This window comes from Streptomyces hokutonensis (assembly GCF_042751305.1).
Taxonomy (GTDB): domain Bacteria; phylum Actinomycetota; class Actinomycetes; order Streptomycetales; family Streptomycetaceae; genus Streptomyces; species Streptomyces hokutonensis_A.
Map to the genome: position 1 here is coordinate 169,178 of NZ_JBHYWD010000001.1, position 40,666 is coordinate 209,843.

A 40,666-nucleotide genomic window follows, 5' to 3' on the forward strand; every position below is an offset into this window, starting at 1 on the left:
GGGGTGGGGGGCGGTCGAGCGGGTGTGCGGTTTGGTGCGGGGCGGCGGGGCCCGGCGGGGGGGGGGGCGGCCCGCCCCCCCGCCCCCCCCCGGCCCCCGCCGGGGGGGGGCCCCCCCCCCCGCGCCGCTCGTCGGAACAGGCGCCTACGGGGCCGCCCAGGCCGTCGGCAGCGCCCTCGTGGGCGCCGGAGTGGCTCTGGGATCAGGTGCGTCGTCGCGGTTCCCGCGCCGGTCAGCGGCTGCCGTCGAGGATGACGCGCGCGACCAGCGCCGGGTCGTCGTTCATCGGGCAGTGCCCGCAGCCGGGCAGCCGCACGAGCCGCGCACGCGGGATCAAGTGCTTGGCCCGGACGCCCTGGCGGCGCAGCAGCAGCCGGTCCTGGGTGCCCCAGGCCACGGTGACCGGCAGGCCGGGGAGGTCGTCGGTGAACTGGACGTCGGTGCCGGCCCGGAGCGTGTCGTCGAACCCGGGGGCGTTGACCAGCGCGAGCGTCTCGGCGACCACGGCCTCGGGTGAACGGCGGCCGGGGCGGGCGTAGATGGTGCTCGTCAGGGCGGTGCGGCCGGCCACCGTGCGCGACAGCCGCTCGACCATCGGGAGCGGCATCCGGCGGGCGATCTGCCGCATGGTGAGCAGCACCCCGAAGGCGTAGCGGCGCTCGGCCTCGGACCAGAACCCGGCCGGGGAGAGCGCGGTAACGGACCGCACGACCTTCTCGCGGCCCAACTCCAGGGCCAGCAGGCCGCCCAGCGAGTTGCCCGCGATGTGCGGACGGTCGAGCCCCAGCGCCTCGCAGAACGCGCTGAAGACGGCGGCCGTCGTGGACAGGTCGTACGCCAGCCCCTCCGGCAGCGCGGGGGAGACGCCGAACCCGGGCAGGTCCACGGCGATCACGTCCCGCTCGGTCGCCAGGATGTCCACCACCGGGTCCCAGGCCTGCCGGTGATGACCTATGCCGTGCAACAGGAGCAGCGGTTCGCCGCTGCCCACGCGCGCGTAGGACAGCGTCACGGTCCGCGGGCCGTGCGGAGAGGGGACCGGGAAGGAGACGGTGGCGGACATGGGGGTGCTCCTCGTCTGGACTCGCTGACAGACGCCGTACAGGCCGTGTAGACAGCTTGTCAGCAAAAGCTACCGACCGGTAGCCCCCGTCCTGGACGACCTCAACGCGCGCTGCGCACCTCAAGGTTGAACTCGGCGTGCCCGAGGCTCCGGAACAGGCTCACCCACAGGGGCAGCATCATCTCCACGGCGCGCGCCGACTCGATGCCGCCCAGGTCCAGCACCCGGTGCGCGGGCCAGCCGAACTCCCCGAGCAGGGCCGTCACCCGCGTCTTGGCCTCCGCGTCCTCGCCGCACACGAACACCTGGTGCTCGCCCGGTACGAGCGAAGGGTCCACCATCACCTGGCAGTTCACGGTGTTGAGGGACTTCACCACGCGCGCGTGCGGGAAGGCGCGCTGGATCTGCTCACCCACACTGTCCGACTCCACCGGCGACAGCCTGAGCCGGCCGTCCTCGAACGCCAGGGGATTGGAGACATCGAGGACGACCTTGCCGTCGAGCTGCTCCGCCCCGGCCGCCTCCAGCGCGGCGAGCGCCACCCGGCCGCCCACCGCGTTCACGATCACCTCGCCCGCCGCGGCGGCCTCCGCGAACGTACCGGCAGCCGCTCCGGCCCCGGCGCTCTCGGCCCACTTCGCGGCGGCCGGATTGTCCTTCGTGCGCGAGCCCAGGGTCACCTGGTGCCCCAACTCGACCAGCTTGCCGCCCAGCGCCTGGCCGACCTCGCCCGTACCCAGCACCGCGTACCGCATCGTCACCTCCGGAAAGGGGCCGGCGGACGCCCGTCGGCCCGTGGCCAATTCTGCTCCCGGAGGCACGGTTTTCTCCTGGACAGGGCCGCACGCGTCGCATGGGATAAGACCGTGACCACCGACATTCCGACCGACGTCTTCGAAGAACACCGCCGCGTCCTCATGGGAGTCGCCTACCGCATGCTCGGGCGTGTGGCCGACGCCGAGGACGTGGTCCAGGAAGCCTGGCTGCGCTGGTCCGGAGCCGACCACCGCGCGGTCCGCGAACCGCGCGCCTACCTGGTGCGCGTCACCACCCGCCTCGCGATCGACCGACTGCGCCAGATCAAGGCGCGCGGCGAGACCTACGTCGGCCCCTGGCTGCCCGAGCCGTACGTCACCGACTTCGGGGACACCGTCGAGGACACCGCGGAACGGGCCGTCCTCGCCGACTCCGTCTCTCTCGCCGTACTCGTCGTCCTGGAGTCGCTGTCGCCGCTGGAGCGCGCCGTGTTCGTCCTCAGGGAGGCCTTCGGCTACCCGTACGCCGACATCGCGGCGATGCTGGACCGCGGTGAGCCCGCCGTGCGCCAACTCGCCGGACGGGCCCGCAAGCACGTCGACGAAGGGCGCCCGCGCTACGAGGTCGACCCGGTCCAACGCCGCGATCTGACCGAGCGGTTCCTCGCCGCCGCGGCGGAGGGCGACCTGGCAGGTCTGATGCAGCTGCTCGCGCCGGACGTCCGACTGGTGGGCGACAGCGGCGGCAAGACCAAGGCGCCGCTGCGGATCCTGGAGACTGCGGACAATGTGGGCCGCTTCCTGGTCGCCGTCGCGGGCAAGGGCATCCCGGACCTCTCGTTCCGCTTCCTTGAGCTGAACGGCGGCCCCGCGGTGCTGATCCTTTCGGGTGACAAGCCCGACAGTGTCTTCCAGGTGGACGTATCCGCCGGACGTATCCGATCCGTGTATATCGTCCGCAACCCCGACAAGCTCCGGTCGCTGGCTTCCGCTTAGCCGGTCCTCCTGCAGGGCCCCCGTCTCGCGACGGGGGCTTTGCCGTCGTGTCACGAAACGCGCCCTTTACGAACGCCCTGTGAACGCTCCATGGCAACCGCTCTCTGTCTTGCCTGTTGGATCGAGGATTGGTCTTGACCAAGGGTGTGGGCCGTCCTATGGTCACTGATAAGTGAAACAACCTTTAATAAACAAGGGCGCTAAAACGCGGCCGGACCACGGCGATTGCGGAGGACAGGGTGGGGACCACGCAGTTGGAATCGGTGCCGGAGCCGAAGTACTGGCATCTCAAGACAGTGCTGAGTGAGGCACTGGACTCCGAGTTCTCCGTGGGCGAGATCCTGCCCAACGAGCGAGACCTGGCGGCCCGCTTCGGCGTCGCCCGGGCCACACTCCGGCAGGCTCTGGAACAACTCGAACTCGAAGGCCGGCTGCAGCGCCGCCGAGGCGTCGGTACGACCGTCGCGCCCCCGCGCGTGGGCGTCGCCGTCGGCACCGAGCAGCACGCCTGGCCGGGCGCCGCGGACGACGCCTGGCAGTCCGTCGACTGCGTCCTGGCGGCTCCGCCTGCGGCCGTGGCCGGCGTCCTGGAGACCGGTTCCGAGGAACTGGTGCACACCGTACGGCGCTCCCGGGTGAGCCACGGCCAGCCCGTCGCAGCCGAACTGCTCTACATCCCGGAGTCGTCGGTGCCCGACCTCTCCGCCATAGACACTCCGTCCGCGACCGCACGCGCGCGTGCGGTACTGCGCGAGCTGCAGCGCCTCGAACTGGAGGGCCAGGACCGCGCCGTCGAGCTCGGCTCGGCCCGCGCGGACGACGCCAAGGAGCTGGACCGCCTCCCCGGAGCACCGGTTCTCGTCGTCACGACCCGCTTCTTCGCCGAGGGCCGCACCGCCGCGGTCTCCGTCGCGACCTACCGCGCGGACACCTGCCGCCTGACCTTCGCCGACTCCGGCGGCGTGGAAATCCACCACGGCCCGGAACGCCAGGCTTCCTGACGGCAGTCACACCTCACCCGTAGCGCCCCGGAACTCCACCGGGGCGCTGGGCGTTTTCTTCTCAACGCCGGGGACGGCAGCGCCCCAAAGGGGCGCGGGGAACTGCGCGCCCAGCCACAACGGCGCCGCACCCGACAAACGACATCAGCGCACCCAGCCGCCAAGGCCCCGCACCCGACACACGACCACCCGCCGAGCTAGCGCCGCGTCACCGTACCCTCGACCGCGAACAGTTGCTCCTCGACATGATCGAGAGCCAGCCGCAGCGCCCCCGTAGCCGCAGCCGCCTCGCCGAGCAACGACAGCGCCACCTTGGGCGGTCGCAGGCAATACCGGGCCAACTCCCGCCGCAGCGGCTCCAGTACGCCGTCCAGACCGGCCGCCCAGCCGCCCACGACCACCAGTTCCGGATCGAGGGCCAGGACGAGCGCGGCGACATCGTGCACCAGGCGCTGTATGAAGCGGTCGACCGCCGCACGGGCCCGCTGGTCGCCGTCGCGGGCCAGCGCGAAGACCTGTGCGACCGCCTGCTCGTCCAAGGGGTGCAGCGGTTCGTCCGTCGTGGACAGCAGCGTCTCCGGGGTCACGTCCCGGCCCAGCAGATGCAGCGCGCCGATCTCGCCGGCCGCCCCGCGATACCCCCGGTGCAGCCGCCCCCCGATCAGTGAACCGGCGCCCGGGCTCAGCCCCGCCAGCACCATCACCATGTCGTCGGACTCGGTCGCCGCGCCCTTCCAGTGCTCGGCGACGGCCGCCGCGTTCGCGTCGTTCTCGACCAGGACAGGGCACTTGAAGGAGCGGCTCAGCCGCTCGCCCAGGTGCAGTCCGGTCCACTGGGGCAGCGCGGTGCCCAGCCGTACCGTGCCGTCCGCCTCGACGATGCCCGGTGTGGCGACCCCGACCGCCCGCAGCGAGCCGCGTGCCACTCCGGCCCGGCGCAGCAGCTCGGCGACCGCCGTACGCAGCCGCTCCAGGCGCTCGTCCGCCGACGCCGTCTCGTCGACGTCCTTGGCGATCGCGCCGAGCACCCGGCCGTCCAGGTCGGCGAGGAGCACGGCGACGCGATGTGCGCCGATCTCCAGGCCCAGCAGATGCCCGGCCTCGGCCCGGAACCTGAACCGCCGCGCGGGCCGCCCCTGGCGCCGTACAACGCTCTCGTCGGCCGCCTTCTCGACGACCAGCCCGGCCTCGATCAGTCCCTCGACGACGCCTTCGACGGTCGGCCGGGACAGACCGGTCACCCGGGTGATCTCCGTCAGCGTGGCGCAGTCCGTGGCACGCAACGCGTGCAGCACCACCGCGGAGTTGATCCTCCGCAGCAGCGAGGGGTCCCCGCCGGTCAGCCCCGCCAAGGTCTGTCCTCCCAGCTCGTGCGCGTGTTGGGCGGATCGTACTCGGACCGGCGGACCCCGGCGAGTGCCAGGCGCCCCGGACTCACGAGCCCCACCGGATCACCCGGGCGCCACGAACCCCGACTCGTAGGCCGCGATCACCGCCTGCGTACGGTCCCGGGCCCCCAACTTCGCCAGTACGGCGCTCACGTGCGACTTCACCGTCTCGGTGCCGACGACCAGCCGGGCGGCGATCTCGGCGTTCGACAACCCCCTGGCCATCAGCCGCAGCACCTCGGCCTCGCGCTCGGTCAGCCGGGCCCGCTCCAGCGCCGCGCGGGCCGCCCGGTTCCCGCCGCCGTCGCCGTACTCCGCCGCCAACTGCCTTACGGAGGCCGGGAACAACAGTGACTCGCCCTCGGCCACCAGCCGCACCGCGTGCACGATCTCGGCCGGCCGGGCCCGCTTCAGCAGGAAGCCGTCGGCACCGGCCCGCAGCGCCTCGTACACGTACTCGTCGTTCTCGAAGGTGGTGATGACCAGGATCTTCGGCGGATCCTCGATCGTCCGCAGCACCGCGCGCGTGGCCTCGATGCCGTCCAGGAGCGGCATCCGCACGTCCATGGCGACCACGTCCGGCCGCAGCTGCCGCACCAGCGGGATCACCGCGGCCCCGTCGGCGGCCTCCCCGACCACCTCGATGTCCGGCTGCGCCTCCAGCACGGCCCGCAGACCCGCGCGTACGAGGGGTTCGTCATCAACCAGGAGAACGGTGACCGGCATCCGGCCACCCTAGATCAACTCAGCGGCAGCTCCGCATGCACCTGCCAGTCACCCCCGTCGGGCCCCGTGTACGCCCGGCCCCCGAGCAGCGCGGCCCGCTCGCGTATGCCCCGCAGCCCACTGCCCCTGCCTGGCCCGGATATCGCCGCCGTCAGTGGATTGCGCACCTCCAGCTCGAGCGTGCCGTCCGCGACCTGGATACGGACCCGGACCGGTACCGACCCCGCGTGCCGCAGCACATTCGTCAGCGCCTCCTGAAGAATCCGGTAGCCCTCCCGGGAGACCGGCCCCGGCACCGTCTCCAACGGCCCGGTCACCTCCGCGTCGACCTTCGCCCCGGAGGCCCGCGCGGACTCCCACAGCCGATCGGCGTCCACCAGCGTCGGCCGGCTGCTCACCGGCCGCTCCGCCTCCCGCAGGACGCCCAACACCCGCTCCAGGTCCTCCAGCGCGGCCCGGCCGGTCTCTTCGATGGCACTCAGTGCCCGCTCGGTGAACTCCGGGTCGCCCGCCGCCCGGGCGGCACCCGCCTGCACCACCGCCACCGTCAGCGCGTGGCCGATCGAGTCGTGCAGTTCCCGTGCGATGCGGTTGCGTTCGAGCAACTGCTCGGTGCGCTCCTCCAGCGCGGCCAGCTGCTCCGCGCGCGAAGGGCCGAGCAACGTGCGGGCCGTCGACGTGGCCACCTTGCCGAGGACGACGACTACGCCGTACAACGCGATCAGGGGGAGAGGTGCCAGCCATGCGTACCACCCGCTCGGTGACGCCTCCTCGAGGACCCAGACGTCGTCGGGCACGCGCCCGCGCGCGATTTCGATCAGCTGGAAGGAGATGACCGGGAACCAGACGCAGGCGAACGTGGTCACCCAGCCCAGCGCCATCCGGGCCTCCAGCCACAGTACGGTCCGGCCCCGGTCCTGCCAGGTCGCCGACGGTGCCACAGAGATCCCCGAGTCCTCCTTGCCCGGCGTCAGCAGCAGTTGTGCCTGCACCCCCTCGCCGATCCGCACGGCCGGGATCAGACCGACGGGGATCAGGCGATGGCGGGCGCGTACGGAGTCTCAGGGCTGATGAAGATCCACACGTTGGTGATCAGCATCGGCACCCAGAGGTGCAGCAGACGTGTGTACGTCGTCCCCCGGAGCAGTGGGCGCAGGAAGCGGGCCATTCCGACATCGTGACAGCCGGCACTGACAATCGGCCTCCCCCGGGCGGGGGAGACGATCTCCACCGGCGGGGGAGGACCCAACTCCCTTGAACGGCCAGGCTGTTGGTCATGACCAGCATCGACGTACGAGACCTCACCAAGGAGTACGGCACCCGGCGGGCCGTGGACCATGTCACCTTCGGCGTCCGCCCCGGCAAGGTGACCGGCTTTCTCGGCCCGAACGGCGCCGGGAAGTCCACCACCATGCGCCTCGTCCTCGGCCTCGACCGGCCCACCTCCGGAACAGCCACCGTCGGAGGCCGCCCCTACGCCGAACTCACCGAACCGCTGCGCCACGTGGGCGCCCTGCTCGACGCCCAGGCCGCCCACGGCTCCCGCACCGGCCGCGACCATCTGCGTGCCCTGGCGGCGAGCAACCGCATCCCGGCCGCCCGGGTCGACGCGGTGCTGGAGGAGACGGGACTCGCGTCGGTGGCGCGACGTCGGGTGAAGACGTACTCCCTGGGCATGCGGCAGCGGCTTGGCATCGCCGGTGCTCTCCTGGGGGACCCCGAAGTCATCCTGCTGGATGAGCCGTCGAACGGCCTCGACCCCGAAGGCATCGTCTGGATCCGGGAGTTGCTGCGCCGGCTGGCGGCGGAGGGCCGCACGGTCCTGGTCTCCAGCCACCTGATGAACGAGACCGCCTCCTTCGCCGACCACCTAGTGGTCCTCGGACGCGGCCGACTCCTCGCCGACACCCCCATGCGGAACTTCATCGACGCGCGCGTGCAGCCCCACGTACGCATCCGTACGACGGACACCGGCGCCCTCAAGGCCGCGCTCGCAGCGCACGGTCACGACGCCGTGGAACACGAGGACGGGCACTGGACCGTGACGCACGCACGCGTGGACGAGATCGGCACCCTGTTGTCCGCGGCGGGCGTACCGATCCTCGAACTGACCTCCGCGGAGGGCACGTTGGAGCAGGCCTACCTCGATCTGACCGCCACCGAGACCGAGTTCACCGCACCGCACCAGGAGGCCTGACCATGGCATTCACGCCCGTACTCCACTCCGAGTGGATCAAGATCCGTACCCTGCGGTCCCAGGTCGTGACGCTGGGCACGATGCTCGTCGTGACCGGACTTTTCTCCGCGCTTGCCTCGTCCGACACCGGGGGAGACGACTTCGACCCGCTCTTCTCGGTCTTCTTCGGCGTGAGCTTCGGGCAGATCGCGGCGATCGCCTTCGGCACGGCCGCCGTGTCCTCCGAGTTCCAGGGCGGAGCGCTACGGCTGTCGCTGGCCGCGGTGCCGTGTCGCGGACGCTGGTTCGCGGCCAAGGCGACCGCGATCGCCGTACCCGTGCTGGCCGTCGGGCTGGTAACCGGCGTCGTGACCCTGCTGGTGGGCAAGGCGTTGCTCGGTGCCAAGGTCGCCGGGCTCGGCTGGGCGGAGCAGGTGCGCGGTGTCGTCGGCTGCGCCGTCTATCTCATGCTGATGGCGCTGTTCGCGGCCGGTCTCACGGCGCTGCTGCGCAGCGGTTCGGCGACGCTGGGCATCCTCATCCCGTTCCTGCTGATCGTGTCCTTCGTCATCGGCGACATGTCGAACAACATCGCGGACCTGCTGCCCGACCGGGCCGGTCAGGTGGCGCTGCACGCGACCTGGGACGGCGCGCTGGGCCCCTGGACCGGGCTCGCGGTGACGGCACTGTGGACGGCGGTGGCGTTGGCGGCGGGCGCGTGGAGCCTGCGGCGCCGGGACGCCTGACCCTCGGCAAGGCGTTACGCCTGGGCGATTGTCAGTGCCAGCCGGTTCACTGGATCACATGGCCCACTACGCCCGCGCAGCCTCCCGCAACCGCCCGAACTCCTCCGCCATCGTCGCCGCCGTCCAATGCGCGTTCAGCCCGCTCGGATTGGGCAGCACCCACACCCGCGTGTCCCCGAACATCCGCTCCTGCGGCCCCACTTGGGCCTTCCGGTCGTCAAAGGCCGCCCGGTACGCGGTGACGCCGAGCACGGCCAGCCACCGCGGCTGCCACCCCGCCAGCTTCGACGCGAGTGACTGCCCGCCCTCCCGGTACTCCTCCGCGCTCAGCTCGTCGGCCCGTGCCGTGGCTCGCGCCACCACATTCGTGATGCCGAGCCCGAACGACAGCAACTCGCCCTGCTCCGAAGGCTTCATGAGCCTCGGGGTGAAGCCGGACAGGTGCAGCACCGGCCAGAAGCGGTTGCCGGGACGGGCGAAGTGATGGCCCGTGGCCGCCGTCATCAGACCCGGGTTGATCCCGCAGAACAGGACACCGAGGCCGTCCGCGACGACGTCCGGTACGAGACGGTCGCGGGCGGCCTCCAGCTCGGCCTGGGTGAAGCGCTTCGGGGGCGTGGAAGGTGTCGGAGGCGTCAGAGGATCGCCCCCGGGGTGTAGCCCGCAGCCTCCGGGTGCTGCTTCGCGATCTCCTCGACACGGGCGACCACGGCGGCGACCTGGTCGGCGGCGGCGCCCGTGAAGGACAGCTTGTCGGCCATCAGGGCGTCCAACTGGGCGCGGTCCAGCGGGATGCGCTCGTCGGCGGCGAGCTTGTCCAGCAGCTCGTTGCGCTCGGCGCCCTGTTCACGCATCGCCAGCGCGGAGGCGACGGCGTTCTCCTTGATGGCCTCGTGCGCGACCTCGCGGCCGACACCCGCGCGGACGGCGGCCATCAGCACCTTGGTCGTCGCGAGGAACGGAAGGTAGCGGTCCAGCTCACGCGCCACGACCGCCGGGAAGGCCCCGAACTCGTCGAGCACGGTCAGGAACGTCTCCAGCAGCCCGTCGAGCGCGAAGAACGCGTCCGGGAGAGCCACCCGGCGCACCACCGAGCAGGAGACGTCGCCCTCGTTCCACTGGTCGCCCGCCAGCTCGCCGGTCATCGACGCGTAGCCGCGCAGGATGACCATGAGGCCGTTGACGCGCTCGCAGGAGCGGGTGTTCATCTTGTGCGGCATCGCGGAGGAACCGACCTGGCCCGGCTTGAAGCCCTCGGTGACCAGCTCGTGCCCGGCCATCAGCCGGATCGTCTTCGCGAGCGACGAGGGCGCCGCCGCGACCTGCACCAGCGCCGTCACGACCTCGTAGTCCAGCGAGCGCGGGTACACCTGGCCGACCGAGGTGAACGCCTGCGAGAAACCGAGGTGGGAGGCGATCCGCTGCTCCAGCTCCGCGAGCTTCGCCGCGTCGCCGCCGAGCAGGTCCAGCATGTCCTGCGCCGTGCCCACCGGGCCCTTGATGCCGCGCAGCGGGTAGCGGCCGAGCAGCTCCTCGACCCGGCCGTACGCCACGAGCAGCTCGTCGGCCGCGGTCGCGAAACGCTTGCCCAGGGTGGTGGCCTGCGCGGCCACGTTGTGCGAGCGGCCGGCCATGACCAGCTCGCCGTACTCACCGGCCAGCTTGCCGAGGCGCGCCAGGACGGCCACCGTACGGTCGCGCATCAGCTCCAGGGAGAGCCGGATCTGCAGCTGCTCGACGTTCTCGGTCAGATCCCGGGACGTCATCCCCTTGTGGACCTGCTCGTGCCCGGCGAGGTCGTTGAACTCCTCGATCCGCGCCTTCACATCGTGCCGCGTGACCTTCTCGCGCTCGGCGATCGAGGCCAGGTCGACCTGGTCGAGGACGCGCTCGTAGTCCGCGATCGCCGCGTCCGGCACCTCGATCCCGAGGTCCTTCTGGGCCCGCAGTACGGCGAGCCAGAGCTGCCGCTCCAGCTTCACCTTCTGCTCGGGGGACCAGAGCGTGGCGAGCTCGGTGGAGGCGTAACGTCCGGCGAGGACGTTCGGGATGCGGGGCTTGGCGGCAGCGGAAGTCACGTGTACGGATTCTACTGGCGATTCGTGCAGGCCAGCGCCACAGTCCCCTTCGTCGGAAGCTACGAGACCTCCGTCACCGTCCTGCGTCGGCCAGCTCGGCCAGCACCCCCGCATGGCACGGCAGCGGCGCGCACCAGCAGGCCAGCGTCCGTCCGCGCAGCTCCGGCACCAGGGCCAGCAGGTCGGGGCGGGTGAGTAGATATGCCCGGTACTTCGCCATGACCTCCGCGCGCGTGCCGTCCCGGCGGCGTGTAGGGGTGTCGTAGGCGAAGGGGTTGTAGAGCGGGTGCCGGGGGAGGTCCCAGCCGCCGAGGGTCCAGCGGCGGCCGACGTAGACGAGGTCCTCGGGGGCGAGTTCCAAGCGGGGGCCGAAGTCGCGGATGCGGCCCCTGACGTTGATCACCCGCGTGGTCATGGGGAGTTACGCCGCCGGGCCCTCGTAGGGGAGGAGGTCGGGGCGCTTGGGCGAGAGGCCGTCCCCGGAGGAGCGGCCGGTGAGGCGGCGGCCTATCCAGGGGAGGAGGTACTGGCGGGTGAAGCGGGCGTCCTCGATGCGGCGGGCGGTCCAGTTCGGGGGCGGAGTGGGCGGCATCGGCGTACGCCACTCCGGGTCCTCCGGGTCGTAGCCGAGGGTCTGCCACACCGCCTCGGCGACGCGGCGGTGGCCCTCGGCCGTGAGGTGGAGCCGGTCGACGTCCCACGCACGCTGGTCGGCGAGCGAGGGCGCGCTGTACAGGTCGACGACCAGGGCGCCGTGCCGGTCGGCGAGGTCGTCGACGTAGGAGAAGAGTTCCTCCATGCGCGGCCGGAAGCGCTGCTGGACCGGGCCTTCGCGGCCGGGGCTGCGCATCAGCACCAGGTGCTTGCAGGCGGGCGTGAGGCGTTCGACGGCCTCCTCCAGCAGGGCGCGTACCCGGCCCATGTCGCACTTGGGGCGCAGGGTGTCGTTCAGGCCGCCCACCAGCGTGATCACATCGGGCTGCATGGCGGCGGCCGGGCCGACCTGCTCGTCGACGATCTGCGCGATCAGCTTTCCGCGCACGGCGAGGTTGGCGTACCGGAAGCCGGGCGTCCGGGCGGCCATCCGGCCGGCGAGGAGGTCGGCCCAGCCCCGGTAGGCGCCGTCCGGGAGCAGGTCCGACATGCCCTCGGTGAAGGAGTCGCCGATCGCGACCAGGCTGGTGTGAGTGGGATTCGTCTGCATGGCGACGAAGATGATATCCCGGGTCCATACCCGCCGGTCGGTGGGCCCTCCACCACCCCCTGGCTTACGCCCGCTGCCCGAACAGCTCCCGCAGCACGTCCTCCATGGTCACCAGACCGGTCAGTCGGCCCTCCTCGTCGAGGACCGCCGCGAGGTGCGTACGGCCCCTGCGCATCGCGGTGAGGACGTCGTCCATGGGTGTGCTCTCCCGGATGTTCGCGATGGAGCGCATGTCCTCCACCTTGAACGGCTCGTCGCGCGGCGACGCGTCCAGTGCGTCCTTGACATGGAGGTAGCCGATGATGCGGCGCTCGGCGTCCACCACCGGGAAGCGGGAGAAGCCGGACTCGGCCGACAGCACCTCCAGTTCGGCTGGTGTGATGCCCGCGACCGCGTAGTCGACGCGTTCGAGGGGGAGTACGACGTCCCGTACCGGCCTGCTGCCGAGCTCCAGGGCGTCGTTCAGCCGCTCCCGGGCGCGCTCGTCGATGAGGCCCGCCTCGCCGGAGTCCCGGACGATCCGGGCGAGTTCGGCGTCCGAGAAGGATGCCGTGACCTCGTCCTTGACCTCGACGCGCAGCAGCTTGAGGAGCGTGTTGGCGAACGCGTTGATCGTGAAGATCACCGGGCGCAGCGCCCGGGACAGCGTCACCAGCGGCGGCCCAAGGAGCAGCGCGCTGCGCACCGGCTCGGCCAGCGCGATGTTCTTCGGCACCATCTCGCCGAGCAGCATGTGCAGATAGGTCGCGGCGGCCAGCGCGATCACGAAGGACACCGCGTGGCCCGCGCTCTCCGGGACGCCGACCGCGTGGAACACCGGTTCCAGCAGGTGCGCGATCGCCGGCTCGGCGACGATACCGAGCACCAGCGTGCACAGCGTGATGCCGAGCTGGGCCGCGGCCAGCAGCACGGACACGTGCTCAAGGCCCCACAGCACGCTCTTCGCGCGCCGGTCGCCCTGCTCGGCGTGTGGCTCGATCTGGCTGCGGCGCACCGAGATCAGCGCGAACTCGGCGCCCACGAAGAAGGCGTTGACGACCAGCGTCGCCAACCCGATCAGCAGTTGTACGGCGGTCACAGCTCCCCCTTCGCGGAGTCGGAGTCGGAATCGGGATGTGAGTCAGGGCCGGACGCGGCGGGCGGCGCGTGCAGCAGCAGCCGCGCGGCCCGCCGCCCCGACGCGTCCACGACGTCGATCCGCCACCCGGTGACCGCGAAGGTGTCCCCGACTTCCGGGATCCGCCCCAGCTCGGTGGCGACCAGACCGGCCAGCGTCTCGTACGGCCCCTCGGGCGCCCGGAGTCCGACGCGTGCGAGCTGGTCCATGCGGGCGGCGCCGTCCGCCGAGTACAGCGTCCGGCCCTCGTCGTCGGTCCCGGCCGGGGCCAGGTCGGGCGTCTCGTGCGGGTCGTGCTCGTCCCGCACCTCTCCCACGACCTCCTCGACGATGTCCTCCAGGGTCGCGACCCCCGCCGTACCGCCGTACTCGTCGATGACGACGGCCATCGTGCGCTTGCCGGACAGCCGGTCGAGGAGGCGGTCGACGGTGAGGGATTCCGGGACGAGGAGGGGTTCGCGCAGCACGTCGGTGAGGGGGAAGCGGGCCCGCTGGTCCGCCGGTACCGCCAGGACGTCCTTGATGTGCACGGTGCCGACGACGTCGTCGAGGCTGCCGCGGTAGACCGGGAAGCGGGACAGCCCGGTCGCGCGGGTCGCGTTGGCCACGTCCTCGCAGGTCGCCTGGGTATCGAGGGCGACGACCTGGACGCGGGGCGTCATCACGTTCTCCGCGGTGAGGTCGGCGAGGTTGAGGGTCCGGACGAACAGCTCGGCCGTGTCCGGCTCCAGGGCGCCCTGCCGGGCGGAGTGCCGGGCCAGCGCGGCCAGCTCCTGCGGCCCGCGCGCGGAGGCCAGCTCCTCGGCCGGCTCCAGGCCGAAGGCCCGCACCACATGGTTGGCCGTGTTGTTCAGATGGCTGATGAACGGGCGGAACGCGGCACTGAACCAGCGCTGCGCGTTGCCCACCCGTTTGGCCACGGCCAGCGGTGAGGAGATCGCCCAGTTCTTCGGCACCAGCTCGCCGACGACCATCAGGAACACCGTCGACAGCGCCGTACCCAGCACCAGCGCGACGGATCTCGACGCGGAGTGCGAGATGCCCAGCGACTCCAGCGGGCCCGCGATGAGCGCGGCGATCGACGGCTCGGAGAGCATGCCGACGACCAGGTTGGTGACCGTGATGCCGAGCTGGGCGCCGGAGAGCTGGAAGGTCAGATTCCGTACGGCCTTCAGGGCACCGGAGGCGCCGCGCTCGCCCCGCTCGACCGCGCGCTCCAGCTCGCCGCGCTCGACGGTGGTCAGAGAGAACTCGGCGGCGACGAAGGCGCCGCAGAGGAGCGAGAGCAGGATCGCCACCAGCAGCAGAAGCACTTCGGTCATCGGGTCACCTCCGTCCCATGATCGGACAGGGCAGGGAGGTTCGCGCGATGTCGCGTACTGGGAGGCTCGCCCATGGGCGGACGCTCACACCTTTCGAGGAGATGCAGAAGTTCCGGGTCGTCCACCAATGGTAAAGGATGGGCAAAGCGTTCAGGTGGTGAGGTGCTTCACCCAGCGCCGCCAGTGGTCCTCGCGTACGTACCCCGCCGCGCGCCACGCATGCTGACCGGTCTCGTTGCGTTCCAGCACCATCGCGTCCCCGCGCCGCCCACCCAGCGCCACGAACCGCTCCTCGGCCGCCGTGAGCAGCGCCGAGCCGATGCCCCGGCGGCGCTGCTCCGGGTGCACGGCCAGCCGGTAGAGGTGACAGCGCCAGCCGTCGAAACCGGCGATCACGGACCCGACGAGCCGCCCGTCGCGTTCCGCGAGGATCAGCGCGTCGGGGTCCCGCTCGATGAGCCGGGCCACGCCCTCGCGGTCGTCGCTGATGCTCGTTCCTTCGGCGGCCTCGCGCCAGAACGCCAGCACGGCGTCGATGTCGGTGAGGGCCGCGCTGCGGATATGAAGATCACTCATGGGGCGAGCCAAGCAGAGGGCGGGCGGGTTCGGCGAGCGGGTTTCGGCGCAGTTCCTCGACGACCGGCGCGAACGCCTCGATGTACGGCTCCAGCACGGTGAGATAGGAGAACCCGTACCGGTCGCGCAGCGCGCGCAGCTTCGCGGTGATGCCGTCCAGGGTGCCGACCAGCATCACGGGGAGGTCGAGCACCTGCTCCAGGGTGAGGTCCGGCCGGCGCTCCAGCAGCGGGCCGAGCGCACTCGCGGGGTCGTCCGTCACCGCCACCAGCTGGATCAGCAGGTTGAGTTCGGCCGGTTCCGCCCGCTCGGCCGCGAACTCCCGGTAGCGGGCGACCCGTTGACCGAACTCGGCGGAGTCGACCGGCGCCAGCTTGCCCGTCGTACTGCCCGGCTCCAGGCTCGCCCCGGTGAACGCCGCGATGTCCGCGTGCTCGGCGGTCAGGCGCAGTATGCGGTCGCCGTTGCCGCCGAGGAGCAGCGGAATCCGGGTCTTTGTGGTCTCCAGCAACCGCGCCAACTCCTCGACGGTGCGCCGGAGATGATCCACGCGTTCGCCCGGTGAACCGAACGGCAGCCCCGCCGTGTCGTGCTCCGCCTGGATGTAGCCGGTGCCGAGCCCGAGTTCGAGGCGCCCGCCGGTCAGGTCGTTGGTCGTCGCCACCTCGCGGGCCAGCAGAGTCGGGTTCCAGAAGCCCGCGTTGAGCACGAACGTGCCCACCCGTGGCCGCTCGGTCGCGTCCGCCGCCGCGACCAGTGCCGGGAACGGCGCGACCATGCCCAGATGGTCGGGGACCAGGATCACGTCGTAGCCGAGTTCCTCGGCGCGTCGGCATCTCGCGCGCCACTCGTCGGCGGGCGCGGACGTGAGCAGGCTGGCCCCGAAGCGGAACGGACGCGGCATGAACTCTCCTGAGCGGCGGGGGACTTCGGAACGACCGTCGCGATTCCATCACTCGTGCGCGATCGCCGCCAGCACGTTCATGCGGGAGGCGCGCAGTGCGGGCAGCAGGGCCGCGACGATGCCGACCACCGCCGAGCCGATCACCACCGCGATGATCGTGGTCCACGGGACCGCGAGCGCCTTCATGCCCTGGAGCGCGAGGACTTGCTGCGCGCACACGCCCCACACCAGGCCGAGACCCAGCCCCAGCACCGCGCCGAACACCGCGATCACCACCGACTCCAGCCGGATCATCCGCCGCAGTTGACGCCGGCCGAGCCCGATCGCGCGCAGCAGGCCGATCTCGCGGGTGCGCTCGACGACCGACAGGGCAAGGGTGTTGACCACGCCGAGCACGGCGATGACGATGGCCAGCCCGAGCAGCGCGTAGACGAGATAGAGCAGTACGGCGATCTGGTCGTGGATCAGCTTCTTGTAGTCGGCCTCGTCGCGGACCTGCACCTGCGGATAGGGCTTGAGCGTGGTGTCCAGTGCCTTGCGGAGCTGGTCGGCGCCGGTGCCGGGGGCGGCGTTCACATACAGCGTGGAGTCCTGGCCGTTCGGGACGTACTTCTCGACCGTGGCGATTCCGAAGAACAGCCCGCCCTGTGTCCCGAACCCGTTCGCCGAGTCCTGGTTGCTGAGCGCGCCCACCGTCAGCTGTGTGGTGCGTCCGCCCGGGAACTCGACGGGGAGGACGCTGCCGAGCCGTACGCCGTGGTCCTTCGCGAAGCCGACGTCCATGGCGAGGTGTCCGGCCGCGAGCGCCGAAGTCGTGTTCCCCTGGGCGTACTTGATGTGGGCGACCTTGTCGAGCGGGGTGTCGTAGCCTGCGGCCGTAGTCTCCACCCGTTTGCCGTCCGGCAGCCGGACCGCGAGCGGTGCGAAGCGGCCGCGTACGACGAGGCCGACGCCGTCGGTGGCGCGCACATGGTCCGTGACCTCCTTGGAGAACGGCACGAAGCTGCCGTTCTGGATCACGTAGTCGGCACCCAGGGTCCTGTCGATCTGCTGGTCGAAGGACTTGGACATGGAGGCACTCGCCACCGACATCCCGCCGACCAGGGCCAGGCCCACCATCAGGGCCGCCGCGGTGGCGCCCGTACGGCGCGGGTTGCGCAGGGCGTTGCGCTGGCTCAGCCGGCCGACCGAGCCGAACAGGGCGGGGAAGGCGCCGCCCAACACTCGGATCATCGGGCGGACCAGGAGCGGGCCCGCGATCACGGTCGCGATCAGGGTCAGCACGATGCCGAGGCCGAGGAAGGAGGCGGACGAGGCCGTCTTCGTCGCGGCCGCGCAGCCCGCGAGCGCGGCCACGCCGATCGCGCCGACGATCGAACCAACGACCGCCCGCACCCTCAACGGCCGTCCCACACCGGCGACTTCGGCGTCCGCGAGGGCCGCCATCGGCGAGACCGTCGCTGCCCGCCGGGCCGGGAGATACGCGGCGACGAAGGTGACGCCGACGCCAACGACGTACGCCGCCACGGGTGTTGGCCAACTCACCACCATCTCCGTGGTCTTGAGGTTCATGCCGAACGCGGTCATGAGCTTGATCAGCCCGGCCGCGAGTCCGATACCGGCCGCCAGGCCGAGCGTCGAACCGATCAGGCCGAGCAGCAGTGCCTCGGTGAGCACCGAGCGCCGCACCTGTTTGCGGTCGGCGCCGAGGGCACGCAACAGGCCCAGTTCGCGGGTGCGTTGGGCGATCAGCATCGAGAACGTGTTGACGATCAGGAACACGCCGACGAGGACGGCGATGCCCGCGAAGCCCAGCATCACGTACTTGATGATGTCGAGGAAACCGCCCAGGTCGGCGGCGGCCGACTTGGCCTGCTCGTCGGCGGTCTTGATGTCGTAGGAGCCGGACGGACCGATCGCGGCGGCCACCCGCTGCTTGAGCACGGCGTCGGACACACCCTTGGCCGCGTCCACCGAGATGCTGGTGGCGCGGTCGGACGCGCCGAGGAGCTGGGACTTCGCGGTGGCGGGGTCGAGGAAGACCAGCGCGGCGCCGGGGTTGGTGGTGGTGAAGGTGGCGATGCCGACGATCTCGACCTTGAAGCTGCCGGGCTGGGCCTGCACGGTCAGCGTGTCGCCGATCTTGACGTGCTTGTTGTCGGCGGTGTCCGCGTCGAGGAGGGCCTGGCCGGCGCCCTGCGGGGCGTGGCCCGAGGTCAGTTTCACCGGGCTGCGGTCGGTGAGGTACCAGTCGGTGGCGATGGTGGGCGCGCCCGTGGTCGGACCGACCGACTTGTCCTTGCTGTCGACGACCACGATGTTCTGCACGGACACGTCGGCGTGCGTCGCGGCGACCCCGGCCACCTTCGCCACCTGCCCGGCCAGCGCGGCGGGCACGGTCTCGGTCGCGCCGGTGGGCACCGAGGACTTGAGGTCCTGCTTCGGCTCCACGGTCACATCGGCGGACGTGGACGCGAAGAGGCGGTCGAAGGTGCGGGTCACGGTGTCGGAGAAGATCAGGCTGCCGGCGACGAACGCCACCGACAGCACGACGGCCAGTGCCGAGAGCAGCAGCCTTCCCTTGTGCGCGAGGAAGCTCCGGAGGGTCGCCTTCAGCACGGGTTCAGTCCTTGTCCTCGGTCTGCGGCAACCGCCCGTCGGTCTGGGGGCCTCCCCCGGAAAAGAGGCGCATGCGCTCCAGCACGCGCTCCGCCGTCGGCCGCTCCATCTCGTCCACGATCCGCCCGTCCGCCAGGAAGAGCACCAGGTCGGAGTGGGCGGCGGCGCCCGGGTCGTGGGTGACCATGACCACGCTCTGCCCCAGGCTGTCGACCGCGTCGCGCAGGAAGCCGAGCACTTCCAGACCGGCCCGGGAGTCGAGGTTGCCGGTCGGCTCGTCCGCGAAGATCAGCTCGGGCCGGGAGGCGAGCGCCCGCGCGCAGGCCACCCGCTGCTGCTGGCCCCCGGACAGCTGCGACGGCCGGTGCTTCAGCCGGTCTCGCAGCCCCAGCGTGTCGATGACCTGGTCCAGCCACTTCTGGTCCGGCTTCTGCCCGGCGATGTCCATGGGCAGCGTGATGTTCTCGGCCGCGTTGAGGGTCGGGATGAGGTTGAACGACTGGAACATGAACCCGATCCGGTCCCGGCGCAGCCGGGTCAGCTCGCGGTCCTTCAGACCCGTTATCTCGGTGTCGCCGAGCCACACCTGCCCGGCCGAGACGGTGTCGAGCCCCGCCAGGCAGTGCATCAGCGTGGACTTCCCGGAGCCCGAGGGCCCCATGACGGCGGTGAAACGGCCGCGCGCGATGTCCACGTCCACCGCGTCCAGGGCGAGCACGGTCGTCTCGCCCGAGCCGTACGCCTTGGTCAGACCGCGGGCACGGGCCGCGATCCGGCCGGCCGGGGCCTGACCCGGGGCGTGCTCCGCTGCAGGTGTGGACAAGACGGCCTCCTGGAGTTCCCTCGCTCGTGGACGTGCCCGACTCCGTACTCCCGGCCGAGCCTAGTGTGACGCGGCGCACACCCGGTATCCCCCGTGCGGCCGAGGCGGTCTCCGCCCCAGGTCGGGCCCCCGATACCGGTGTAAGGGGCACTCTCCACCCACCGGACGAGCCCTTGCCTCTGCTAGCGATTCGGCGCTAGCGTCTAGGTATGGCGAAGACCCAGCTGAACGTACGCGTGGACGAGGGCACCGCCCGCGCGGCGCGTGAGCGTGCCCTGGCCCGTGGGATGAGCGTCAACCGCTACATAGAAGAGCTGGTCAGACAGGACACCGGCGAGGTCGGCCACACCTTCGTCGAGGCCGCCGCCGACTTCATGAAGCAGTACGAGTCCGTCTTCGCCGACGAGTTCGGCGCCGACGGGGAGAGCACCCGCGAAGGTCGCCGCTGATCGCTTTGAACAACCTCAGGATCGACCTCGCCTGGCTGCTGATGCTCGCCGAACAGAAGACTCCCGGAGACCCCCAGGTCACCGACTGGGGCGCGCTCGTCGCCGCCGTCGCCCGCCACCAGGCCGACATATTCGACGTCCCCGTCTACGACAGCCCGCACGCGCGCGCCGCCGCTTTACTCCAACTCCTCATCCACGTCCCCGCGTTGGAGCGCTCCAACGCCCTCTTCGCCTCGGCGGTCGCCTACGCGTACCTCGTCGCCAGCGGCCTGAAGGTCATCACCTCGCCCGAACAGGTCCGCGATCTGGCCCGGTTGGTGAAGAGCGGCGAGGCGTCGGTCGACGACATCGCACACGAACTGCGCCAGTGGAGCCTGTGATCAGTCGTCCGTGACCGGGCGCCACGCCGTTCCGAGAACGCAGTAGGACGTGGGCAGCGCGGGCCCCTTCTCCGGGATCAACACCCGCCGGTACGGCCCGAGTTCGAACCCGGCGTCACGCAGCGCGGCGACCGGGTCGCGGGCCAGATGGCAGCCGCCGTTCAGGGGCGGCCACAGGGTGCGGTCCAGGGCGCGCTGGGTGAAGGCCATCGCCGGTCCGCCGCCCCTGCCGTGCTCGAAGAACCGCACGACCCCGCCGGGCCGCAGCACCCGCCGCGCCTCCGCGAGCGCCCGCGGCACATCGCGCACACTGCACAGCACCAGCGATAGCACGACCGCGTCGAAGGCCTCGCTCTTGACGGGCAGCTTCTCCGCCGCGCCCGGCACCACGTCGACGGGCACCTCGGAACGGAGCGCGGACTCCACGGCCAGCTGCCGCAGAGTCCGCTCGGGCTCGATCGCGACGATCTCCGAGACGGCGCCCGGATAGTGCGCGAAGTTCAGGCCGTTCCCGGCGCCGATCTCGATCACGCGCCCGGAGAGCCCGGAAAGCAGCCTCTCCCGCATGCCGGCCAGGCCGAACCGGGATTCGGCGCGCACACTGAAACGGGCGTAGTAACGGGCGAACAGCGGGTGGTGGACGGCGTCCCGCGGCACAGTGCCGGAGCCTGCGGACCGTAGCGGCATGGCGACCTCCCGGACCGGACCGAAACCGGTCCCTACTGGGATTGTCCCCCTTGTCGGCCGCGCCCACCCCCGCTGTCGCCCTGGGGTGGGTCAGGAGATGAAGTCGTGCACCTGTTCGTAGACGCCGTGGTCGTTGTTCATGTTCGTGTGCGAGATGCATCCGACGTCGACATTGGTCGCGCCGCTCAGTTCGGCCGAGGTGTCCGGGTTGATCGCCTCGTCGCAGTCCGACCAGTAGGCCGCGTACGACACGCTGCCGGGCGTCTCGTCACCGGAGTTGAGCGCGGTGAGGAAGGAACTCCCGGTCTGCATCTCCTTGCAGGACGTGTACAGCCAGCCGCACAGCGAGGCGATGGTGGTGCCGTGGTTGACCCCGGCGACGGACACGAAGTGGTCCACGTACGACGTACCGCTCAGGTTCTTCAGGAAGTAGCGGGAGCTGAGCGTCCCCATGGAGTGACCGACGATGTCGACCTTCGACGCACCGGTCTGCGCGAGCACGCTCTTGACCTCGGTGGCCAGCTGCGAGGCGGTCGTGACGTTCGACTGCGTCCAGTCGTACGACCACGCGAACAGCTCGGACGAGGAGTAGCCGTCGGCCTCGAAGTCCGCGACCCAGTCGTTCCAGCCGCTCGCCGAACCGCTCAGGCCGTGCACGAAGATGATGGGGTCGTGGCTCGCCGCGTGGGCGGGCGTCGAGGCCAGGGAGAGTGACAGAAGGAGCGAGGTGGTCACGGCCGACAGGGCCGTGGCGATGCGACGCTTGTGGCGCTGCATGATGCCTCCTGATACGGGTGGGGTTGTCAGGAGTGTCAGCGGGGTCTACGCGCGCCGCATCGGCGAAATCGCCGGTCTTTACGTGTGAATTAACTCGCCAGTAACGTCAGTTGTGTGGTGACACCAGTGAACCCCCCACCTCTGGACCGCACTTGGCCACCGTCGTGCACGGACGTGTGGCGAACCCCCGATCCCGCGCTCCCCGAGGGCGTCCGCGTCCGACTGTTCCGCGCGGCCTACGGCGACCCCCGCGCCGCCGCGGAACTCCGCTCGCGCCTGACCCCACGCCAGGCCGCGGGACTCGACCCCCTACCGACCGAACCGGCGTCTCTGGCACCGGAGTTGCTGAACCGCCACCGCCGCGAGATCCGTTCCCTGCCCGAAGACACCCGACTGCTCCTGCTGCTCGCCGCCGCCGACCAGTACCCGGTCCCCACCCATGCCTTCCTGCGCGCCGTCGCGGCGGGCCGGCTCGACACCCGGCCCCTGGAAGCCGCCGAGACGGCAGGGGTCGCGCAGACGACGGCCGGCGGGGTCGTGTTCCGTGACGCGTGGACGAGGATCGCCGCGTATGAGACCGGGTCCCCGGCGGACCGGCGGGATGTCCACCGGCTGCTCGCGCGGGTGTTGCGCGCGGAGGGCGAGACGCCCCGGCGCTCCTGGCACCGGGGCGCGAGCGCGCTCGGCCCCAGCGTGCGCCTCACCGCCGAACTCCGTGCGGCGGCGGGCAAGGCACGGGCGACAGGTGAACACGCCCTCGCCTGCGCCCTGGTGGAACGTGCCGCCGCCCTCTCCCGCGACCCCCGCGAACAGTCCCGCCTCCTCGACCGCGCCGCCGGCGACGCCTGGCAGTCCGGCGAGGGCGACCGCGCCCGAAGACTCGCCGCCGCGACGGACAGCGACGCGCTGAACGGGGTGTTCGCGCTGCGGTCCGGCAACGCGGCGGAGGCGTTCGACGCGTTGCTGGTCGCGGTGGGGCGACGAGGAGCTGAGGAGTGGGTGGTGCGGCGAGGGGGTGAGGGTGCGGTGGTGCGGCGAGGGGGTGAGGGTGCGGTGGTGCGGCGAGGGGGTGAGGAGTCGGTGGTGCGGCGAGGGGCCGAGGAGCCTGCGGAACGGCCGGCGGCCGAGAAGCCTTTGGTTCGACGGGAGGCCGAGGAACCTTTGGCCGCAGGCCACTTGAGTGAGGCGCCGGGATCGGCGATGCCGCGAGCGGAAGCATCTCGGACTGCGACTCCCCGGGCGGATGGGACTGGAACGGCGACTCCCCGGGCGGAGGTCCTTGGAACGGAGACTCCCGGAGTGGATGTGCCTGTATCGGCGACTGCCCGGGCGGGTGCGCCCGGAACGGCGACTTCCCGAGTGGACGCGCCCGGAACGGCGACTTCCCGAGTGGATGCACCCGGAACGGCGACTTCCCGAGTGGATGTGCCTGTATCGGCGACTTCCCGAGTGGACGCGCCTGGAACGGAGACTCCCGGAGTGGATGTGCCTGTATCGGCGACTTCCCGAGTGGATGCGCCCGGAACGGCGACTTCCCGAGTGGATGCACCCGGAACGGCGACTTCCCGAGTGGATGCACCCGGAACGCCAGCACCCCGGACGGCCGAGCCGCCGGCGGCGACGCCGCTCTGCCCCACCGAGACCCCCCGCGTCACCGCCGCGCCCCGTACTCCCGCCCCGGACCACGCAGTTCACCTCCTCGCGCGGGCCACCGAGGCCGCCGTCTACACGGGGGACCTGAGACGGTGCCGGGAGGCGGCCGCCGTCGCCTCCCGGCTCGGGATCGTGCCGCACGGGACGCTCGGGGGACTGGCCGCCGCCTTCGAGGGGCGGTACGAAGACGCGCGGGACCTGCTGAAAGCCGCCGCCGGCCGGTGCGGTCCCGGCGGCGACCCCACCCTCCTCGTCCACGCCGGGATCGCCGCCCTGATGCTCGGCGACCACACCCGCGCCACCACCGCCACCGTGCGGGCGGCGGCCTCGGCCCGGGCGCGCGGCGCGGCGGTGATCGTGCCGCAGGCGATGGAGTTCCGGGCCTACGCCGAGTTCTGGACCGGCCACCCGCGAGCCGCCGAGACGGCTGCGGCGGACGCCCTGTGGCAGGCCCACGCCACCGGCCAGGACAACGGCGCCTGCCATCTCCAAGCGGCCCTCGCCATGTTCGCGGCGCTCACCGGAGACGAGGAAGTCTGCCGGGAACGGGCCGCCGCCGCCCGCGCGTTCGCCCTGGGCCGGGGCCTGGGACTGCCCGCCGCCCTCGCCCAATGGGCGCTCGCCTACCTCGACTTGAGCAGCGGACGCTTCGCCGCCGCCGCGGCCCGGCTGCGCGCGCTCGCCGGGTTCGGCCCGGGCCACGGCCACCGGGCGATACGGCACCTCGCCACCCCGCACTACGTCGAGGCCGCCGCCCGCAGCGGCGACACCAGCGTCGCCCGTGCCGCGCACGCCGACTACGACCGCTGGGCACGGGCCGTACGCAGCCCCGACGACCTCGCCCTGAGCGCCCGTTGCCGCGCCCTGCTCGCCCCCGGCGCCGAGGCCGTCGACCACTACCGCACCGCCCTCGACCTGCACGCGCGCGGCACCCGCGACTTCGAACGGGCCCGCACCGAGCTGCTGTTCGGCGGCGCCCTGCGCCGACTTCGCCGACGCACCGAGGCCCGCGACCGCCTGCACACCTCACTGGAGGCCTTCGAGTCCTTCGGCGCCCCGCACTGCGCGGCCCAGGCCCGAGCCGAACTCCGCGCCCTCGGCACACCGGTGGCCGCGACCGCCCTCCCCACACCAGCCGCCCGCCTGACGGCCCAGCAACTCATGGTCGCCCGCATGGCCGCCGACGGCGCCACCAACCGCGAGATCGCCGTCCGCCTCGCCCTCAGCCCCCGCACCATCGACCACCATCTGCGCGGCGTCTTCAGCCGGTTGGGCATCCGCTCCCGGATCGAACTGGTGCGGTTGCTGGCGGAAGGAGAGGCATCCTGAAGCCCCCGCTACCTCCCTTACCCTGCGGGCATGCGGGAGTTGACGTTGCGCGTCCGGGTGGCGGCCTATGTGCTGCGCCGGCGCGCGGGACGGTCGGCGGAACCGCTCGTCTTCGACCACGACGCGGATCCACCGCCCGGCACACACGTCCCGGCGGGAGGCGTGGCGCCCAAGGAGCCGCTGGATGAGGCGGTGTTGCGCGAAGTCGCCGAGGAGACCGGGATGGCCTGCGTACGCGTGCAGCGCCCGATCGCAGTACGCAGAGGTCCCGGACGCGTGGGACCACCGTGTGACGGGCGCGGGGCGCGACAAAGGCATGACCTTCCATTGCCGTTTCGAGCCGCTGCCCCTGACTTCCCTTTGGCGGACGGTCAGGACGCCTGGCTGGACCGGCTGGAGGCCTGAACGCCGAGCGGTTCCGGTGCCTCGCGCACGCCGAACCCCTCCGCATCCCACGTCCCGTCCAGCCGCGCCGCCAGCCAACTCGGCGCCGCAGCACGGAAGTCGGCAGGGGCGAGAGCCCCCGCCCCCTCCGGCAGCGCGCCGAGCAGTGGCGCCCCGGACACCTCGGGCAGGTCGGCCACATTGCAACGCGACGCGAGATCAGGGGTGTTGGGCCAGCTCCCGATCACCACGCCCAGCAAGTCGAGCCCCTGGTGGCGGAGTTCACGGGCCGTCAGTTCCGTGGTGTTCAGGGTGCCCAGGCCCGCCGACGCCACGACCAGGACCGGCGCGCCCAGCAGCCGCGCCGCGTCCGCCAGTGTGCCGCCCTCCTCGTCGAACCGTACGAGCAGTCCGCCCGCGCCCTCGACCAGGACGAGATCGTGCTCGGTGGCCAACTTCTGGGCCGCTTCCGCTACTTCATGCGGATGCACCGGAGCCATACCGGCCCTGCGCGCCGCCGTGCCCGGTGCCAACGGCTCGGGATAGCGGGCGAGTTCGGCCGTCGTCACGGTGCCGGCGAGCCGGGCGACCTCGTCGGCGTCGCCGCGCTCGTCCGGCCGTAGACCTGTCTGGGCGGGCTTCAGGACGGCCACTGTGCGACCCGCTGCCAGCGCTGTCGCGGCTACCGCGGCCGTGGTGATCGTCTTGCCGACCTCCGTGCCCGTGCCCGTGATCACCAGTACCGGCATGTCATCCCTCCCGTGCCGCCGCGCACACCGCGCGGGCGATCCGAGCCAGGTCGGCGTCGCCCGTGACGTACGGCGGCATCGTGTAGACGAGGTCGCGGAACGGCCGTAGCCACACGCCCTCGCGTACGGCCGCTTCCGTCGCGGCCTTCATGTCCACGTCGTGGTCGAGCTGGACCACGCCGATGGCGCCGAGGACGCGGACATCCCGGACGCCGGGGATCTCCGAAGCGGGGGCCAGGCCCTCCCGCAGGGCCGCCTCGATGCGCTTGACCTCCGCCAACCAGTCCTGGTTCAGCAGGAGTTCGATCGACGCGCAGGCCACGGCCGCCGCCAGCGGGTTGCCCATGAAGGTCGGGCCGTGGGCCAGGACCGGCACCTCGCCCTGCGAGATGCCCTCGGCTACCCGAGGCGTGCACAGGCTCGCCGCCATCGTCATGTAGCCGCCGGTCAGCGCCTTGCCCACGCACATCACGTCCGGGGTCACCGCCGCGTGCTCCGCCGCGAACAGCGCGCCCGTACGGCCGAAACCCGTCGCGATCTCGTCGAACACCAGCAGCACGTCGTGCGCGTCGCACGCCTCGCGCAGCACCCGTAGGTATGTGGGGGAGTGGAACCGCATCCCGCCCGCGCCCTGCACCACCGGCTCCACGATCACCGCGGCCAGTTCGTGCGCGTGCCGTTCGATCAGTTCGTGGAGACGGGCTGCGTACGACTCGTCGTACTCGGTTGGAGGCGCGTCCGCGAAGACCTGCCGGGGCAGCACCCCTGCCCACAACTCGTGCATCCCGCCCTCGGGGTCGCACACCGACATCGGCTGCCAGGTGTCGCCGTGGTAGCCGCCGCGCCAGGTCAGCAGGCGCTGTTTCTCGGGGCGGCCGAGCGAGCGCCAGTACTGGAGGCACATCTTCACCGCGACCTCGACCGACACGGAGCCCGAGTCGGCGAGGAAGACGTGTTCCAGGCCCTCGGGAGACATGTCGACAAGGAGCTTCGCCAGCCGTACGGCGGGCTCGTGCGTGAGCCCGCCGAACATCACGTGGCTCATCCGCCCGAGCTGCTCGCGCGCGGCCTCGTTGAGCACGGGGTGGTTGTAGCCGTGGATCGCCGACCACCAGGACGACATGCCGTCGACCAACTCGCCCCCGCCGCCGGCCAGTCGGAGCCGGACCCCGCTCGCCGACTCCACGACGAGCGGTTCGACACGCCCGGGCATCGGGCCGTAGGGATGCCAGACGTGCCGCCGGTCCAGTTCCAGCAGCTCCGGGACGGGCAGGGCGGTCGGGTCAGGCATTGGGCGCGAGATCCGTTCCGGCACCTCGACGGCGTACGGAGACCAGGTCCCGGCGGACCTCGTCGACCTGCGGCGCGGGCGTGGCGGCGGGAGCCGAGCCACAGACGCCGGCGCTCTCGTGCGCGTCGCAGCCCCCGCAGGCTTCCTCATGGGACCCGCAGCCGCCGCCTGCCGCGGCCCGGTGCTTCGGCAGCGTCACCTCGCCCGCGCCCTCCACCTCGAAGCCCGCGTCCGCGATCATCTCCAGGTCGGCGTGGCCGGCCTGGCCCTCGGACGTCAGGTAGTCGCCGAGGAAGATCGAGTTGGCGAGGTTCAGGGCGAGGGGCTGCATCGTGCGCAGGTGGACCTCACGGCCGCCCGCGATGCGCACCTCGGCGTCCGGGCAGACGAACCGCACCATCGCGAGGATGCGCAGACACCGCTGCGGGGTGAGGTGCCACTCCTGGGCGAGCGGGGTGCCCTCCATCGGGATCAGGAAGTTCACCGGCACCGAGTCCGGGTCGAGGTCCCGGAGCGAGAAGACGACGTCGACCAGGTCCTCGTCCGTCTCGCCCATGCCGGCGATCAGGCCGGAGCAGGCGGACAGGCCCGCCGCGTGCGCCTTCTGCACGGTGTCGACGCGGTCGGCGTAGGTGTGGGTGGTCGTGATGTCACCGTACGTCGACTCGGACGTGTTCAGGTTGTGGTTGTAGGCGTCCGCGCCCGCCTCGCGCAGCCGGTCGGCCTGGCCGTCGGAGAGCAGGCCGAGGCAGGCGCAGACCTCGACGCCCTCGTTCTGGTCCTTGATCGCCTTGATGGTGCCCGCGACCCGGTCCACGTCCCGGTCGGTCGGGCCCCGTCCGGAGGCGACCAGGCAGACCCGCTTGGCGCCACCCGCCACACCGGCCGCCGCGGCCTTCGAGGCGTCGTCGGGTTTCAGCCACGTGTACTTCAGGATGTCGGCCTTGGAGCCGAGCCGCTGCGAGCAGTACGAGCAGTCCTCGGGGCACAGTCCGGACTTCAGGTTGACGAGGTAGTTGAGCTTCACCCGTCGGCCGAACCAGTGTCGGCGCACCTTTCCGGCCGCGGCCACGACGTCCAGCAGGTCGTCGTCGGAGGTGGCGAGGACGGCGAGTGCTTCGGCGCGGGTCGGCAGCTCGCGCCGAAGCCCCTTGTCCACGAGCGTGTTCAGCAGGTCCATGAGTCCCGATCCTGTCCTACGGGACCACCCGCGGCCAAGGAGAGATTGGACAAGACATGCGGTCGGCGGTGTGGGTATCACCACACCATGGGTGGCCGGTCGGCCGATTACTGTCTGTGCACTGCCTACAAAAGCCCCGGAGGAACCATGGCGTTCGGCTGGATCGACGACCAGGCGGAGCTGCGCCGCCGCGCCGGGCTCGTGCGGACCCTGCGCCCGCGCCCCGCCGACTCGCCGCTCCTCGATCTCGCGAGCAACGACTACCTGGGGCTCGCCCACCATCCCGAGGTCGTCGAGGGGGCCGCGGCGGCGGCGCGGACCTGGGGCGGCGGGTCCACCGGGTCGCGGCTCGTCACCGGTACGACCGAGCTGCACACCCAACTGGAGCGCGAGCTGGCCGAGTTCACCGGGTTCGAGGCCGCCCTCGTCTTCTCCTCCGGCTACGCGGCCAACCTCGCCGCGGTCACCACGCTCGCACCGCACGGCTCGCTGATCGTCTCCGACGCGGGCAACCACGCCTCGCTGATCGACGGCTGCCGGCTGGCCCGGGGCGCCACCCAAGTCGTAGGACACGCCGATCCGGAAGGGGTGCGGAAGTCGCTGCGGACGCACGACGGGCCGGCCGTCGTCGTGTCCGACTCGGTGTTCTCCGTGGACGGGGACGCCGCTCCGGTGGGGGCGCTCGCCGAGGCGAGCCGGGAGTTCGGGGCGGGGCTGCTGCTCGACGACGCGCACGGGCTCGGGGTGCTGGGCGAGGGCGGGCGCGGGGCGCCGTACGCGGCGGGGCTCGCGGGGGCCGAGGACGTGGTCGTGACGGTCACGCTGTCCAAGTCGCTGGGGAGCCAGGGCGGGGCCGTGCTCGGGCCGGCCCGGGTGATCGACCATCTGGTCAACGCGGCGCGGACCTTCATCTTCGACACGGGGCTCGCCCCGGCCGCGGTCGGAGCCGCGCTGGCGGCGCTCACCCTGCTGCGGCGCGAGCCCGAGCGGGCCGCCCGGGCGCGCGCCGTGGCGAGTGAGCTGCACGCACGGTTCACCGCCGCGGGTCTGGAAGCGGTACGTCCGGACGCCGCGGTGGTGTCGGTGCGGGCACCGTCCCCGGAGGCGGCCGTGCAGTGGGCGGCCGACTGCCGTACGGCAGGGCTGGCCGTGGGCTGCTTCCGTCCTCCTTCCGTGCCCGACGGCATCTCACGGCTCAGGCTGACCGCCCGAGCGGACCTCTCCGGGGCCGAGATCGAACGCGCTGTACGTGTGATCGGCGAGACGCGACCATGAGTCGGCGTGACACGGTCGTGTGTCGCGGATGACGGAACCGATCAGTGGAACGCGGTGAGGAAGCCCGTCCAGCTCTCGGGGGAGAAGAGCAGCGCGGGTCCCTGCGGGTCCTTGGAGTCGCGTACGGCGAGCAGCCCCGCGCGGGGGCCGGAGTGCGGACGGGCCGCCTCGACGCAGTTGTTCGCTCCCGTGCTGTAACTGCTGCGCAGCCACCGCACTCCGGACAGATCGGTACTGGAAGGTACGTTCCGAGGCAGTGCAGACATGGTGCCTCCTTACGCGCCGTCACCTATCCCGGCGATGTAGTCCAACGAGTCCTCGGGTGAAAGGGCGTGGAACTGAAGGGTGTTGAAGGCCTCGCTGTAGGCCTCTAGGTCTTCTTTCCGTTCGAGGTAGAGGCTACTCGTCAAGTGGTCGAGAACAACCACGTCCAGATCAGAAGTGCTCGGAAAGGAGAAGATAACGAAAGGACCGGTGATGCCGATGTGTGCTCCTGCGGCGAACGGCAAGACCTGAAGCCGGACTTGAGGCAGCTGGGCCGCTTCGATCAGCCGCTCCAGCTGCCGTGCCATCACACCCGGCCCGCCGACCTCCCGGCGCACCACCGCCTCGTCGAGGACCACGCTCAGTTCGAGTGGGGGATCCGCCCGCAGGATGTCCTGCCGGGCCAGCCGCACCTGCACCAGCGCGTCGAGCCGCTCCGGCCCGTCGTTGTCGAGGCCTCCCACGGCGGCCCGGGTCACCGCCCGGGCGTACTCGGGTGTCTGCAGCAGCCCGGGGACCACCGAGGTCTCCAGGGTGCGGATCGTGCTGGCCTGTGACTCCAGGCTGATGAAGTCCCGGTAGGCGGGCGGCAGTACACCGCGGTAAGCGTGCCACCAGTGGTGCCGGCCGCCCCCGTCGTCCGAGCCCGCCAACACGAGCAGCATGTCCCGGAGTTGAGCGTCCCCGACCTGGTAGGCGTCCAGGAGTAACCGGACGTCGGGCGGTTTCACGCCACTCGCGCCGGTCTCGATACGGCTCACCTTCGACTGGTGCCAGCCGACCAGCCGGGCCGCCTCACCGCTGGTGAGCCCCGCGTCCGCACGCAACGCGCGGAGTTCGGCGCCCAGTTTCCGGCGGCGCACCGCGGGACCGTACTGCATGGGTTTCTCCTTACTCCTTCCGAGCCGCCCAAATAGAGTCTGGGTTCGCAGAGTTCACCGCTTTGAGCGACAGATATATGCATATCTTGGTGGATCGGCACCGTTGGCGACGCGGTAATGGCAGTCTGGCGAAGAAGCACCAGTCCGGGACCGTACTCGAACCATCCGCTCCGTGTCGGACACCGGTCCCGCGGGAAAGGGACGACCGCGCCATGGCAGACCATCTGGAAGCATCCGTCACTCTGCCGAGCGATCCCGCCTCGGTCGCCACCGCCCGCTCCTACGTGGTCGGGACCCTCGTGGAATGGGGACTGCCGGCGGACACGGAGGTCGCCGACACCATCCGCCTCATCGTCTCCGAACTCGCCACCAACGCCGTACAGCACACCTTCGGACAGTCACCCACCTTCACGGTGGACATCGAGCTGGAGCGTGACGAACAGCTGCGCATCGGAGTCACCGACAGCCATCCCCGCTTCCCGAAACGCCTGCCGGCCGCCGTCCAGCAGGACAACGGCCGGGGCATGGTCATCATCCGCTGGCTGACCGCGGAGTGCGGGGGAAAACTCAGGGTCCGGCCGACCCTGGAGGGCGGCAAGACGGTCTCCATCGAGGTGCCCTGGACCGTCCCGGCCCGGCCGGTGACCGCGGCGGGCCAACAGGAGCCGTAGAGCGGCGTGTTGAACGCCTCTGGACACCCGAGGGGGTGGCGGTCCGTCAGGAGACCGCCACCCCCTCGGGAGTTTTCAGCACGGATCAGCTGACCCGGCCGTACCAGACGCTCTTGGTCCAGATCTTCTGCAACCGCACCACGTCCCCGGTCTTCGGGGCGTGCCAGATCTTTCCGCCGCCGGCGTAGATGCCGACGTGGTAGACGCTGGAGCCCGAGTGGAAGAAGACGAGGTCCCCGGCCTTGCGGCTCCCGGCCGAGATGTGGTGGGTCTTGTTGTACTGCTGGGCCGCCGTACGGGGCAGCTTCTTGCCCGCCTTCTTGTACGAGTACAGCGTGAGCCCGGAGCAGTCGAAGCGGCCCGGTCCGGTGGCCCCGTACCTGTACGGGGCGCCCTTCTTGGACGCCGCGACCTGGAGTGCCTTCGTCGCGGGTGTCGCGGCCGCGGCGTCGGATGCGACACCGGGGATCACGACGGAACCGCCAACGGCGGCGATGGCGAAGGCCGAAGCCGTACCGGCCCGGACCATCAGCGACGGGACACGATTGAGCGCAGTCATGCGCAACCCTTCGTCAGCCGCCTGTGAAGGATGACCTGTCGGATTCGGGCTGACAAAGTTGCCCGGCCGCTGACGCGGCTTCACCCCAAGGGCTGCTCGACCCGGTCATGGCGTGACCGTCCCGGCGACCCGTCGTACCTGGGTCCTCCACTCCTGCCGATGCAATCCTGTCGACCTGTCATCCGGGTGGCGGCAGGACTCGGCGTCCGCCCGGATCGCCCCGCCGCTGCGGCGGGGTCTTGTCGTCAGACAGGGATCTTCACCTATGAATGTCCGAAAAGCCCAACGGAATCGGGGATTTGTGGGGTTACTCACCACTCACCCGTTCGGCTGAACGCAGCGGTGTTCGAAGGCGTGTCGAGGGTGCATGACCCTCGGACCAGCACCGGAACACCTCATCCGCCCCACGGGCTACGCGTGTTGCGCAACCCGTACGGCCGCATGGGCGGAGCGGCGACTACACCGATCGGGGGTACACCGTTCGGCCCGTTTCGACACCGGCCGTCACGGCCCCGGGTCCGTCAACCGTCGGAGGGCGCGGGGATCGTGACGCGAGCCGTGCGGCGCTCCCCGTCCAGCACGCGCAGCGCCCGCGCGAGCGTGGGGGCGTGCAGCTCGGTCTCGCCCCGCCGGTGCATCAGGTCCAGCGCGTCCCGCAGTTCGATGGCCTTGGCCACCAGCGCCTGGGCGGCCCTCAGTCCACGGTACGTGTCCCCGTGGTGCGCCGGGTTGATACGGCCCAGCAGGTCGGCCACATCCAGATAACGGTCGATCAACTCGCCCTCGGCACGCGTCAGCGCGGGCAGCGGCGGAAGCTCCGGCGGCAGCATCGTCGGCTCACTCCCCGCCGGTCTCGGTGAGCGAGGTCTTGCGGGTCGACACGATCCTGTCCACCAGCCCGTATTCCAGGGCCTGTTGGGCGTCCAGGACGAGGTCCCGCTCGATGTCCGCGCTCACCTGCTCCACCGTCCGGCCCGTGTGCAGGGCGAGTACGGCCTCCAGTTGGGACCGGGTGCGCGCCAACTCCCCGGCCTGGATGGCGAGATCACTCGCCTGCCCCTGGATCGGCTCGGGCAGCGAGGGCTGGTGGAGCACCATCCGCGCGCCCGGCAGCGCCGACCGCTTGCCCGGGGTCCCCGCCGCCAGCAGGACCGCCGCGGTGGTGCCGGCCTGGCCGAGGCAGACCGTCTCCACGTCGCACGTGACGTACCGCAGCGTGTCGTAGATCGCCGACATCGCGGTGAACGAGCCGCCGGGCGAGTTGATGTACAGCGCGATGTCCCGGTCCGGCGCCAGGTACTCCAGGTGCATGAACTGGGCCATCACGTCGTTCGCCGAGATGTCGTCGATCGGCGTCCCGAGGAAGACGATCCGCTCCTCCAGCAGCTTCGAGTACGGATCCGTCGTCCGGTGCCCGGAGCTGGTGCGCTCCGTGAATTCGGGCAGGACGTGGCGGGCGAACGGTCGGGTCATGGGTACCCCTCCTTCGGCATCTGTAAGAAATGTACAGGACGTACATGACGTTATGATGGGGGTATGGCCTACGAGATTCCGGTGACGCAAGCCAGGGCTGAGCTCGCCGACCTGATCAACCGGGTGGTGTACGGCGGTGAGCGCGTCGTCGTGACACGGCACGGGAAGCCCCTTGTCGCGCTGGTCTCGGCCGCCGACCTGGAGCGACTCGACGAACTCGACAAGCTGGACGCGAACGCCGATGAGCAGGTGATCAGTGCGGTCTCGCACGTCCGCGAGGTCGCGTCCGCTCCCCGCGAACACCAGCGCTTCGGCATCGCGGCGGAGCACCGGGGGCCGAACCCCTCCTAGGCGACCGGTCGAGGGGCGGCTCTACGGGCGTAGATGTGATTGTCCTGATCACGGCTCGGTTAACTTGCTTGAAACTCGGTCCAACTAGCCTGCCGATCCACGCCACCAGGGATTTTTCCCCGGGGGTGAGCGGGTCCGGCGAAGTCCGCTGCGGTTCGGCAGCGCCCCGAAGGGGCGCGAGGAACTGCGCGGCCGGCCACGACGGGCCTTCGGACGACGTCCCGCACTCCGAGCGGAGCGTTCAAGCGGCAGCCGGACCCCGCACGGTCCGGAGCGAGGACTGTGAGGTGGGAGCGTGCAACTGACCCCGCACGAGCAAGAGAGGCTGCTGATCCATGTGGCGGCCGACGTGGCCGAGAAGCGCCGGGCCCGTGGTCTGAAGCTCAACCACCCCGAGGCGGTCGCCCTCATCACGTCGCACATCCTCGAGGGCGCCCGTGACGGCCGGACCGTCGCCGAGCTGATGTCCTCCGGGCGCAAGCTGCTCACCAGGGACGACGTCATGGAGGGCATCCCCGAGATGATCCACGACGTGCAGGTCGAGGCGACCTTCCCGGACGGCACCAAGCTCGTCACCGTCCACGACCCGATCGTGTAGGAGGCCTCGATGATTCCCGGCGAGATCCTGTTCGCGGACGACCCGATCGTCTACAACGCGGGGCGCGAGGTCACATCGATGACCGTCCTCAACGCCGCCGACCGGCCCGTCCAGGTCGGCTCCCACTACCACTTCGCCGAGGCCAACCCCGGACTCGAATTCGACCGCGCCGCCGCGCGCGGCAAGCGGCTCAACGTCGCCGCCGGCACCGCCGTGCGCTTCGAACCGGGGATCCCCGTCGACGTCGAACTCGTCCCGCTGGTCGGCGCCCGTGTCGTGCCCGGACTGCGCGGGGAGACCGGAGGTGCCCTCGATGCCTGAGATCTCCCGTGCCGCGTACGCGGACCTGTTCGGGCCGACCACCGGCGACCGCATCCGGCTCGCCGACACCGACCTCCTGATCGAGATCGAGGAGGACCGCAGCGGCGGTCCCGGACTCGCCGGTGACGAGGCCGTGTTCGGCGGCGGCAAGGTCATCCGCGAGTCGATGGGCCAGGCCCGTGCTACGCGCGCAGAAGGCACCCCCGACACCGTCATCACCGGCGCCGTCATCGTCGACCACTGGGGCATCGTCAAGGCCGACGTCGGCATCCGCGACGGCCGCGTCACCGGCATCGGCAAGGCCGGCAACCCCGACACCATGGACGGCGTCCACCCCGACCTGGTGATCGGCCCCGAGACCGAGGTCATCGCGGGCAACGGCCGCATCCTCACGGCCGGTGCCGTCGACGCGCACGTCCACTTCATCTGCCCGCAGATCGCCGACGAGGCGCTCTCCGCCGGGGTCACCACGCTGGTCGGCGGCGGCACCGGACCGGCCGAGGGCTCCAAGGCGACCACGGTCACCCCCGGCCCCTGGCATCTGGCCCGGATGATGGCGGCGATGGAGCAGTACCCGCTCAACATCGGCTTCCTCGGCAAGGGCAACACCGTCTCGCACGACGCGATGATGTCCCAGATCCGCGGGGGAGCGCTGGGACTGAAGCTGCACGAGGACTGGGGCTCGACCCCGGCCGTCATCGACGCCTCGCTCACCGTCGCCGACCGCACGGGCATCCAAGTCGCCATCCACACCGACACGTTGAACGAGGCCGGCTTCGTCGGCGACACCCTCGCCGCGATCGGCGGACGCGGCATCCACGCCTACCACACCGAGGGTGCGGGCGGCGGGCACGCGCCGGACATCATGACCGTGGTCTCCGAGCCGCACGTGCTGCCCAGCTCCACCAACCCGACCCGGCCCTACACCGTCAACACCGCCGAGGAACACCTCGACATGCTGATGGTCTGCCACCACCTCAACCCGGCGGTCCCCGAGGACCTCGCCTTCGCCGAGTCCCGCATCCGCCCCTCGACCATCGGCGCGGAGGACATCCTCCACGACCTCGGCGCCATCTCGATCATCTCCTCGGACGCGCAGGCGATGGGGCGGGTCGGCGAGGTGATCCTGCGGACCTGGCAGACGGCGCACGTGATGAAGCGGCGGCGGGGTTCGCTGCCGGGGGACGGCCGTGCCGACAACCATCGTGTACGGCGCTATGTCGCCAAGTACACGATCAACCCCGCCCTCGCGCAGGGCCTCGCCCGCGAGATCGGTTCCGTCGAGAGCGGCAAGCTCGCCGACCTCGTGCTGTGGGAGCCGGCGTTCTTCGGCGTCAAGCCGCACCTAGTCATCAAGGGCGGGCAGATCGCCTACGCGCAGATGGGCGACGCCAACGCGTCCATCCCGACGCCGCAGCCGATCCTGCCGCGCCCGATGTTCGGGGCGATCGGACGTGCCCCCGCCGCCAACTCCTTCAACTTCGTGGCGCAGTTGGCGATCGACGACGGGCTGCCCGAACGGCTCGACCTCGGCAAGAAGTTCGTCGCCATCGAGTCCACCCGTGGGGTCACCAAGGCCGACATGCGGGAGAACGACGCACGGCCGCGCGTCCAGGTCGACCCCGACAGCTTCGCCGTGCACATCGACGGGGAGCTCGTCGAGGCGACTCCGGCCGCCGAACTGCCCATGGCCCAGCGGTACTTCCTCTTCTGATGTCCAGGGGAGCACTGCTGGTCCTCGCCGACGGGCGCTTTCCCGCCGGAGGGCACGCGCACTCCGGCGGGGCGGAGGCCGCGGTCAAGGCCGGGCGGGTCACCGGGGCGGCGAGCCTCGGCGACTTCTGCCGGGGGCGGCTGCATACGGCCGGTCTGGTGTCCGCCTCGCTGGCCGCGGCGGCCGTCCTCGGTGCCGATCCGGCGGAGTTGGACGCGGCGGCCGACGCGCGGACGCCGTCGCCCGCGTTGCGGACCGCCGCGCGGAAGCTCGGGCGGCAGTTGATGCGGGCCGCGCGCGCGACCTGGCCGTCCGCCGAACTCGACGCGCTGGCACGGGAGTTCCCGAAGGGTGCGCATCAGCCCGTCGTACTGGGGCTGGTCGCTCGGGCGGCCGGTCTCGGGGCCGAGGACGCGGCGTACTGCGCGGCCTACGAGAGTGTGAGTGGGCCCGCGTCCGCGACGGTGCGGTTGCTGAGTCTCGACCCGTTCGACGCTACGGCCGTACTGGCGCGGTTGGCGCCGGAGTTGGACCTTGTCGCCGATCGGGCGGTGGAGGCGGCCGGGCGCGTGGTGGACCACGGTGTCGATGAACTGCCTTGTGCGTCCGCGCCGTTGCTGGAGATCGGGGCGGAGGCGCATGCGGCTTGGGCTGTGCGGTTGTTCGCGTCGTAGGGGGGCTCGCCCCCGCCGCCCCTACCCGTCCCGTCACCAGGGGGCTCCGCCCCCTGGACCCCCCGTCGGCCTGGACGGCCTCGTCCTCAAACGCCGGACGGGCTGAGAGGTGCCGGCCCGGATAAAGAGGCGCCGGAACTGAGAGATGCCTGCCCGGTCGAAGCGGGCGCCGAAACCGCAAGCACAGTAGAAACACGTAAGGAGCCGCACCAATGCACCTCGACCACACCCACGACGGCCCCGCCGCCGTCAGTGCCGACGCTCACCGCCCCGACGGCACCCACCGCGCCCTCCGTATCGGTCTCGGCGGTCCCGTCGGCTCCGGTAAGACCGCCACCGTCGCTGCGCTCTGCCGGGCCCTGCGGGACGAGCTCTCGCTCGCTGTCGTCACCAACGACATCTACACCCGCGAGGACGCCGAATTCCTGCTGCGGGAGGCCGTGTTGCCGCCCGAGCGGATCAGTGCCGTGGAGACGGGGGCCTGTCCGCACACCGCGATCCGGGACGACATCTCCGCCAACCTCGAAGCCGTGGAGGATCTGGAGGACGAGGTCGGGCCGCTGGATCTGATTCTTGTGGAGTCCGGTGGGGACAATCTCACCGCGACCTTCTCCAAGGGGCTCGTGGACGCGCAGATCTTCGTGATCGACGTCGCCGGCGGGGACGACATCCCGCGCAAGGGCGGGCCCGGGGTCACGACCGCCGATCTGCTGGTCGTCAACAAGACCGACCTCGCGCCGTACGTGGGGTCCGATCTCGGGCAGATGGCCGCCGACGCGAAGGCGCAGCGGGCCGAACTGCCCGTTGTCTTCCAGTCGTTGCGGACCGAGGCGGGGGTCGGCGATGTCGCCCGCTGGGTGCGGCAGCAACTCGCCGCGTGGGCCGCGTGATCGCGACCGGCGTTCGGGCCACCGCGCGGATCGTGGCCCGGGACGACGGGCGCGGCGGCACCGCGCTGTCCGTGCTGGAGGGCGATGGGCCGCTCGCGCTGCGCCGGACCCGCGCCACCGGTTCCGAGGCTCGGGTCATGCTCGTCGGGGCGATGAGCGGGCCGCTCGGAGGAGATCACTTCGCCGTCGAGGCCGAGGTGGAGAGCGGGGCGCGGCTGCGGGTCGGGTCGGCCGCCGCCACCATCGCGCTGCCGGGGCAGGCGAAGGGGGAGTCGCGGTACGACGTGCGGCTCAGGGTCGGTGAGGGCGGTGAACTGGAGTGGCTGCCCGAGCAGTTGATCTCGGTGTGCGGTAGCGATCTGCATGTCACCACTCGCATTGACCTTGCCTCCTCCGCCCGGCTCGTACTGCGTGAGGAGCAGGTGCTCGGGCGGGTCGGTGAGGAGCCCGGGCGGCTCACCAGTCGGCTCACGCTGCGGATCGCCGGACGGACCGTGCTGGACCAGGAGTTGGCCTGCGGGCCCGGAGCGCCGGGCGGCTGGGACGGGCCCGCCGTTCTCGCGGGACATCGCGCGGTGGGGCAACTCGTCGTCGTACGGCCGGAGTTCATCCAGGAGCCGCCCGTGGCGCGGATGCTGGGGGAGTGTGCGGCGCTCGCGCCGCTGGCCGGGCCCGCGGTGCTGGTGACGGCTGTCGCGGCCGACGGGCTGAGGCTGCGGCGGGTGCTGGACGAGGCGTTGGTGTCGCTCGGTGAGTATCCGCTGAGCGGGACGTGAGTTTCCGCTTATCGGATTGGTAAAGAAGGTCAACAGCCCCTGTCCTCAGACACCTCACAGCCGGGAGGATCCCCCGAGACCATTTCGCAACTAAGTACGGGGAGGGGCCCACTTGAGGTTCATCAGACCGAGGAGCCGCGTCACGGCGTTCGGCTCGGCCGGGTTCGCCGCGGCGGCTCTGATAGCCGGCGCCGTCATGGCACCCACGGCCAACGCGCAGACCAACCAGGCGGCAGGTCACGGGCAGGACAGTGCGGCCAAGGGTGCCGCGCTCGCCGCCGCCCGCGCCGCCAAGGCCGGGATCGACTGGCAGGACTGCCCCGCCGACTGGGGTTTCGAGAAGCCGATCCAGTGCGGCTATGTCACCGTGCCGATCGACTACACCAAGCCCAACGGCAAGACGATCAAGCTGGCCGTCGACCGCATCGCCAGCACGGGCACGAAGGAGGAGCGCCAGGGCGCGCTCGTCTACAACCCCGGCGGCCCGGGTGGCTCCGGAATGCGCTTCCCGCGCCGGGTCACCACCAAGAACCCGCTGTGGGTCAACACGTCCAAGGCGTACGACTTCGTGGGCTTCGACCCGCGCGGTGTCGGCCACTCGGCGCCCATCTCCTGCATCGACCCGCAGGAGTTCGTGAAGGCGCCCAAGGCGGACCCGGTACCTGACTCCACGGCCGACAAGAACGCGCAGCGCAAGCTGGCCCGTGAGTACGCGGACGGCTGCGCCGAGCGCACCGGCCGCACCATGCTCGCGCAGATGACCACGCCGAACACCGCGCGCGACCTGGACGTCATCCGCGCCGCCCTCGGCGAGAAGAAGCTCAACTACCTGGGCGTCTCGTACGGCACCTACCTCGGCGCCGTCTACGGCACCCTGTTCCCGAGCCACGTCCGCCGCATGATCGTCGACAGCGTCGTCAACCCGGCGCGCGACAACATCTGGTACGAGGCCAACCTCGGTCAGGACGTCGCGTTCGAGGGCCGCTGGAAGGACTGGGAGGACTGGGTCGCGAAGAACGACGCGGCCTTCCACCTGGGGACCACCCGCGACGCCGTACAGGCCAAGTGGCTGGAGCTGCGCGCAACCGCGAAGAAGAGCCCGCTCGGCGGGGTCGTCGGTCCGGCCGAGCTGCTCGGCTTCTTCCAGGGCGCCCCGTACTACGACTCCTCGTGGGTGCCGGTCGCCACCGCGTTCAGCAAGTACTTCGCCGGTGACCCCCAGCCGCTGATCGACGCAGCCTCGCCCGACATGTCGGACACCGCGGGCAACATCACCTCGGAGAATGGCAACGCCGTCTACACGGCCGTCGAGTGCACCGACGCCAAGTGGCCCACCAGCTGGAAGAAGTGGGACAAGGACAACACGGAGCTCAACAAGAAGTACCCGTTCCTGACCTGGTCCAACGCCTGGATGAACCTGCCGTGTGCCACCTGGCCCGTCAAGCAGCAGTCCCCGGTCGAGGTCAGGACCGGCAAGGGTCTGCCGCCGGTGCTCATCGTGCAGTCGCAGCGTGACGCCGCGACGCCGTACGAGGGTGCCGTCGTACTGCACCAGCGCTTCAAGGGCTCCCGCCTGATCACCGAGAAGGACGCGGGCTCCCACGGTGTGACCGGTCTGGTCAACCCGTGCATCAACTCCCGTGTCGACACCTACCTGTTGACCGGGAAGCTGGACGCCGCCGACGTGACGTGCACCCCGCACGCGACGCCGGTGCCGTAACAGGCAGCAGTCGTAAATGACTTGGGGCGGGCGGGTGTGCAACGGCCGCGCTTGTTTATGTGTTGCGCGCGGGGTGGCGGAAGTGAGGGGGAGGGGCGGGTTGTTGGGGTTGGTGGGGGGGGGCGC

Annotated in this window: 41 protein-coding genes, 3 pseudogenes and 1 riboswitch; of the genes and pseudogenes, 19 read left to right on the forward strand and 25 right to left on the reverse strand. The window is 71.2% G+C overall.

The genetic code is table 11. The features are described from left to right. Positions 1 to 232: 232 nt before the first annotated feature. Together ACFXC1_RS00700 and ACFXC1_RS00705 are read right to left on the reverse strand one after the other, a co-directional pair. Positions 233 to 1,063 (reverse strand): alpha/beta fold hydrolase, encoded by an 831-nt coding sequence (locus tag ACFXC1_RS00700; protein WP_381236907.1) that lies wholly within the window; start codon positions 1,061 to 1,063, stop codon positions 233 to 235. A gap of 101 nt (positions 1,064 to 1,164) precedes the next feature. Beyond that, entirely contained in the window at positions 1,165 to 1,818 is a 654-nt protein-coding gene (locus tag ACFXC1_RS00705; protein WP_381239372.1) for an NADPH-dependent F420 reductase, read from the reverse strand. 111 nt (positions 1,819 to 1,929) lie between these two features. Here ACFXC1_RS00705 and ACFXC1_RS00710 point away from each other — a divergent pair, with 111 nt between their 5' ends. After that, on the forward strand, positions 1,930 to 2,814 hold the full coding sequence (locus ACFXC1_RS00710) for an RNA polymerase sigma-70 factor (RefSeq protein ID WP_381236910.1): 885 nt from the start codon (positions 1,930 to 1,932) through the stop codon (positions 2,812 to 2,814). 239 nt (positions 2,815 to 3,053) lie between these two features. Continuing rightward, positions 3,054 to 3,815, forward strand: coding sequence for a GntR family transcriptional regulator (locus ACFXC1_RS00715; protein WP_381236913.1), 762 nt, complete (start codon positions 3,054 to 3,056; stop codon positions 3,813 to 3,815). Positions 3,816 to 4,012: 197 nt separating this feature from the next. On the opposite strand, the gene ACFXC1_RS00720 is transcribed toward ACFXC1_RS00715, so the two are convergent. From ACFXC1_RS00720 to ACFXC1_RS00730, 3 genes and pseudogenes are all read right to left on the reverse strand, one after another. Continuing rightward, on the reverse strand, positions 4,013 to 5,167 hold the full coding sequence (locus tag ACFXC1_RS00720; RefSeq protein ID WP_019070977.1) for an ROK family transcriptional regulator: 1,155 nt from the start codon (positions 5,165 to 5,167) through the stop codon (positions 4,013 to 4,015). 99 nt (positions 5,168 to 5,266) lie between these two features. Next, positions 5,267 to 5,929, reverse strand: coding sequence for a response regulator transcription factor (locus tag ACFXC1_RS00725; protein WP_381236916.1), 663 nt, complete (start codon positions 5,927 to 5,929; stop codon positions 5,267 to 5,269). 14 nt (positions 5,930 to 5,943) lie between these two features. After that, positions 5,944 to 7,097: pseudogene (locus ACFXC1_RS00730) on the reverse strand (sensor histidine kinase). Between the two features lie 108 nt (positions 7,098 to 7,205). Between ACFXC1_RS00730 and ACFXC1_RS00735 the strand changes: the two are divergent. Beyond that, on the forward strand, positions 7,206 to 8,126 hold the full coding sequence (locus ACFXC1_RS00735) for an ABC transporter ATP-binding protein (RefSeq protein WP_381236918.1): 921 nt from the start codon (positions 7,206 to 7,208) through the stop codon (positions 8,124 to 8,126). Between the two features lie 2 nt (positions 8,127 to 8,128). Beyond that, a complete protein-coding gene (locus tag ACFXC1_RS00740; RefSeq protein ID WP_381236920.1) occupies positions 8,129 to 8,851 on the forward strand; it encodes an ABC transporter permease in 723 nt (240 codons plus the stop codon). A gap of 66 nt (positions 8,852 to 8,917) precedes the next feature. Here the strand turns inward: ACFXC1_RS00740 and mug are convergent, their stop codons facing one another. The 10 genes from mug to ACFXC1_RS00790 form a co-directional block, all read right to left on the reverse strand. Then, a complete protein-coding gene (mug, locus tag ACFXC1_RS00745; RefSeq protein ID WP_381239375.1) occupies positions 8,918 to 9,439 on the reverse strand; it encodes a G/U mismatch-specific DNA glycosylase in 522 nt (173 codons plus the stop codon). 47 nt (positions 9,440 to 9,486) lie between these two features. After that, positions 9,487 to 10,929 (reverse strand): adenylosuccinate lyase, encoded by a 1,443-nt coding sequence (gene purB, locus ACFXC1_RS00750; protein ID WP_019070970.1) that lies wholly within the window; start codon positions 10,927 to 10,929, stop codon positions 9,487 to 9,489. Positions 10,930 to 11,002: 73 nt separating this feature from the next. After that, positions 11,003 to 11,344, reverse strand: a complete 342-nt coding sequence (locus ACFXC1_RS00755; RefSeq protein WP_381236923.1) for a DUF4326 domain-containing protein — start codon at positions 11,342 to 11,344, stop codon at positions 11,003 to 11,005. Positions 11,345 to 11,350: 6 nt separating this feature from the next. After that, entirely contained in the window at positions 11,351 to 12,133 is a 783-nt protein-coding gene (locus ACFXC1_RS00760; RefSeq protein ID WP_381236926.1) for an SGNH/GDSL hydrolase family protein, read from the reverse strand. A 64-nt stretch (positions 12,134 to 12,197) separates the two neighbouring features. Beyond that, entirely contained in the window at positions 12,198 to 13,211 is a 1,014-nt protein-coding gene (locus tag ACFXC1_RS00765) for a hemolysin family protein (RefSeq protein ID WP_381236929.1), read from the reverse strand. Beyond that, positions 13,208 to 14,572 carry a hemolysin family protein gene (locus tag ACFXC1_RS00770; protein ID WP_381236931.1) on the reverse strand — a complete coding sequence of 455 codons (1,365 nt, stop codon included), beginning with the start codon at positions 14,570 to 14,572 and terminating at the stop codon, positions 13,208 to 13,210. The genes ACFXC1_RS00765 and ACFXC1_RS00770 overlap by 4 nt, the downstream gene beginning before the upstream one ends. 150 nt (positions 14,573 to 14,722) lie before the next feature. Then, entirely contained in the window at positions 14,723 to 15,148 is a 426-nt protein-coding gene (locus ACFXC1_RS00775) for a GNAT family N-acetyltransferase (protein WP_381236933.1), read from the reverse strand. Then, entirely contained in the window at positions 15,141 to 16,052 is a 912-nt protein-coding gene (locus ACFXC1_RS00780; protein ID WP_381236936.1) for an LLM class F420-dependent oxidoreductase, read from the reverse strand. Before ACFXC1_RS00780 ends, ACFXC1_RS00775 begins: the two co-directional genes overlap by 8 nt. 48 nt (positions 16,053 to 16,100) lie before the next feature. Further along, positions 16,101 to 18,671 (reverse strand): ABC transporter permease, encoded by a 2,571-nt coding sequence (locus ACFXC1_RS00785; protein WP_381236938.1) that lies wholly within the window; start codon positions 18,669 to 18,671, stop codon positions 16,101 to 16,103. Between the two features lie 4 nt (positions 18,672 to 18,675). Continuing rightward, positions 18,676 to 19,494 (reverse strand): ABC transporter ATP-binding protein, encoded by an 819-nt coding sequence (locus ACFXC1_RS00790; protein ID WP_381236941.1) that lies wholly within the window; start codon positions 19,492 to 19,494, stop codon positions 18,676 to 18,678. 209 nt (positions 19,495 to 19,703) lie between these two features. Between ACFXC1_RS00790 and ACFXC1_RS00795 the strand changes: the two genes are divergently transcribed. Both ACFXC1_RS00795 and ACFXC1_RS00800 read left to right on the forward strand, forming a co-directional pair. Beyond that, positions 19,704 to 19,943, forward strand: coding sequence for a hypothetical protein (locus ACFXC1_RS00795; RefSeq protein WP_043668432.1), 240 nt, complete (start codon positions 19,704 to 19,706; stop codon positions 19,941 to 19,943). Positions 19,944 to 19,948: 5 nt separating this feature from the next. Further along, complete coding sequence (locus ACFXC1_RS00800) at positions 19,949 to 20,323, forward strand: fic family toxin-antitoxin system, toxin component (protein ID WP_359610432.1); 375 nt, start codon at positions 19,949 to 19,951, stop codon at positions 20,321 to 20,323. Here the strand turns inward: ACFXC1_RS00800 and ACFXC1_RS00805 are convergent, their stop codons facing one another. Together ACFXC1_RS00805 and ACFXC1_RS00810 are read right to left on the reverse strand one after the other, a co-directional pair. Then, positions 20,324 to 21,010 carry a class I SAM-dependent methyltransferase gene (locus ACFXC1_RS00805; protein WP_381236945.1) on the reverse strand — a complete coding sequence of 229 codons (687 nt, stop codon included), beginning with the start codon at positions 21,008 to 21,010 and terminating at the stop codon, positions 20,324 to 20,326. Positions 21,011 to 21,100: 90 nt separating this feature from the next. Further along, positions 21,101 to 21,787: an esterase/lipase family protein gene (locus ACFXC1_RS00810; protein WP_381236947.1), complete on the reverse strand. Its 687-nt coding sequence runs from the start codon at positions 21,785 to 21,787 to the stop codon at positions 21,101 to 21,103. 114 nt (positions 21,788 to 21,901) lie between these two features. On the opposite strand from ACFXC1_RS00810, the pseudogene ACFXC1_RS51210 reads away from it, so the two are divergent. From ACFXC1_RS51210 to ACFXC1_RS00825, 3 genes and pseudogenes are all read left to right on the forward strand, one after another. Further along, positions 21,902 to 22,768: pseudogene (locus tag ACFXC1_RS51210) on the forward strand (LuxR family transcriptional regulator); the annotation flags it as partial. 696 nt (positions 22,769 to 23,464) lie between these two features. Then, a pseudogene (locus ACFXC1_RS00820) lies at positions 23,465 to 24,769 on the forward strand (LuxR C-terminal-related transcriptional regulator); the annotation flags it as partial. A gap of 30 nt (positions 24,770 to 24,799) precedes the next feature. Beyond that, positions 24,800 to 25,174, forward strand: a complete 375-nt coding sequence (locus tag ACFXC1_RS00825; RefSeq protein WP_381236951.1) for an NUDIX domain-containing protein — start codon at positions 24,800 to 24,802, stop codon at positions 25,172 to 25,174. Here the strand turns inward: ACFXC1_RS00825 and bioD are convergent. Genes bioD through bioB form a run of 3 tightly spaced genes read right to left on the reverse strand, consistent with a single transcriptional unit; the run spans position 25,141 to position 28,373 of the window. Next, positions 25,141 to 25,902: a dethiobiotin synthase gene (gene bioD / locus ACFXC1_RS00830; RefSeq protein ID WP_381236953.1), complete on the reverse strand. Its 762-nt coding sequence runs from the start codon at positions 25,900 to 25,902 to the stop codon at positions 25,141 to 25,143. The two genes, ACFXC1_RS00825 and bioD, sit on opposite strands and share 34 nt — an antisense overlap. 1 nt (position 25,903) lies before the next feature. Beyond that, complete coding sequence (locus ACFXC1_RS00835; RefSeq protein WP_381236955.1) at positions 25,904 to 27,193, reverse strand: adenosylmethionine--8-amino-7-oxononanoate transaminase; 1,290 nt, start codon at positions 27,191 to 27,193, stop codon at positions 25,904 to 25,906. Next, entirely contained in the window at positions 27,186 to 28,373 is a 1,188-nt protein-coding gene (gene bioB, locus ACFXC1_RS00840) for a biotin synthase BioB (RefSeq protein ID WP_381236958.1), read from the reverse strand. Before bioB ends, ACFXC1_RS00835 begins: the two co-directional genes overlap by 8 nt. A gap of 147 nt (positions 28,374 to 28,520) precedes the next feature. On the opposite strand from bioB, the gene ACFXC1_RS00845 reads away from it, so the two are divergent. Continuing rightward, entirely contained in the window at positions 28,521 to 29,648 is a 1,128-nt protein-coding gene (locus ACFXC1_RS00845) for an 8-amino-7-oxononanoate synthase (protein WP_381236961.1), read from the forward strand. A gap of 41 nt (positions 29,649 to 29,689) precedes the next feature. On the opposite strand, the gene ACFXC1_RS00850 is transcribed toward ACFXC1_RS00845, so the two are convergent. Then, positions 29,690 to 29,914, reverse strand: coding sequence for a DUF397 domain-containing protein (locus ACFXC1_RS00850; protein ID WP_381236963.1), 225 nt, complete (start codon positions 29,912 to 29,914; stop codon positions 29,690 to 29,692). Between the two features lie 9 nt (positions 29,915 to 29,923). Continuing rightward, complete coding sequence (locus ACFXC1_RS00855; RefSeq protein WP_381236966.1) at positions 29,924 to 30,793, reverse strand: helix-turn-helix domain-containing protein; 870 nt, start codon at positions 30,791 to 30,793, stop codon at positions 29,924 to 29,926. 212 nt (positions 30,794 to 31,005) lie between these two features. Between ACFXC1_RS00855 and ACFXC1_RS00860 the strand changes: the two genes are divergently transcribed. Next, complete coding sequence (locus ACFXC1_RS00860; protein WP_093623944.1) at positions 31,006 to 31,464, forward strand: ATP-binding protein; 459 nt, start codon at positions 31,006 to 31,008, stop codon at positions 31,462 to 31,464. 85 nt (positions 31,465 to 31,549) lie between these two features. On the opposite strand, the gene ACFXC1_RS00865 is transcribed toward ACFXC1_RS00860, so the two are convergent. The 3 genes from ACFXC1_RS00865 to ACFXC1_RS00875 form a co-directional block, all read right to left on the reverse strand. After that, a complete protein-coding gene (locus ACFXC1_RS00865; protein ID WP_200716611.1) occupies positions 31,550 to 32,023 on the reverse strand; it encodes a C40 family peptidase in 474 nt (157 codons plus the stop codon). A gap of 3 nt (positions 32,024 to 32,026) precedes the next feature. Next, a riboswitch (cyclic di-AMP (ydaO/yuaA leader) is annotated at positions 32,027 to 32,206 on the reverse strand. A 338-nt stretch (positions 32,207 to 32,544) separates the two neighbouring features. Then, positions 32,545 to 32,853 carry a hypothetical protein gene (locus ACFXC1_RS00870; RefSeq protein ID WP_381236969.1) on the reverse strand — a complete coding sequence of 103 codons (309 nt, stop codon included), beginning with the start codon at positions 32,851 to 32,853 and terminating at the stop codon, positions 32,545 to 32,547. Between the two features lie 7 nt (positions 32,854 to 32,860). Further along, on the reverse strand, positions 32,861 to 33,496 hold the full coding sequence (locus ACFXC1_RS00875) for an ATP-dependent Clp protease proteolytic subunit (protein WP_381236971.1): 636 nt from the start codon (positions 33,494 to 33,496) through the stop codon (positions 32,861 to 32,863). Between the two features lie 63 nt (positions 33,497 to 33,559). On the opposite strand from ACFXC1_RS00875, the gene ACFXC1_RS00880 reads away from it, so the two are divergent. The 8 genes from ACFXC1_RS00880 to ACFXC1_RS00915 all read left to right on the forward strand — a co-directional run bounded on the left by ACFXC1_RS00880 (position 33,560) and on the right by ACFXC1_RS00915 (position 40,540). Beyond that, a complete protein-coding gene (locus tag ACFXC1_RS00880) occupies positions 33,560 to 33,847 on the forward strand; it encodes a type II toxin-antitoxin system Phd/YefM family antitoxin (RefSeq protein WP_019070944.1) in 288 nt (95 codons plus the stop codon). 295 nt (positions 33,848 to 34,142) lie between these two features. After that, positions 34,143 to 34,445: an urease subunit gamma gene (locus ACFXC1_RS00885; RefSeq protein ID WP_010988499.1), complete on the forward strand. Its 303-nt coding sequence runs from the start codon at positions 34,143 to 34,145 to the stop codon at positions 34,443 to 34,445. 9 nt (positions 34,446 to 34,454) lie between these two features. Next, positions 34,455 to 34,766, forward strand: coding sequence for an urease subunit beta (locus tag ACFXC1_RS00890; RefSeq protein WP_019070943.1), 312 nt, complete (start codon positions 34,455 to 34,457; stop codon positions 34,764 to 34,766). Then, on the forward strand, positions 34,759 to 36,480 hold the full coding sequence (locus ACFXC1_RS00895) for an urease subunit alpha (protein ID WP_381236976.1): 1,722 nt from the start codon (positions 34,759 to 34,761) through the stop codon (positions 36,478 to 36,480). Before ACFXC1_RS00890 ends, ACFXC1_RS00895 begins: the two co-directional genes overlap by 8 nt. Next, positions 36,480 to 37,154 carry an urease accessory protein UreF gene (locus ACFXC1_RS00900; RefSeq protein WP_381236979.1) on the forward strand — a complete coding sequence of 225 codons (675 nt, stop codon included), beginning with the start codon at positions 36,480 to 36,482 and terminating at the stop codon, positions 37,152 to 37,154. Before ACFXC1_RS00895 ends, ACFXC1_RS00900 begins: the two co-directional genes overlap by 1 nt. Before the next feature lie 212 nt (positions 37,155 to 37,366). Further along, a complete protein-coding gene (gene ureG, locus ACFXC1_RS00905) occupies positions 37,367 to 38,044 on the forward strand; it encodes an urease accessory protein UreG (RefSeq protein WP_381236981.1) in 678 nt (225 codons plus the stop codon). Next, complete coding sequence (locus ACFXC1_RS00910; RefSeq protein ID WP_381236984.1) at positions 38,032 to 38,820, forward strand: urease accessory protein UreD; 789 nt, start codon at positions 38,032 to 38,034, stop codon at positions 38,818 to 38,820. Before ureG ends, ACFXC1_RS00910 begins: the two co-directional genes overlap by 13 nt. A 112-nt stretch (positions 38,821 to 38,932) precedes the next feature. After that, positions 38,933 to 40,540, forward strand: coding sequence for an alpha/beta hydrolase (locus tag ACFXC1_RS00915; RefSeq protein ID WP_381236986.1), 1,608 nt, complete (start codon positions 38,933 to 38,935; stop codon positions 40,538 to 40,540). Positions 40,541 to 40,666 lie beyond the last annotated feature (126 nt).

Bases quoted from the DNA above. Each gene is read 5' to 3' on its own strand.
- ACFXC1_RS00900 (WP_381236979.1), top strand. From the start codon at position 36,480: ATGTCCAGGGGAGCACTGCTGGTCCTCGCCGACGGGCGCTTTCCCGCC.
- ACFXC1_RS00700 (WP_381236907.1), bottom strand. From the start codon at position 1,063: ATGTCCGCCACCGTCTCCTTCCCGGTCCCCTCTCCGCACGGCCCGCGG.
- ACFXC1_RS00780 (WP_381236936.1), bottom strand. From the start codon at position 16,052: ATGCCGCGTCCGTTCCGCTTCGGGGCCAGCCTGCTCACGTCCGCGCCC.
- ACFXC1_RS00845 (WP_381236961.1), top strand. From the start codon at position 28,521: ATGGCGTTCGGCTGGATCGACGACCAGGCGGAGCTGCGCCGCCGCGCC.
- ACFXC1_RS00775 (WP_381236933.1), bottom strand. From the start codon at position 15,148: ATGAGTGATCTTCATATCCGCAGCGCGGCCCTCACCGACATCGACGCC.
- ACFXC1_RS00705 (WP_381239372.1), bottom strand. From the start codon at position 1,818: ATGCGGTACGCGGTGCTGGGTACGGGCGAGGTCGGCCAGGCGCTGGGC.
- ACFXC1_RS00805 (WP_381236945.1), bottom strand. From the start codon at position 21,010: ATGCCGCTACGGTCCGCAGGCTCCGGCACTGTGCCGCGGGACGCCGTC.
- bioB (WP_381236958.1), bottom strand. From the start codon at position 28,373: ATGGACCTGCTGAACACGCTCGTGGACAAGGGGCTTCGGCGCGAGCTG.
- ACFXC1_RS00735 (WP_381236918.1), top strand. From the start codon at position 7,206: ATGACCAGCATCGACGTACGAGACCTCACCAAGGAGTACGGCACCCGG.
- ACFXC1_RS00725 (WP_381236916.1), bottom strand. From the start codon at position 5,929: ATGCCGGTCACCGTTCTCCTGGTTGATGACGAACCCCTCGTACGCGCG.
- bioD (WP_381236953.1), bottom strand. From the start codon at position 25,902: ATGCCGGTACTGGTGATCACGGGCACGGGCACGGAGGTCGGCAAGACG.
- ACFXC1_RS00850 (WP_381236963.1), bottom strand. From the start codon at position 29,914: ATGTCTGCACTGCCTCGGAACGTACCTTCCAGTACCGATCTGTCCGGA.
- ACFXC1_RS00770 (WP_381236931.1), bottom strand. From the start codon at position 14,572: ATGACCGAAGTGCTTCTGCTGCTGGTGGCGATCCTGCTCTCGCTCCTC.
- ACFXC1_RS00875 (WP_381236971.1), bottom strand. From the start codon at position 33,496: ATGACCCGACCGTTCGCCCGCCACGTCCTGCCCGAATTCACGGAGCGC.
- ACFXC1_RS00870 (WP_381236969.1), bottom strand. From the start codon at position 32,853: ATGCTGCCGCCGGAGCTTCCGCCGCTGCCCGCGCTGACGCGTGCCGAG.
- ACFXC1_RS00865 (WP_200716611.1), bottom strand. From the start codon at position 32,023: ATGACTGCGCTCAATCGTGTCCCGTCGCTGATGGTCCGGGCCGGTACG.
- ACFXC1_RS00740 (WP_381236920.1), top strand. From the start codon at position 8,129: ATGGCATTCACGCCCGTACTCCACTCCGAGTGGATCAAGATCCGTACC.
- ureG (WP_381236981.1), top strand. From the start codon at position 37,367: ATGCACCTCGACCACACCCACGACGGCCCCGCCGCCGTCAGTGCCGAC.
- ACFXC1_RS00855 (WP_381236966.1), bottom strand. From the start codon at position 30,793: ATGCAGTACGGTCCCGCGGTGCGCCGCCGGAAACTGGGCGCCGAACTC.
- ACFXC1_RS00755 (WP_381236923.1), bottom strand. From the start codon at position 11,344: ATGACCACGCGGGTGATCAACGTCAGGGGCCGCATCCGCGACTTCGGC.
- ACFXC1_RS00795 (WP_043668432.1), top strand. From the start codon at position 19,704: ATGGCGAAGACCCAGCTGAACGTACGCGTGGACGAGGGCACCGCCCGC.
- ACFXC1_RS00860 (WP_093623944.1), top strand. From the start codon at position 31,006: ATGGCAGACCATCTGGAAGCATCCGTCACTCTGCCGAGCGATCCCGCC.
- ACFXC1_RS00890 (WP_019070943.1), top strand. From the start codon at position 34,455: ATGATTCCCGGCGAGATCCTGTTCGCGGACGACCCGATCGTCTACAAC.
- ACFXC1_RS00760 (WP_381236926.1), bottom strand. From the start codon at position 12,133: ATGCAGACGAATCCCACTCACACCAGCCTGGTCGCGATCGGCGACTCC.
- ACFXC1_RS00825 (WP_381236951.1), top strand. From the start codon at position 24,800: ATGCGGGAGTTGACGTTGCGCGTCCGGGTGGCGGCCTATGTGCTGCGC.
- ACFXC1_RS00880 (WP_019070944.1), top strand. From the start codon at position 33,560: ATGGCCTACGAGATTCCGGTGACGCAAGCCAGGGCTGAGCTCGCCGAC.
- ACFXC1_RS00895 (WP_381236976.1), top strand. From the start codon at position 34,759: ATGCCTGAGATCTCCCGTGCCGCGTACGCGGACCTGTTCGGGCCGACC.
- ACFXC1_RS00810 (WP_381236947.1), bottom strand. From the start codon at position 21,787: ATGCAGCGCCACAAGCGTCGCATCGCCACGGCCCTGTCGGCCGTGACC.
- ACFXC1_RS00835 (WP_381236955.1), bottom strand. From the start codon at position 27,193: ATGCCTGACCCGACCGCCCTGCCCGTCCCGGAGCTGCTGGAACTGGAC.